Source organism: Streptococcus sp. Marseille-Q5619, from assembly GCF_946901205.1.
Classification (GTDB): Bacteria; Bacillota; Bacilli; order Lactobacillales; family Streptococcaceae; genus Streptococcus.
On sequence record NZ_CAMPPO010000004.1, the window covers coordinates 115344 to 172381 of the forward strand.

General features: G+C 41.1%; 61 protein-coding genes, 1 tRNA gene and 2 pseudogenes (2 of these 64 cut by a window edge). 15 read left to right on the forward strand and 49 right to left on the reverse strand.

What is annotated here, in order from left to right; genetic code table 11:
- A protein-coding gene (locus OC530_RS05960; protein WP_173213494.1) for a CdaR family protein crosses the window boundary here: on the reverse strand, positions 1-329 show its beginning. 451 nt of this gene lie to the left of the window's left edge; the window shows 329 of its 780 coding nt (coding positions 1-329); it begins with the start codon at positions 327-329; its stop codon lies beyond the left edge, outside the window.
- Positions 316-1173 (reverse strand): diadenylate cyclase CdaA, encoded by an 858-nt coding sequence (cdaA, locus tag OC530_RS05965; RefSeq protein WP_050089436.1) that lies wholly within the window; start codon positions 1171-1173, stop codon positions 316-318. Before cdaA ends, OC530_RS05960 begins: the two co-directional genes overlap by 14 nt.
- Positions 1174-1308: 135 nt before the next feature.
- Here cdaA and OC530_RS05970 point away from each other — a divergent pair, with 135 nt between their 5' ends.
- Both OC530_RS05970 and OC530_RS05975 read left to right on the forward strand, forming a co-directional pair.
- A complete protein-coding gene (locus tag OC530_RS05970; RefSeq protein WP_173213492.1) occupies positions 1309-2277 on the forward strand; it encodes an NAD(P)/FAD-dependent oxidoreductase in 969 nt (322 codons plus the stop codon).
- Positions 2278-2826: 549 nt separating this feature from the next.
- Entirely contained in the window at positions 2827-3402 is a 576-nt protein-coding gene (locus OC530_RS05975; RefSeq protein WP_000593540.1) for a hypothetical protein, read from the forward strand.
- Between the two features lie 207 nt (positions 3403-3609).
- Here the strand turns inward: OC530_RS05975 and whiA are convergent, their stop codons facing one another.
- The 20 genes from whiA to OC530_RS06075 form a co-directional block, all read right to left on the reverse strand.
- On the reverse strand, positions 3610-4521 hold the full coding sequence (gene whiA, locus OC530_RS05980; RefSeq protein ID WP_173270191.1) for a DNA-binding protein WhiA: 912 nt from the start codon (positions 4519-4521) through the stop codon (positions 3610-3612).
- Positions 4518-5495 carry a YvcK family protein gene (locus OC530_RS05985; protein WP_042901353.1) on the reverse strand — a complete coding sequence of 326 codons (978 nt, stop codon included), beginning with the start codon at positions 5493-5495 and terminating at the stop codon, positions 4518-4520. The genes whiA and OC530_RS05985 overlap by 4 nt, the downstream gene beginning before the upstream one ends.
- A complete protein-coding gene (gene rapZ, locus OC530_RS05990; RefSeq protein WP_000163055.1) occupies positions 5492-6382 on the reverse strand; it encodes an RNase adapter RapZ in 891 nt (296 codons plus the stop codon). The genes OC530_RS05985 and rapZ overlap by 4 nt, the downstream gene beginning before the upstream one ends.
- Positions 6383-6433: 51 nt before the next feature.
- Positions 6434-6814 carry a RidA family protein gene (locus OC530_RS05995; protein WP_001140420.1) on the reverse strand — a complete coding sequence of 127 codons (381 nt, stop codon included), beginning with the start codon at positions 6812-6814 and terminating at the stop codon, positions 6434-6436.
- A 10-nt stretch (positions 6815-6824) separates the two neighbouring features.
- Positions 6825-7412, reverse strand: a complete 588-nt coding sequence (gene yihA, locus OC530_RS06000; RefSeq protein ID WP_000422410.1) for a ribosome biogenesis GTP-binding protein YihA/YsxC — start codon at positions 7410-7412, stop codon at positions 6825-6827.
- 8 nt (positions 7413-7420) lie between these two features.
- On the reverse strand, positions 7421-8653 hold the full coding sequence (gene clpX, locus OC530_RS06005) for an ATP-dependent Clp protease ATP-binding subunit ClpX (protein ID WP_012972566.1): 1233 nt from the start codon (positions 8651-8653) through the stop codon (positions 7421-7423).
- Between the two features lie 36 nt (positions 8654-8689).
- Positions 8690-8860: a hypothetical protein gene (locus tag OC530_RS06010; protein WP_000442260.1), complete on the reverse strand. Its 171-nt coding sequence runs from the start codon at positions 8858-8860 to the stop codon at positions 8690-8692.
- On the reverse strand, positions 8860-9366 hold the full coding sequence (locus OC530_RS06015; protein ID WP_262080496.1) for a dihydrofolate reductase: 507 nt from the start codon (positions 9364-9366) through the stop codon (positions 8860-8862). Before OC530_RS06015 ends, OC530_RS06010 begins: the two co-directional genes overlap by 1 nt.
- Before the next feature lie 129 nt (positions 9367-9495).
- Positions 9496-10014, reverse strand: a complete 519-nt coding sequence (locus OC530_RS06020; protein WP_262080498.1) for a Dps family protein — start codon at positions 10012-10014, stop codon at positions 9496-9498.
- A gap of 237 nt (positions 10015-10251) precedes the next feature.
- Positions 10252-11742, reverse strand: a complete 1491-nt coding sequence (gene lytC / locus OC530_RS06025; RefSeq protein ID WP_138702053.1) for a choline binding-anchored murein hydrolase LytC — start codon at positions 11740-11742, stop codon at positions 10252-10254.
- A gap of 33 nt (positions 11743-11775) precedes the next feature.
- On the reverse strand, positions 11776-12534 hold the full coding sequence (gene tpiA, locus OC530_RS06030) for a triose-phosphate isomerase (protein ID WP_138702052.1): 759 nt from the start codon (positions 12532-12534) through the stop codon (positions 11776-11778).
- A 97-nt stretch (positions 12535-12631) separates the two neighbouring features.
- Entirely contained in the window at positions 12632-13309 is a 678-nt protein-coding gene (locus tag OC530_RS06035; protein WP_173226800.1) for a DnaD domain-containing protein, read from the reverse strand.
- Positions 13310-13317: 8 nt separating this feature from the next.
- Positions 13318-14262, reverse strand: a complete 945-nt coding sequence (gene metA, locus OC530_RS06040; RefSeq protein WP_173213481.1) for a homoserine O-succinyltransferase — start codon at positions 14260-14262, stop codon at positions 13318-13320.
- Positions 14263-14444: 182 nt separating this feature from the next.
- Positions 14445-14957, reverse strand: coding sequence for an adenine phosphoribosyltransferase (locus tag OC530_RS06045; RefSeq protein WP_173283495.1), 513 nt, complete (start codon positions 14955-14957; stop codon positions 14445-14447).
- Positions 14958-15229: 272 nt separating this feature from the next.
- Positions 15230-16360, reverse strand: a complete 1131-nt coding sequence (locus OC530_RS06050) for a sn-glycerol-3-phosphate ABC transporter ATP-binding protein UgpC (protein WP_262080510.1) — start codon at positions 16358-16360, stop codon at positions 15230-15232.
- Positions 16361-16638: 278 nt separating this feature from the next.
- A tRNA-Leu gene (locus tag OC530_RS06055) sits at positions 16639-16724 on the reverse strand.
- Positions 16725-16804: 80 nt separating this feature from the next.
- Positions 16805-17380 (reverse strand): isochorismatase family cysteine hydrolase, encoded by a 576-nt coding sequence (locus OC530_RS06060; RefSeq protein ID WP_262080511.1) that lies wholly within the window; start codon positions 17378-17380, stop codon positions 16805-16807.
- Entirely contained in the window at positions 17380-18168 is a 789-nt protein-coding gene (gene codY / locus OC530_RS06065) for a GTP-sensing pleiotropic transcriptional regulator CodY (RefSeq protein WP_262080513.1), read from the reverse strand. The genes OC530_RS06060 and codY overlap by 1 nt, the downstream gene beginning before the upstream one ends.
- A 254-nt stretch (positions 18169-18422) precedes the next feature.
- On the reverse strand, positions 18423-19997 hold the full coding sequence (locus OC530_RS06070) for a DEAD/DEAH box helicase (RefSeq protein ID WP_262080515.1): 1575 nt from the start codon (positions 19995-19997) through the stop codon (positions 18423-18425).
- Between the two features lie 197 nt (positions 19998-20194).
- A complete protein-coding gene (locus OC530_RS06075) occupies positions 20195-21421 on the reverse strand; it encodes an OFA family MFS transporter (RefSeq protein WP_173218594.1) in 1227 nt (408 codons plus the stop codon).
- A 193-nt stretch (positions 21422-21614) separates the two neighbouring features.
- Between OC530_RS06075 and OC530_RS06080 the strand changes: the two genes are divergently transcribed.
- The 5 genes from OC530_RS06080 (at position 21615) to OC530_RS06100 (ending at position 26588) form a co-directional block, all read left to right on the forward strand.
- Positions 21615-22931 carry an FAD-containing oxidoreductase gene (locus OC530_RS06080; RefSeq protein ID WP_262080518.1) on the forward strand — a complete coding sequence of 439 codons (1317 nt, stop codon included), beginning with the start codon at positions 21615-21617 and terminating at the stop codon, positions 22929-22931.
- Between the two features lie 97 nt (positions 22932-23028).
- Complete coding sequence (murT, locus tag OC530_RS06085; protein ID WP_262080519.1) at positions 23029-24372, forward strand: lipid II isoglutaminyl synthase subunit MurT; 1344 nt, start codon at positions 23029-23031, stop codon at positions 24370-24372.
- Entirely contained in the window at positions 24372-25154 is a 783-nt protein-coding gene (gatD, locus tag OC530_RS06090; RefSeq protein ID WP_262080521.1) for a lipid II isoglutaminyl synthase subunit GatD, read from the forward strand. The genes murT and gatD overlap by 1 nt, the downstream gene beginning before the upstream one ends.
- A 127-nt stretch (positions 25155-25281) precedes the next feature.
- On the forward strand, positions 25282-26364 hold the full coding sequence (locus OC530_RS06095) for a Xaa-Pro peptidase family protein (protein ID WP_262080523.1): 1083 nt from the start codon (positions 25282-25284) through the stop codon (positions 26362-26364).
- Between the two features lie 17 nt (positions 26365-26381).
- Positions 26382-26588 carry a hypothetical protein gene (locus OC530_RS06100; protein ID WP_112443985.1) on the forward strand — a complete coding sequence of 69 codons (207 nt, stop codon included), beginning with the start codon at positions 26382-26384 and terminating at the stop codon, positions 26586-26588.
- Between the two features lie 74 nt (positions 26589-26662).
- On the opposite strand, the gene OC530_RS06105 is transcribed toward OC530_RS06100, so the two are convergent.
- The 8 genes from OC530_RS06105 to OC530_RS06140 form a co-directional block, all read right to left on the reverse strand.
- A complete protein-coding gene (locus OC530_RS06105) occupies positions 26663-27124 on the reverse strand; it encodes an ECF transporter S component (protein WP_173234673.1) in 462 nt (153 codons plus the stop codon).
- Positions 27102-27875 carry a bifunctional hydroxymethylpyrimidine kinase/phosphomethylpyrimidine kinase gene (locus OC530_RS06110; RefSeq protein WP_173234671.1) on the reverse strand — a complete coding sequence of 258 codons (774 nt, stop codon included), beginning with the start codon at positions 27873-27875 and terminating at the stop codon, positions 27102-27104. The genes OC530_RS06105 and OC530_RS06110 overlap by 23 nt, the downstream gene beginning before the upstream one ends.
- Entirely contained in the window at positions 27865-28614 is a 750-nt protein-coding gene (gene truA / locus OC530_RS06115) for a tRNA pseudouridine(38-40) synthase TruA (RefSeq protein WP_262080528.1), read from the reverse strand. Before truA ends, OC530_RS06110 begins: the two co-directional genes overlap by 11 nt.
- Before the next feature lie 98 nt (positions 28615-28712).
- The gene (locus OC530_RS06120; protein ID WP_261061101.1) at positions 28713-29864 is read right to left on the reverse strand and encodes an MFS transporter; all 1152 of its coding nucleotides are present in this window, start codon (positions 29862-29864) and stop codon (positions 28713-28715) included.
- A 123-nt stretch (positions 29865-29987) separates the two neighbouring features.
- The gene (locus tag OC530_RS06125) at positions 29988-30614 is read right to left on the reverse strand and encodes a Pr6Pr family membrane protein (protein ID WP_262080531.1); all 627 of its coding nucleotides are present in this window, start codon (positions 30612-30614) and stop codon (positions 29988-29990) included.
- Positions 30615-30616: 2 nt separating this feature from the next.
- Positions 30617-30955: a zinc ribbon domain-containing protein YjdM gene (locus OC530_RS06130; RefSeq protein WP_061817739.1), complete on the reverse strand. Its 339-nt coding sequence runs from the start codon at positions 30953-30955 to the stop codon at positions 30617-30619.
- 129 nt (positions 30956-31084) lie between these two features.
- Positions 31085-31756 (reverse strand): (d)CMP kinase, encoded by a 672-nt coding sequence (gene cmk, locus OC530_RS06135; protein WP_061750357.1) that lies wholly within the window; start codon positions 31754-31756, stop codon positions 31085-31087.
- Between the two features lie 8 nt (positions 31757-31764).
- Positions 31765-32247, reverse strand: a complete 483-nt coding sequence (locus tag OC530_RS06140; RefSeq protein WP_262080538.1) for an SAG1386/EF1546 family surface-associated protein — start codon at positions 32245-32247, stop codon at positions 31765-31767.
- A 51-nt stretch (positions 32248-32298) separates the two neighbouring features.
- Here OC530_RS06140 and OC530_RS06145 point away from each other — a divergent pair, with 51 nt between their 5' ends.
- Positions 32299-32505, forward strand: a complete 207-nt coding sequence (locus OC530_RS06145; protein WP_261061105.1) for a ferredoxin — start codon at positions 32299-32301, stop codon at positions 32503-32505.
- Positions 32506-32555: 50 nt separating this feature from the next.
- Here the strand turns inward: OC530_RS06145 and OC530_RS06150 are convergent, their stop codons facing one another.
- The 7 genes from OC530_RS06150 to OC530_RS06180 form a co-directional block, all read right to left on the reverse strand.
- Entirely contained in the window at positions 32556-33521 is a 966-nt protein-coding gene (locus OC530_RS06150; protein WP_262080541.1) for a glycosyltransferase family 2 protein, read from the reverse strand.
- 1 nt (position 33522) lies between these two features.
- Positions 33523-34542, reverse strand: coding sequence for a UDP-glucose 4-epimerase GalE (galE, locus tag OC530_RS06155; RefSeq protein ID WP_262080543.1), 1020 nt, complete (start codon positions 34540-34542; stop codon positions 33523-33525).
- Positions 34543-34672: 130 nt separating this feature from the next.
- Positions 34673-34831 carry a hypothetical protein gene (locus tag OC530_RS06160; RefSeq protein WP_262080544.1) on the reverse strand — a complete coding sequence of 53 codons (159 nt, stop codon included), beginning with the start codon at positions 34829-34831 and terminating at the stop codon, positions 34673-34675.
- Positions 34832-34837: 6 nt separating this feature from the next.
- Positions 34838-35941, reverse strand: coding sequence for an FAD-dependent oxidoreductase (locus OC530_RS06165; RefSeq protein ID WP_262080546.1), 1104 nt, complete (start codon positions 35939-35941; stop codon positions 34838-34840).
- Between the two features lie 16 nt (positions 35942-35957).
- Positions 35958-36755 (reverse strand): Nif3-like dinuclear metal center hexameric protein, encoded by a 798-nt coding sequence (locus OC530_RS06170; protein ID WP_173270224.1) that lies wholly within the window; start codon positions 36753-36755, stop codon positions 35958-35960.
- Entirely contained in the window at positions 36742-37419 is a 678-nt protein-coding gene (locus tag OC530_RS06175; protein ID WP_262080548.1) for a tRNA (adenine(22)-N(1))-methyltransferase TrmK, read from the reverse strand. The genes OC530_RS06170 and OC530_RS06175 overlap by 14 nt, the downstream gene beginning before the upstream one ends.
- 101 nt (positions 37420-37520) lie before the next feature.
- Complete coding sequence (locus OC530_RS06180) at positions 37521-39857, reverse strand: cation-translocating P-type ATPase (RefSeq protein WP_262081000.1); 2337 nt, start codon at positions 39855-39857, stop codon at positions 37521-37523.
- Between the two features lie 132 nt (positions 39858-39989).
- On the opposite strand from OC530_RS06180, the gene OC530_RS06185 reads away from it, so the two are divergent.
- Positions 39990-40739: a 1-acyl-sn-glycerol-3-phosphate acyltransferase gene (locus OC530_RS06185; RefSeq protein WP_262080550.1), complete on the forward strand. Its 750-nt coding sequence runs from the start codon at positions 39990-39992 to the stop codon at positions 40737-40739.
- A gap of 43 nt (positions 40740-40782) precedes the next feature.
- On the opposite strand, the gene OC530_RS06190 is transcribed toward OC530_RS06185, so the two are convergent.
- From OC530_RS06190 to rpsO, 6 genes are all read right to left on the reverse strand, one after another.
- On the reverse strand, positions 40783-41475 hold the full coding sequence (locus tag OC530_RS06190) for an alpha/beta hydrolase-fold protein (protein WP_262080552.1): 693 nt from the start codon (positions 41473-41475) through the stop codon (positions 40783-40785).
- Positions 41456-42466, reverse strand: a complete 1011-nt coding sequence (locus OC530_RS06195; RefSeq protein WP_262080553.1) for an ABC transporter substrate-binding protein — start codon at positions 42464-42466, stop codon at positions 41456-41458. The genes OC530_RS06190 and OC530_RS06195 overlap by 20 nt, the downstream gene beginning before the upstream one ends.
- A 19-nt stretch (positions 42467-42485) precedes the next feature.
- The gene (locus tag OC530_RS06200) at positions 42486-43241 is read right to left on the reverse strand and encodes an ABC transporter ATP-binding protein (RefSeq protein ID WP_262080554.1); all 756 of its coding nucleotides are present in this window, start codon (positions 43239-43241) and stop codon (positions 42486-42488) included.
- Between the two features lies 1 nt (position 43242).
- Positions 43243-44289 carry an iron ABC transporter permease gene (locus tag OC530_RS06205; RefSeq protein WP_262080556.1) on the reverse strand — a complete coding sequence of 349 codons (1047 nt, stop codon included), beginning with the start codon at positions 44287-44289 and terminating at the stop codon, positions 43243-43245.
- 232 nt (positions 44290-44521) lie between these two features.
- A complete protein-coding gene (locus OC530_RS06210; protein WP_000531713.1) occupies positions 44522-45142 on the reverse strand; it encodes a CadD family cadmium resistance transporter in 621 nt (206 codons plus the stop codon).
- A 680-nt stretch (positions 45143-45822) separates the two neighbouring features.
- The gene (rpsO, locus tag OC530_RS06215; RefSeq protein WP_001018251.1) at positions 45823-46092 is read right to left on the reverse strand and encodes a 30S ribosomal protein S15; all 270 of its coding nucleotides are present in this window, start codon (positions 46090-46092) and stop codon (positions 45823-45825) included.
- 202 nt (positions 46093-46294) lie between these two features.
- On the opposite strand from rpsO, the pseudogene OC530_RS10215 reads away from it, so the two are divergent.
- The 3 genes and pseudogenes from OC530_RS10215 to thrS all read left to right on the forward strand — a co-directional run bounded on the left by OC530_RS10215 (position 46295) and on the right by thrS (position 48934).
- Positions 46295-46669, forward strand: a pseudogene (locus OC530_RS10215) (hypothetical protein).
- Positions 46670-46769: 100 nt separating this feature from the next.
- A pseudogene (locus tag OC530_RS10250) lies at positions 46770-46950 on the forward strand (hypothetical protein).
- Positions 46951-46990: 40 nt separating this feature from the next.
- Complete coding sequence (gene thrS, locus OC530_RS06220) at positions 46991-48934, forward strand: threonine--tRNA ligase (protein ID WP_262080566.1); 1944 nt, start codon at positions 46991-46993, stop codon at positions 48932-48934.
- A gap of 92 nt (positions 48935-49026) precedes the next feature.
- Here the strand turns inward: thrS and OC530_RS06225 are convergent, their stop codons facing one another.
- The 3 genes from OC530_RS06225 to OC530_RS06235 all read right to left on the reverse strand — a co-directional run bounded on the left by OC530_RS06225 (position 49027) and on the right by OC530_RS06235 (position 52981).
- Positions 49027-50538, reverse strand: a complete 1512-nt coding sequence (locus OC530_RS06225; protein ID WP_004242726.1) for an ABC transporter ATP-binding protein — start codon at positions 50536-50538, stop codon at positions 49027-49029.
- 798 nt (positions 50539-51336) lie between these two features.
- Entirely contained in the window at positions 51337-52311 is a 975-nt protein-coding gene (locus OC530_RS06230) for a sensor histidine kinase (protein WP_262080589.1), read from the reverse strand.
- Positions 52304-52981, reverse strand: coding sequence for a response regulator transcription factor (locus OC530_RS06235; RefSeq protein WP_000548991.1), 678 nt, complete (start codon positions 52979-52981; stop codon positions 52304-52306). Before OC530_RS06235 ends, OC530_RS06230 begins: the two co-directional genes overlap by 8 nt.
- 155 nt (positions 52982-53136) lie before the next feature.
- On the opposite strand from OC530_RS06235, the gene OC530_RS06240 reads away from it, so the two are divergent.
- Positions 53137-54210 carry a DUF2974 domain-containing protein gene (locus tag OC530_RS06240; protein WP_262080595.1) on the forward strand — a complete coding sequence of 358 codons (1074 nt, stop codon included), beginning with the start codon at positions 53137-53139 and terminating at the stop codon, positions 54208-54210.
- Between the two features lie 90 nt (positions 54211-54300).
- Positions 54301-54426, forward strand: coding sequence for a hypothetical protein (locus tag OC530_RS06245; RefSeq protein ID WP_262080596.1), 126 nt, complete (start codon positions 54301-54303; stop codon positions 54424-54426).
- 21 nt (positions 54427-54447) lie between these two features.
- Here OC530_RS06245 and OC530_RS06250 read toward each other — a convergent pair whose 3' ends face one another.
- From OC530_RS06250 to OC530_RS06260, 3 genes are all read right to left on the reverse strand, one after another.
- Positions 54448-55467: a YdcF family protein gene (locus OC530_RS06250; RefSeq protein ID WP_218764194.1), complete on the reverse strand. Its 1020-nt coding sequence runs from the start codon at positions 55465-55467 to the stop codon at positions 54448-54450.
- A gap of 68 nt (positions 55468-55535) precedes the next feature.
- Positions 55536-55973 (reverse strand): Rrf2 family transcriptional regulator, encoded by a 438-nt coding sequence (locus OC530_RS06255; protein ID WP_001166795.1) that lies wholly within the window; start codon positions 55971-55973, stop codon positions 55536-55538.
- A gap of 75 nt (positions 55974-56048) precedes the next feature.
- Entirely contained in the window at positions 56049-56891 is an 843-nt protein-coding gene (locus tag OC530_RS06260; RefSeq protein WP_262080599.1) for a metallophosphoesterase family protein, read from the reverse strand.
- A gap of 111 nt (positions 56892-57002) precedes the next feature.
- Between OC530_RS06260 and OC530_RS06265 the strand changes: the two genes are divergently transcribed.
- Positions 57003-57038, forward strand: the start of a protein-coding gene (locus OC530_RS06265) for a metal-dependent transcriptional regulator (RefSeq protein ID WP_054384446.1). 615 nt of this gene lie beyond the right edge of the window; the window shows 36 of its 651 coding nt (coding positions 1-36); the start codon lies at positions 57003-57005; the stop codon falls past the right edge of the window.

Below are 57038 nucleotides of genomic sequence, written 5' to 3' on the forward strand. Positions count from 1 at the left end.
CTCAAAGGAACTTCAATCGTTCCAACACTGGCATCTGTTAGGTCAGCAGTAACCTTGAATTTACGTGTGCTTTCTTGCATTTCACTAGCTAGCGATAGGCGATTTGCACCAGTCAAGACCACTGATACTTCTGAAGCAAAACCACTAATAAAATACTCATCACTATTATAGCGTATGTCAATAGGGACATTTGTTACTGTATTCGTATAGGTTTCCGTTTTTACCTGCCTAGCACTGGTACTGTTTTGAAAATTCGTCGCCGTAGCATAGACAAATAAGACACAAGCAAAAAAGAGTGAGGATATAATATATAAACTATTTTTTCTCATGTTTCCATCCTCCCAGCAATCGTTCTTTAAAACTAAGACCTGCTTCCTCTTTTGGAAGTAAGATTTCACGTAATTCTGTTTCAAATTCATCAAGTGTTAGGTTGTGCTTAAAGCTTCCATTATAGGTTATCGAAATTCCTCCCGTTTCCTCTGATACGACAAAAGTCAAGGCATCTGAGACTTCTGATAAACCGATAGCCGCCCGGTGTCTGGTCCCAAATTCCTTGGAAATTCCTGTACTTTCTGTCAAGGGCAGATAGGCAGACGTCACAGCGATACGTTCTTCTCTGATAATCACCGCACCATCATGTAGGGGAGTGTTGGGAATAAAAATGTTAATGAGAAGTTCTGCAGAAATCTTAGCATCTAAGGGAATTCCTGTCGAAATATACTCCTGCAAGGTACGTACACGCTGAATAGCAACCAAGGCCCCGATTTTACGAGGACTCATGTATTCAACAGACTTAACAAAGGCACGAATCATCTGTTCCTCAGCACTAATAGGGGCATTGGAAAAGAAATCTGTCGCTCTTCCCAAACGTTCCAAACCAGTCCGAATCTCTGGAGAGAAGATAACAACCGCCGCAATAACCCCATAAGTGATAATTTGATTGATTAACCAAGAAATCGTAGTCAAGCCAATCATATTTGCAAGGATTTGAGCTAAAATAAACACCAAAACTCCACGTACCAAAATCATAATCTTGGTTCCTGCAATAGCTTTTGTAAAATGGTATAAAATATAAGCAACAATCAAAATATCAATCAGATTGATAGCTATCGTCCATGGACTTGCAAACAAACTGGTCCAATATTGCAGATTGGATAATTGTTGAAAATTCATCCCTGATATCCTCCCTATCAAAACACTTTCGTCCTATTATACCATTTTCTGGCATTTTTTTCCCTATCCTAGTCCATTTTACATTGAGCAAAAATATGATACAATAAACTGACTAGAAAAAACAAAGGAGAAACCATGTCTCAACTCTATGATATTACCATTGTAGGTGGTGGTCCTGTCGGTCTTTTTGCGGCCTTTTACGCCCACCTACGCCAAGCCAAGGTTCAAATCATCGACTCTCTTCCCCAGCTAGGTGGACAACCTGCTATTCTCTACCCTGAAAAGGAAATCCTAGACATCCCAGGCTTTCCAAACCTGACTGGAGAAGAATTGACTAACCGCTTGATTGAACAGCTAAACAGCTTTGATACCCCTATTCATCTCAATGAAACAGTTCTTGAAATTGAAAAACAAGAAGAAGGCTTTGCCATTACCACTTCTAAAGGAAGTCACCTATCTAAAACTGTTATCATTGCTATGGGTGGCGGTGCCTTCAAGCCACGTCCTTTGGAACTAGAAGGCGTTGAGGGCTATGAAAATATCCACTACCACGTTTCTAACATCCAGCAATACGCTGGTAAGAAAGTGACGATTCTTGGTGGAGGAGACTCGGCTGTGGATTGGGCTTTGGCTTTTGAAAAAATTGCGCCAACTACCCTTGTCCACCGCAGAGATAATTTCCGCGCCTTAGAACACAGTGTCCAAGCCTTGCAAGAATCATCTGTAACCATCAAGACACCATTCGTCCCTAGCCAACTCCTTGGAGATGGAAAAACGCTTGATAAACTTGAAATCACAAAAGTTAAATCTGATGAAACCGAAACGATTGACCTAGACCACCTTTTTATCAACTATGGTTTCAAATCTTCTGTCGGTAACCTCAAAAGCTGGGGGCTCGACCTCAACCGCCACAAGATTATCGTCAACAGCAAACAGGAATCCAGCCAAGCAGGTATCTATGCTATCGGTGACTGCTGCTACTATGACGGAAAAATTGACTTGATTGCGACAGGTCTCGGAGAAGCTCCAACTGCTGTCAATAATGCTATCAACTACATCGACCCTGAGCAAAAAGTACAACCAAAACACTCTACTAGTTTATAAAAAAGAACCACGAGTCACATAGGATTCGTGGTTTTAAAATGAACTACACCTCAAAAGTTAGACAGAAATACATCTAACTTCTGATATGCAGCCCACCTTCTCTTTGCTCTTGTTTGAATAAGAAATTTTTTGAAGAATCATTAGATTATACAAAGTATTCATATCAGCCTTTTAAAGCTATATAAAAACTCTCCAACTATTCTATTATACCATATAAAAAAATAAATAAATAGACTTGTTTTTTTCTTTTTTTGACGTATACTAATAATAGAAAGCGCTTTAAATAAAATAAAAGGAGGTTTTATGAGGAAAGTAAATAAGGACATTTTATTCTTAACTGGAATCATAGTTTTATGTTTTGGTTTTTTATTATTTCACATCAACCCCTATTATGCCGAACCCTATGCGACACTGAAAGAAAGAATAAATTTATTCTTTTGGCAACTATATTGGAGACCTGTAGGAACTCTCAGTATTATTTCGGGTTGCATTATAACTTTCAAAGGATTGAAAAAATAATCTTTTACTCATGAAGAAAGGAAATTTGTTATGATTAAACTGAAACTATTGTTTTTCTCTCTACTATCAAGTCTATTATTCTTAGTCACAACATCTACGGTTTTTGCTGATGTCTATCCTGGTACAAATTATGAAATTGTATCTAATCGTATTGTAAAAGATATCAACACAGGAGAGTTATTGTCATTTTATACGACTGAACTTAGAGACGCCTATTTAGAGTCTAAATCTACGTATCAGACTCGTTCTAATGCAACTGGTGTTGCAGACTATAGAACTAAATACTCTCACTCTTACAAGAAAAGCACCACATCAGGTCCTGTAAGTTCAACTGCCTATGGTGGAAAAGCTGGAGCTACTCTGACTGTAGGTGCAGGTGTTAGCTTTTCTGCTCCGGAGTCTGGAGCTGGACTTAGTTTAAATCACTCAGTCTCCCATAACGTACCACCCTACACTTATGGTTATATTAGACTAAAAGCATCTTACACAGTAAACGTTCGTAAACTAGAAGTTAGATACTTAGGCACCAACAAATGGGTTCCAGCTGGTGAAACCTCTACTATATCGAATGTTAGCGTTTGGAGCGAACTGGTCACTTGGAAATAACTCATTAGAGACTGGGTAAAAACTCAATTTCAGGAGAAAATGAAATAAATTTTCTCACAATAAAACGCATAGTATTACGGTTCAAGTCAACACCGGATATTATGCGTTTTTGATTTTAAAGAGCCAAATTTCTTAACTTAATGACATTGCTTTTTGCCCAACCTCTTTTTATTTCAAAAAAGAACCTCGCAAAACAAGAGCCTGGTTTTATAGTTCATCAGCTAATTTATTTATCTTTCTGAGTCTGTGATTGACACCACTTTTTGTAAGGGGATTGCTGAGGCTGTCTGCTAACTGCTGGATAGAGTAGTCTGGGTGCTGAATCCGCAACTGCGCTACTTCCTGCAAATCCACTGGCAGATTTTCTAAGCCCATAATATCTTTGATTTTGCTGATATTGTTGATAGTCTTCATGCTGGCAGAAACTGTCCGAGCGATATTAGCTGTTTCAGCATTATTAGCCCGATTGAGGTCATTACGGGTTTCTCGCAAAATCTTTACTCTCTCAAAATCATCACGCGCCTTCATAGCTCCGATGACTATCAAGAAGTCCATAATATCTTCGGCACGCTGGAGATAGGTCACAACTCCCTTCTTGCGCTCAAGCACCTTGGCATCCAGTAAAAACTGCTGGAGAAGGGAGGCAAGCCCTTGCGCGTGGTCCAGATAAACAGAACTGATTTCCAACTGGTACTTACCTGATTCAGGGTCACGAATGCTTCCATTTGCCAAGAAAGCGCCACAGAGATAGGAACGACCTGCTTCCTCGTCCGATAAAATCTCCTCGTCAATACCTGTTTCCAGACCAAAAAAGGAGTCTGCCAAGTGCAAATCACTTAACAAGTCCTGCACCTTTTCATCTGTAAAAACGGTATAGACTCGATTCTTGCGAAGATTACTTCTTTGGTGGTGACGAATTTCCGATTTGATTTCATAGAAATGGAGAAATGACTCATAGAGGTGACGAGCCAGCTTGGCATTTTCTGTCACGACGGACAAGGTCAAGCCCGAAGTCGAGAGACCGATGCTACCAGACATCTTGATAATGGCAGATAATTCATGTCGGCTTAGATGGTGCTGACCTAAGATTTCTTCTTTTACTTCTACTGTGAAACTCATTTTCTCACCTGTATAATGCGCATCAACTCATCCACTAGCAAATCCCCATCGTGGAAGGCACCCCCATTTTCCAGACGAAGGAAGTTGGATGAAATCACGCGCGGAACTTGCTTACAAAGACCTGCAAAATCATGTTCCACCTGCACCAAGTATTCATCAAACCGGTTGGAATTCATGTATTCCTGAGGCACTTTTTCGATATTCACCAAGACAGTGTCGATAAAAGGGCGACCAAGGTGACGATGCAAGACTTCCACATGGTCGCTATCTGTAAAGTGTTCCGTCTCCCCACGTTGGGTCATGATATTGCAGACATAGGCGATTTCTGCCTTGGTTTCCAAAAGCGCCTGCCCGATTTCCTTAATCACGATATTAGGTAAAATAGAGGTAAAGAGAGAGCCAGGCCCTAGGACAATCATGTCACTTTCAAGAATGGTCTGCACTACTCGACGGCTAGCCAGAGGCGTATCATCGTTGAGAGTATTGGTCACATAAACATGGTCAATCATGCCTGGATGGTCTGCGATATGACTCTCTCCAGCCACTTCTGTCCCATCCTGAAAGACTGCGTGCAGGGTCAAAGGATGGTCGCTGGAAGGATAAATCTTTCCAGTTGTATGGAAAAATTTGCTCAGCAACTGCATGGCATTATAGGTCGAACCCTGCATTTCTGACAGACCTGCAATAATGAGATTTCCCAGCGGATGGCCAGCAAAGGCTCCTGCATCCTCAGAAAAACGATACTGAAAGACCTTCTCATAAAACTTAGGCATATCCGACATGGCCACAAGGACATTACGAAGATCACCTGGCGGTGTCAACTGCTGCATATTTTTTCGAAGTTCACCTGATGAACCACCATCATCCGCCACCGTTACGATAGCAGCGATTTCCACATCTTTTTCCCGCAGACTCTTAAGAATGACGGGGATCCCAGTACCTCCACCAATCACCGTTATCTTTGGTTTTCTCATGAACGGTTTACCGTTTCCTTTCTTCGGTCTTTGTCGCGATGCCCTTCATTGACAGGCCAATTCTTGGATAAGTCCTGCGCCAAGCGTTTGGCAAAGGCCACACTACGGTGTTGTCCACCCGTACATCCCATGGCAATAGTCAAAACAGACTTCCCTTCCTTTTGGTAACTTGGCAAAATCGGCTCAATCAAGGCCAACAAATGTTGATAAAAATCTTCTGACTCAGGATGATTCATGACATAGTCATAAACTGGTTCATCCACACCCGTTTGGTTTCTCAGTTCTGGTAGGTAGTAGGGATTGGGCAAGAATCGGACATCAAAGACCAAATCTGCATCAATCGGGATTCCATATTTAAAGCCGAAAGACATGACTTCGATACGGAAAGACTGGGCTTGCTCTTGGTCTGAAAACTGCTCTGCAAGGGTTTTACGCAGCTCACGTGGAGTGAGTTCAGTCGTATCCACCACATTTTGACTCATATTTTTCAAAGGTGCCAAGAGCTCACGTTCCAGCTTGATTCCATCCAAAATCCGACCATCTGCAGCTAGTGGGTGACTCCGTCTGGTTTCCTTGTAACGCGCGACCAATTCCTTATCAGCTGCATCCAAAAAGAGAATTTTAAAGTCCAGTTCTTCCTTGTTTTCCAACTCATCCAAAACAGCTTGAATCTCCGAGAAGAAAGAACGGCTACGCATATCTACTACCAAGGCCAACTTATGGTCGTCTTCCTTTGTTTCCACCAACTGCAAAAACTTAGGCAAGAGAGCTGGCGGCATATTATCAATAGTAAAATAACCCAAATCCTCAAAGGACTGAATGGCTACAGTTTTACCTGCACCACTCATTCCTGTCACAATCACCAAGTGAAGTTGTTTCTTTGTCATCTTTTTCTCCTTATATCAAAAGAAGTTTGGCAACACCAAACTTCAACTAGCTTATCCAATCTCTGCGATGACTTCGATTTCGACTTTTACATCACGAGGAAGACGAGCTACCTCTACTGCTGAACGAGCTGGGAATTCCTCTTTAAAGGCCGTTTGGTAAACCTCGTTAAAAGGAACGAAGTCGTTCATATCGCTCAAGAAGCACGTTGTTTTGACAACATGGTCAAAGTCTGTTCCTGCTTCTGCCAAAATAGCACCGATGTTTTTTAAGACTTGTTCTGTCTGTTCTTGGATCGTTTCTCCAACGATTTCCCCAGTTTCAGGAGAGAGAGGAACTTGACCACTAGCAAACAAAAGGTTGCCAACGATTTTTCCTTGAACATATGGTCCGATAGCCTTTGGAGCTTTGTCTGTATGAATTGTTTTTGCCATTTTCTTTTCCTCACAATTTTTCTAAGATTGCATCCCAAGCCTCATCCATCCCTGCCTTGCTGACAGATGAAAAGAGGATGAAATCGTCACTTGGGTCAAAGTTTAATTTCTTTTTGATTGCTGATTCGTGCTTGTTCCATTTACCACGAGGAATCTTGTCCGCCTTGGTCGCAACGATGATAACCGGAATCTCGTAATACTTGAGAAATTCGTACATCTGCACATCATCTGCTGACGGGTCATGACGAAGGTCAACTAAACTGACTACCGCACGGAGATTTTCCCGAGTCGTTAGGTACTCCTCAATCATGCGCCCCCACTTTTCACGTTCCTTTTTGGAAACACGGGCATAACCATAGCCAGGAACATCCACAAAGCGCATCTTGTCGTCAATGTTAAAGAAGTTGAGCAGCTGAGTTTTTCCAGGTTTCCCCGATGTACGAGCCAGATTCTTACGGTTCAGCATGGTATTGATAAAGCTAGATTTACCAACATTTGAACGTCCTGCAAGAGCGATTTCTGGCAGTTCATCCTGCGGATAGTGGGACTTATTCGCCGCACTGAGCAAGATTTCAGCATTGTGTATATTCAGTTCCATAGTCACCTCTAAGCTGTTTCTAGGATTGGTTTGTCCGTTCCATCGACAGCTTCTTTTGTAATGCGAACCAATTTCACATTTTCCTGACTCGGTACTTCAAACATGACATCCAACATGGTCTCTTCGATAATTGAGCGAAGACCACGCGCACCAGTTTTGCGTTCGATAGCCTTATTGGCGATTTCTTGAAGGGCTTCGTCGTCAAATTCCAACTCGACATCATCATAAGAAAGCAAGGTTTGGTATTGTTTGACCAAGGCATTTCTTGGCTCTTTCAAGATACGAACCAAGTCATCAACCGTCAATTGCTCAAGAGCAGCAAAAACAGGCAAGCGTCCAATCAACTCAGGGATAATACCAAATTTTTGAATATCTTCTGCGATGATTTCTTGCATGTAAGAGCTGTTTTCGTCAATCGCTTTATTATTTTGACCAAATCCGATGACTTTTTCACCCAGACGTTGTTTGACAATTTCTTCAATGCCATCAAAAGCACCACCCACGATGAAGAGAATATTTTTGGTATCCACTTGAATCATCTCTTGTTGCGGATGTTTGCGTCCACCTTGAGGCGGCACGCTAGCAACAGTTCCTTCGATAATCTTGAGAAGGGCTTGTTGCACGCCTTCACCAGAAACATCACGTGTGATAGACACGTTCTCACTCTTCTTAGCAATCTTGTCAATTTCATCCACATAGATAATGCCACGCTCTGCACGTTCAATGTTAAAGTCAGCAGCCTGCAAGAGTTTGAGAAGAATATTTTCCACGTCCTCACCCACATAACCAGCCTCGGTAAGAGCTGTCGCATCCGCAATCGCAAAAGGCACATTTAAGCTCTTAGCCAAGGTCTGAGCAAGGAAAGTTTTCCCTGAACCAGTTGGGCCAATCATCAAGATGTTTGACTTCTGCAAATCTACATCTTCCGACTCTTCACGCGTATCGTGGAAATTGATACGTTTGTAGTGGTTGTAAACTGCCACTGCCAAGGCACGTTTGGCACGATCTTGACCAATTACATAGTGGTTCAAGATATGGAGGAGTTCAATTGGTTTTGGAACTTCAGACAAGTCTGCCAAGACTTCTTCCGCCAACTCCTCACGAATGATTTCCTGGGCTAACTCCACACATTCATTACAGATAAAGGCGTTGTTACCTGCGATTATTTTTTGTACTTCTTCTTGGCTTTTGCCACAAAATGAGCAATAAACCATCATATCATTATTCCTATTTGTAGGCATGATTTCCTTCCGTTCTATTCTATACTGTCATTCTATCTAAAATAAGGTCATGTAAAAAGCATGGATACTATTGACCAAATTGGTAAAGGCATTTAACCAGAGCAGGACAGAAAGTCCATAGCGCTTTTTACGAAAAGCCTGTGCCCCTGCAAGCAAGCAGACCAAACACAGCATGGCTGTGAAAAAACCAAATATACTACGTTCCATTAGACTTCCTTTCTCTTACGGTATTGGATGGTGAAATCATAAGGATTTTTCTCATCTTTGACGTAAAATTTGCTTGAAACTGTCTCAAAAAGAGACAAGTCAAACTCTTCAGGAAAATAGGTATCTCCTTCAACCCGAGCATGAATGTGAGTCACAATGACTTCATCAAGGTAGGGTTCAAAAGCCTGAAAAATTTGCTTCCCACCGAGAATATAAAGATTCTTGTCTTGACCCTGATACCAGTCTAGAACAGACTGGATATCGTGAAAAGTAGCAACCCCATCTATCTTTTCTTCAGAATTACGCGTCAAAATCAAGGTCTCCCGTTTTGGAAGCAGACGACGCCCCATCCCATCAAAGGTTACCCGCCCCATCAAGATAGCATGATTCAGAGTTGTTTCTTTGAAGTGTTGCAGTTCTGCTGGCAAATGCCAAGGCAGACGATTGTCCTTACCAATCACACCCTCTTCATCCTGGGCCCAAATAGCTACGATTTTCTTAGTCATGCTTCCATCCTTTTCACTGATAGTACTATTTTATCAAAAAACTCAAAAAAAGACTGGTTTGGAATAGCTTACAAAATAGAAAAATCTGTAAGAAATTTCCTACAGATTTATATATGTTGCTATTATTTCTTACAAACCAGGTGCTTGTCCAAGTTCTGCTGCAAGCATCCAGATTGTTTTATCAGTTTCAGTTTTAGCATCTGCAAAGATACCGTTTGTCACATCGTCACCTTCTTCATCAGTAACATCCAAACCTTTTTGGAAAAGTTCTGACAAGTAACGGTAGATAGCAAGAACACGTTCCAAACTTTCTTCAACATTGCGGTATTCACCAGCTTCTTCTTCGATTTCACTATTTTGAAGGAATTCTGTCAAAGTAGAGAATGGACTTCCACCAAGTGTGATCAAGCGTTCGCTGATTTCATCCAAGTGACCATCAAGAGCATCCATGTACTCATCCATTTTTGGATGCCATACAAGGAAACCACGACCACGCATATACCAGTGTACTTGGTGCAAAGCCACATGAGCTACGTACAAATCAGCAACAGCTTGGTTCAATACTTCCTTTGTTTTTGCCAATGCTACTGGCGCTGCTTTTGTCAATGATGTTACGTCTTTTACTGCTTCTTTTTTCAATTCTACCATTTTATTTTACCTCGTTTATTATTTTTTGTAACCACTTCTTAATGATTACTACCTTAGTATACTACTAAGGAAAACCAATAGCAAGCCAAATGACTCACATGAGAAAAGTTGCAATAGACTGATAATTTAAGAATTTTTTAGAATGAAACCCAGTCACTTTCAATCTCTCTTAACAGAGATAAAATAAAGAAAAAGAGGATGCAATTTTCTTGCACACTCCTTTTTCAAACTTATATCTTAATACCAAACGCTGACGTCAACACGACCACGAATTCCTTTCATGTATTCAGAAGAGGTATACTGCCAACCTTTTTCTCCTGAATAATGAGGATTTTCCCATTCTAAAGCATTGGTATAGGCCGCTACCCAGTTTACATGTTTTAAAATATCTGGGTGTTTTAAACGCGTCTGTAATAAACTACGATAGCTATAGACATACACATTTTGATAGCCCGCCTGCTTCATCGTCTCCATGTACTTGTTGATAATCTTAACCCAAGTACCTGTATCACTCGGAGCACGCTTACTTTTATTCACATACTCCCAGTTCTCAACATCATAGTAGATAGGGTAAGACAAGTTCATATTGTATTTCTTCAGAAGTTCAATGGTCTGTTCAGCGTCATTCTCAGCATCGGTCTCATTTTCAGCATAGGTATAGAGATAGACACCATAAGGAATTCCCAGACGGTTTAACTCCTTAATGTTATGCGCCAATTCCTTGTCTTCTTTACCGCTATAACCTAGACGAACAATGACACCATCCACCTCGTTCTCATCAATAACCTTTTTCCAATCATTGATACGACCATTGTGCTCACTAATATCAATAACTTTCTTAGCATGTTCGGTTCCCACTTGCTCTTCTCTATTATTAAAGAAATAGCGTTTACCATCTCTGTGAACCCAGCCGACATTCAAATCTTTCTTTTCTTTGAGCTCACCAGAAGCCGCAAAGATATAGCGAGCACCATCCATAATCACTTCATCAGTCGCCATGGCACCACTTCCAGTCAAATAGTAGTTGCCTTGCCACTCATTCCGCGCCATATAGCCCCACTTCTTGAAATAGTACCATTTGCCGCCCACTTTTTGCCACTCTTGGTTGGCATAAGTTCCATCGGATTTTAGATAAAAATAAGCAGAATAAGCCGGATCATAAAGCCATTCATTTTGCATCATGGCACCTTGACCATTCAAGAAATAACTTCCTTGCCATTGGCTTTTAGCCATGTAACCCCACTTCTTGAAGTAATACCACTTATTTCCAATCAATTGCCATTCTTGATGAGCATAAGCCCCATCTGACTTAAGATAAAACCAACTCTTGTAATTACTGTCATAGATCCACTCGTTTTGGGCCATATAGCCACCTGATTTCAGGTAGTAATTTCCATGCCATTCATTCTGCGTGTAACGACCATCTGAATTAATATAAAACCAAGCCTTGTAGTAGTTGTCAAAAATCCATTCACTTTGAGCTTTAGAACCATCAGCCTTTACATAATAATCCCCATCCCAGTGGGCAGAGACACTGTTTCTCTGTTCATTGCTACTAGTTGATGAAGTCCCTGTTGATAGACTAGATTTTTCTGAAACTGTGCTTCCACTTGTTTCATCTGCCGCAATTCCTGAAACTCTTGCGCCAAGTAAGCAGAGACTTGCTAGCCCTATACATACAATTTTTGTTTTCAATCTTTCCTCTCCTATAAAAAATGGAACAGGCACCTGAATGCTGTTCCACCTAGCTTTTGCTACTGATTATTTTACAAAGTCAAGCAAAGCCAAGAAGCTTTCAGCTTCAAGTGACGCACCACCTACAAGGGCACCGTCAACGTCTGGACAAGCCATGTATGAAGTAACGTTCTCAGGTTTAACAGAACCACCGTATTGAACACGAACTTTGTCCGCAACTTCTTGACCGAAGTCAGCAGCTACAACGTCACGAACAACTTTACACATTTTTTGTGCATCGTCTTGTGAAGCTGATTTACCAGTACCGATAGCCCAGATTGGCTCATAAGCGATAACTGATGCAGCAACTTGTTCAGCAGTCAATCCAGCCAATGCAGCAGATACTTGAGCACCTACGAATTCAGCAGCTTTACCAGCTTCGTAAGTTTCAAGTGACTCACCACAACAGATGATTGGAAGCATACCGTTTGCAAAGATTGCTTTTGCTTTTTTGTTGATATCTTCGTCAGTTTCATGGAAGTAGTCACGGCGTTCTGAGTGACCGATAACAACGTAGTCAGTACCGATTTCTTTCAAAACTTGTGGGCTAGTTTCACCAGTGAAGGCACCTGCATTTTCAAAGTAGCAGTTTTGAGCAGCAACTTTAAGGTTTGAACCTTTTGCAGCAGCAAGAACAGTTGTCAAATCAACTGCAGGAGCTGCGATACCTGCTTCAACAAGATCTGATGAAGGAAGTTTTGATGCAACAGCTTCAACGAATGCTTTAGCTTCTTCTGGATTTTTGTTCATTTTCCAGTTACCAGCGATAAATGGTTTACGTGACATTTCACATACCTCTTTTTTCAATTTATTTTCTACTTATTTTATCACAATTAGACACAGCTTGCAAATCTTACTCGGATTTCAAGCCTGCTTCCAACGATTAATCCTTCCAGAGATCCATGGCATTTCTAAAATCCACAGATACCTGTGTCAACTGAGGATTGCTGGCTTCTCTTTCTGCCCGCTTAGCCTCAATTTGAGCCACACTTTTGATACCTTCATGGCGCCAGTTTCTCAAAATCGCCTGAATGTACTTCCAGTTTGCTTTTCCATTTAAAACAGCTTCACGAAGAGCCTCCTTAATCAAGTCAGCACTGGTTCCATCTTCCTTTAGTGTCTTGGTCAAATCTTCAATCTCAAAAGGTGTCAACAAGCGTCCCAATTCCTGCTGGAAGGTTTCCACCAAATCCTTGAGCTGATTCTGAGGTGTCAACTGGTCTGAACTTGAATCAGCGACTCCAAGCAAGTCGTCCAAGCGTTCCAAAGCCAAACTAGCATCAAAAAGCAATTCGATTTCACCATTTAATTCGATAGTACGATACTGGAGAAGTCCCCTCTCCGTCAGATTAGAGATAGACTGGTTGACATCCGAAATTTCCTTGCCAATCCTTTCAGCAATCTGGCTTGGCGACATTTCTTCCAAGCCTGTCGTATTTTGCAAATAGAAAAATTGCCAGACCAGAAAATCGTCGCTAGAAGGAAAGAGTTCCTTAAAATGCAAGAGCAGGGCACTCGGTAAAACCAAGTTCCCTGATTTAAAAGCGTCTAAATATGTCATAATTCCTCTTATAAATACCCAAATGCGGATGCATCATCTTCTATCTTTCTCCAGTCAAAAGGCGTCTCCTGATAGACCGCATAATTCACCCAGTTACTGAAAAAGAGGGCTGCTGATGAAGACCAACAAAGACAAGGTGTCTGGTTGACATCATCATCCTTAAAGTAATTTTCTGGAATATGAGGATCCAAACCTGCATCACGATCTCGGAAATATTCATTTGCCAAGGTATCACGATCATATTCCAAATGCCCAAAACTATAAATTTCTCGTAAATCACGACTAGCCAAAATCGAAACCCCAACCTGTGGCCCTTCTGATAAAATCTCGAGATTGGTTTTGTTTAAGACTTCTTCCTTAGAAATCTCCGTGTGCCGTGAATGAGGGGATACATAGCTATCGTCAAAGCCTCTAAAAAGAAGGTGCCCTTCTTTTAAAGCATCCTGAGGATAAATACCTGATAACTTACTGTCCATCTGGTATTTTTCTACCCCATAGCGTAGGTAGAGCCCAGCCTGAGCCCCCCAACAGATATGAAGCGTCGAATAGACATGAGTCTTGGACCACTCAAGCACCTGGCTAAATTCCTCCCAATAGTCCACTTCCTCAAATGGTAAATGTTCAACTGGAGCACCCGTGATAATCATCCCATCAAAATACTCATCCTTGACTTCAGGAAAAGTTTTATAAAAGGTCTCCATGTGCTCTGAACGAGTTGTCTTAGAACGGTGGCTCTCCATATAGAGAAAATCAATATCCAGTTGTAGGGGGGTATTAGCCAAGTGGCGTAACAACTGGGTTTCTGTGACCATTTTCTGTGGCATGAGATTTAAAATTAAAATCTTCAAAGGACGAATATCTTGGTGAGCAGCACGTTGATCATCCATGACAAAGATGTTCTCTGTCCGTAAAATCTCAACAGCTGGCAATTTTTTATCAATTCGAATCGGCATAACCCTCTCCTAACTGTATTCTTTCAGGAATCATTGCATATGTTTGAAGCCAAATCTCAAACACTTAGTCCTTTTATTATACTGCAAGAAGATATAGTTTTCAATTATAGTTTTTCTCTAACTAGCTATAGTCTATTTTTATATCCTAATGTAGAGAAAACAGCCCTAGGGACTGTTTTTCATTAATAATGCATGAGAACTTTGTAATCGTAGTCACCGATTTTTTCACGGCCATTCAATTCATCCAATTCAACAAGGAAGGCACAACCCGCTACAATACCACCAAGTCTTTCAATCATCTCGATAGTTGCCTTAACAGTTCCACCTGTTGCCAAGAGGTCATCTACGATCAGAACACGTTGACCTGGCTTAATGGCATCCGCGTGCATAGTCAAGGTATCGACACCGTACTCTTTTTCATAGTCAGCAGAAATAACTTCGCGTGGCAATTTACCTGGCTTACGAACAGGCGCAAAACCAATTCCCAACTCAAAGGCAACTGGACAGCCCACGATAAATCCACGAGCCTCAGGCCCTACAATCATGTCGATTTTCTTGTCAGTAGCATACTGAACAATTTCACGAACAGCGTAGCTATAAGCATTCCCATCAGCCATCAAAGGACTAATATCACGGAAGGTAATTCCTTCCTTTGGATAATTTTCAATTGTTGCAATATAATCTTTTAAATTCATCTTTTTTCTTTCTTTCAAAGTTTTTACTCTCTATTATACCATATTTTCTAGTAAAGAAGAAAGAGAAAACAGTATTTCATCTGCTAGTCACCCTATAAGCCAAATAAGATGATCATTTTTATCTCAGGGACATCACAAGATAGATGCATAATATGACTTCCCTAGCAAAAAGGAGAGAAGCATCTTGTTTCTCTCCCTAGATTAACTGATATCTCTCCACTACAATTGATAAAGAGATATCTTTTCTTGTAGTGCTTTGAATTTTATTTATTTTAATAGACTGTTTTTTCAGTTTCTACATCAAAGAAGTGTGCTTTGTTCAAGTCAAATCCAAGTTCAACTGTTGCACCTGTTTGCAAGTAGTCACGAGCATCAACTTTGGCAACAAACTCGTCTTTACCAACTTGGCAGTATAGGTGAGATTCTGAACCAAGCAGTTCTGATACAGAGATAGTCGCTTTTACAACACAGTCTGGAAATGTTTCAAGGAAAGCAGGTTCTGCATTCACATCTTCTGGACGGATACCGAAAATCAACTCTTTACCTTCGTAGTCTTTTTCGCGAAGAACTTTCAATGCTCCTTCTGGAACTTTCAAACGGAAACCATCAGAAATAATTTCGCTACCAACTAATTTCACATTGATGAAGTTCATTGCTGGGCTTCCGATGAATCCTGCTACGAATTTATTAACTGGGTTTTTGTAAACTTCTTGAGGAGTACCGATTTGTTCAACACGTCCGATAGTACCTGTACCAGCAGGGTTCTTAGTTGCTGACATGATAACGATACGGTCTGCAAGTGTCATCGCTTCTGTTTGGTCGTGAGTTACGTAGATAGTTGTAGCTCCGATACGACGGTGGATTTTCGCGATTTCAGCACGCATTGATACACGAAGTTTGGCATCCAAGTTTGACAAAGGTTCGTCCATCAAGAATACTTTTGCGTCACGAACGATGGCACGACCCATGGCAACACGTTGACGTTGACCACCTGAAAGGTCAGCTGGTTTACGTTCCAAGAACTCTTTCAATCCAAGAATTTCAGCTGCTTCTTGCACACGTTTATCGATATCTTCCTTGCTGTATTTACGCAATTTCAAACCGAAAGCCATGTTATCGTATACAGTCATGTGTGGGTAAAGAGCGTAGTTTTGGAATACCATGGCGATGTCACGGTCTTTTGGAGCTACGTCGTTGACAACCACGCCATCGATAGATGCAGTACCTTCTGTAATATCTTCAAGACCAGCAATCATACGAAGAGTAGTTGATTTACCACATCCTGAAGGACCTACGAAAACGATAAATTCTTTGTCTTTGATGTCCAAGTTGAAGTCTTCAACTGAATAATGTTCGCTGTTTGGATATTTTTTGTAAATATTTTTAAGATTCAATTCTACCATGAGGTGAACTCCTTTTGTTATTTGATAGTTTTATTATAGATGAAAACGCTTTACATTTCTATGGCAAGGTGACCAAAAAAATAAAAAAGTTCTGTGCAACTTGCACAAAACTTTAGAGAATATCGGAGAATTTTAAGAAGATAATCTTTATTATTCTTCACAAAAGCAGAAACAAGGATCAGCTTTCCCATATTTTCGCTGATTCTCCACTACATTTGACTGGATTCTAATTTTTTAGAGAAATACAAAAGAGCTAGCCTAAGCTAACTCTTATCCTATGCGGAGAGAGGGACTTGAACCCTCACGACCTAAAGCGGTCACAGGATCCTTAGTCCTGCGCGTCTGCCAATTCCGCCATCCCCGCGTCGATTACTTTACTAGTATATCAACTTTTAGGATGCTTGTCAACACTTTTTTTCAATTTTTTTCATTTCATCAACCAAATTACTCTAAAATTTCATTTAGATTGTCATCTACTAACTTAGCTCCGAGTGTATTTTTGAAATGACCTAGGGCAAATTGATGATTTTCAGGCCAGATAGAAGCAACAGCTGATTGAACAATCTCGATATCATATCCTAGATTATAGGCATCTATAGCTGTATGCAGGACACAGATATCCGTCAAGACACCTGTTAAGATAACTGTAGAAATTCGACGCTCTCTCAAACGAATATCTAGGTCAGTCCCTGAAAAAGCTGAGTAATGGCGTTTATCCATCCAAAAGACACGACTGTCTGAACCATGCTCTTGATAAAAGATCCCCAAATCTCCATATAAATTCCGTCCGCTCGTCCCAATCAGATTATGAGGAGGGAATAGTTTACTTTCTGGATGGAAACAATCATTTTCCTCGTGCGCATCAATGGTAAAGAAGATGTAATCTCCTCTTTCAAAAGCTAATCGAGTCACCTTGCTAATGGCTTCCGAAATAGCTTGAGCTGGAGCACCTGCTGTCAATTTACCACTGTCGGCAACAAAATCTTCTGTATAATCAATCGAAATCAAAGCCTTAGTCATTAGTAATCTCTTTTCTTCACTTCTTCAAAAATATCTGTAATCAAGACCTTGAGGTAGGTTCCCTTCATTCCAAGTGAGCGACTTTCAATAATCCCAGCGGACTCAAGTTTACGAAGGGCATTGACAATCACAGAACGGGTAATTCCGATACGGTCTGCAATTACAGACGCAGTTAACTGCCCTTCATTTCCATTTAATTCCCCTAAAATTGCTGAAACAGCACGGAGTTCGGAGTAAGAAAGGGTATTAACCGCCATGGTAACAGCAGTACGGCGACGGATATTTTTCTCATCTTCTTCACGTTGGAAGTTAAGAAGCTGAATCCCAACAACGGTACTGGCAATCTCAACAAGAATCAAGTCCTCGTCTTCGAATTTTTTATCATTGCGCCAAATGATCAAAGAACCTAGGCGAATCCCCGATACATGAATCGGTGCAATAGTTGTCAAGCCATCTGGAAAATCATCTCTACTCTCAACAGGGAAAATACTCATATCATGCTCAACAGGCAAGTTTGCTTCTGTTTCGTAAATCATATTAGCCCCTTGAACGTAGTCATCTGGGAAAATCTTAGTTTGGAAGAATTGCTCTACGCGATCTGTATTTGTTTTATAACGCATAAAATAGCCAAGCAGACGTCCCTTGCTATTGATAATACAAGCATTGCAATGAATAATATCCGCTAATTGACGCGTAATAGCGTTGTAAGGAAGCTCATCCTGCAACTGCTCCTCTGAACGCTTCAAAATTGATGTAATTTTTCTTGTTTTTTCTAATAAATGTGCCATTTTTCACCTCGAATTTAATCGCTATCATTATAACATAAAAACGTCTCTTTTTCAATAATTATCTGAAAATTCCTTATTGACTTGCAATTTTTAAAAACCAGAATATTTTTAATTAAATTGTTCCTTTTCTATTGACAAGTTGCCTGTTTTTGTGTATCATAACATTATAAAAAGATAATACAACAATTTTATTTATCTTTTTTCACATTCGGTCTCCTTATATAAAAAAGCGATTCATTTTGAACCGCTTTTTCCTATTTATCGCCCTTGTTACGAATAACAAAGCCTGTTTGCTTTTCGCTTGAAGTAGTGCGTGGTTTTTTATTATCCTTACGGTAACGTTTTTCCTTATCAAAACGATCGTTGCCACGACTTCCTTTTTTGAAATCATCACGGCGGCCACCACGACGGTTGTCTCCACGGCGATTATCACGACGGTCATCTCCACGACGACCTCCCTTAGCTTTACCACCGAAGCCATTACCGGATGGTTTAAATGGCAGTGGTTTTTCACGCGCAATCTCCACTTCTGGAAGGCTATCTGGGTCTTGAACAGTCAGACTCAAAATATACATTGCCAATTCTTCTGGAGTAAATTCGGCAGCTAGTTTACGAGCATCCTTGCCAAATTTCTCAAAGTTGGCACGAATGGTTTCATCTGCAAAATCACGTTCGATTTTCTTAAGAGCTACTTGCTTTTTAGCTTGGAAGGCTTCTTCTGCACTTGCAGGTTTGAGACCTTTCATGCGTTTCTTAGTCAAGTTTTCAATGATTTGGAGGTAACCCATTTCATTTGGTGATACGAAAGTAATAGACTGACCTGACTTACCAGCACGACCTGTACGACCAATACGGTGAACATAACTTTCAGGATCTTGTGGAATATCGTAGTTATAGACATGAGTCACACCTGAAATATCCAAACCACGCGCAGCAACGTCTGTCGCAACCAAAACATCAAGATTGCCATTTTTAAAGTCACGAAGGACACGCAGACGTTTGTTTTGGTCCAGGTCACCATGAATTCCTTCGGCACGGAAACCACGGATTTTAAGACCACGAGTCAATTCATCTACACGGCGTTTAGTACGACCAAATACGATAGCAAGTTCTGGTTGTTCCACATCCATAAGACGAGTCATGGTATCAAATTTTTCTTGTTCCTTAACTCGGATATAGTACTGGTCAACCAATTCTGTTGTCAATTCCTTAGCCGCAATCTTCACATGCTCAGGTTCTTTCATAAACTGAACACCGATACGTTTGATAGCATCTGACATAGTTGCTGAGAAAAGTAAGGTTTGACGGTTTTCAGGAACACGAGAAATGATGGCTTCGATATCTTCAAGGAAGCCCATGTTGAGCATTTCATCTGCTTCGTCAAGGATGAGAGTTTCAATATCTTGTAATTTCAAGGCCTTGCGTTTAATCAAGTCCAAGAGACGACCAGGTGTTCCCACCACGATATGGGCACCAGATTTAAGAGCCTTAATTTGTTTTTCAATGCTTGATCCGCCATATACTGAGCGAACTTTGACTCCCTTACTACGACCAAAGCGGAATAGTTCTTCTTGACTTTGGACAGCGAGTTCACGAGTTGGAGCGATGACCAAGGCTTGGATGGTCGCTTCTTCTGTACGGATTTTTTCAAGAGTAGGCAAGCCAAAAGCTGCAGTTTTTCCTGTACCAGTCTGAGCTTGACCGATAACGTCCTTGCCTTCAAGGGCCAAAGGAATGGTTTGTTCTTGGATCGGACTGGCTTCTACAAAACCAGCTTTTTCAATCTCTGCTAGCAAATCAGCAGACAAGTTTAATTCATTAAATTTCACGTTATTCTTCTTTCTAAAGGTGGTGCGAAGCCACCCTATAGGGCTTAGTGTATACTTTTCTTTTTATGACGTATTTTCATATACTGGATACAAAATCGTGTTGCTTCTTTTCCACAAAAGAAAAGTACTGTTTTCTTTGCAACCCATCTAGTATAACACAAGACCAGAGCAAAAGATAGCCTAATTTCTCTAGAAAATCATGTAAGCGGTTTTTGGCTTTCCTTTTTGATGGAACGACCTAGATAATAAGACAAAGCCAAGGCGATACTATATAAAATGATAAAAACGAACAAGGTTTGTGTGTAAGAATGAGCCATTTTATAAGTCTCTGCTAATAAAATAGGTCCTGCTAAACCAGCCATTGCCCAAGCTGTTAAAATATAACCATGCAGAGCGGCCAATTCCTTGGTTCCAAAAATATCACTGAGATAAGCTGGAATCAATGAAAAACCAGCTCCATAGCAAGTCATCAAAATAGACATAGCGACTACAAATAAAACGGAATCTGTAAAGAGCCAAAGTGAGAGAGAAAAGAAAAGATTGACAAGCAGTAATATACTAAAGGTTAGGGGGCGACCGATATAGTCAGATAAGCTCGCCCAGAGCAAGCGACCAAATCCATTGAAAATCCCTAAAACGCCCACCATTACTGCTGCATGACTTGTAGACAAGCCAGCCATCTCCTGTGCCATTGGCGATGCCGCTGAAATTAAGCCTAAACCACAAGCTATGTTGATAAAGAAAATAATCCAAAGTATATAAAACCGATTGCTTTTCAGAGCCTGATTTGCAGCCATTCCTTGCGTCAAAGAGGCTGTTTTTTCTTTCCCTGAAGCAGATAAAATTGCAAGCTCTTGCTCATTTGGACGCTTAATGAATTGTGAAGCTAGGAGCATGATAATAAAGTAACTTGCACCTAAAATATAAAAAGTTTCTACAAGCCCTACCCCTGCGATGAGATGTTGCGCTATGGGACTAGTCAATAAAGAAGCAAAACCAAACCCCATAATCGCTAAACCTGTTGCGAGACCACGTTTATCAGGAAACCATTTTATAATCGTTGACACAGGGGTAATATAGCCTGCTCCCAAACCAAGCCCACCTAAAATGCCGTAAGCCAGATACAACAACCACAGTTCCTGACGGTCTATTGCAAATCCTGTTAAGATATTTCCACCTGCGTATAGAAAAGCAGATAGACTCCCCATGACTCTCGGACCAAATTTTTCTACCAAACGCCCCATAAATGCAGCCGATAAGCCTAAACAAAAGATTGCTAGACTAAAGGCAAAGGCAACAGAAGCCTGATCCCATCCCGTTTTTTCAATAATAGGGTTACGATAAACACTCCAAGCATAAGTCGAACCCAGCATTAAGTGTAAAATGACCCCAGCAAAGGCAATAATATAACGATTCGATTTCATAAAACCTCCTATTTTCGAACATTTATTCTATCTTATATAAAAATAGATAGGATTTTAGTTTATCAAGCTTGTCAAAAAATTACTAGCTTTTTGTCTGGAAAGCGTTTTTATTTTTTTCTGTCTTTTTCGTAGCAGAATTGTGCAAAAGTTTTTTTCTTGTGCTAGAATGAAATTCGAAATAGGAGGAAGATAAATGTTAACTTATGATTTAATCGTTATCGGATTTGGTAAAGCTGGTAAAACACTAGCTGGTAAATTGGCTTCAGCTGGCAAAAAAGTTGCCCTCGTTGAACGTAGCAAAGCTATGTACGGTGGAACTTGTATCAACATCGGTTGTATCCCAACTAAAACTTTGCTAGTTGCTGCTGAGAAAGACTTGTCTTTTGAAGAAGTGATTGCTACAAAAAATACTATCACTGGTCGCCTCAACGGTAAAAACTATGCAACTGTTGCTGGTACAGGTGTCGATATTTTTGATGCGGAAGCTCACTTCCTTTCAAATAAAGTCATCGAAATCCAAGCTGGTGATGAAAAGAAAGAACTAACTGCTGAAACTATCGTCATCAACACTGGTGCTGTTTCAAACGTCTTGCCAATCCCAGGACTTGCTACAAGCAAGAATGTCTTTGACTCAACAGGTATCCAAAACTTGGACAAATTGCCTGAAAAACTTGGTGTCCTTGGTGGCGGAAATATCGGTCTTGAATTTGCTGGCCTTTACAACAAACTTGGAAGCAAGGTTACAGTCCTAGATGCCTTGGATACTTTCCTACCTCGTGCAGAACCTTCCATTGCAGATCTTGCTAAACAATACATGGAAGAAGATGGCATTGAGTTACTTCAAAACATCCGTACTACTGAAATCAAAAACGACGGTGACCAAGTCCTTGTCGTAACTGAAAACGAAACTTACCGTTTCGATGCCCTTCTCTACGCAACTGGACGCAAACCAAACGTAGAACCACTTCAACTTGAAAATACAGATATTGAACTAACTGAACGTGGCGCTATTAAAGTAGACAAACATTGTCAAACAAACGTTCCTGGTGTCTTTGCGGTTGGAGATGTCAACGGTGGACTTCAATTTACTTACATTTCACTTGATGACTTCCGTGTTGTTTACAGCTACCTTGCTGGAGATGGCAGCTACACTCTTGAAGACCGTCTCAATGTACCAAACACTATGTTCATCACACCTGCACTTTCACAAGTTGGTTTGACTGAAAGCCAAGCAGCTGATTTGAAACTTCCATACGCTGTTAAGGAAATCCCTGTTGCAGCAATGCCTCGCGGTCACGTAAATGGAGATCTTCGCGGAGCCTTCAAAGCTGTTGTCAATACTGAAACAAAAGAAATTCTTGGAGCAAGCATCTTCTCAGAAGGTTCTCAAGAAATTATCAACATCATCACTGTTGCGATGGACAACAAGATTCCTTACACTTACTTCACAAAACAAATCTTCACTCACCCAACCTTGGCTGAGAACTTGAATGACTTGTTTGCGATTTAAGTTGAGTTTAATCGTATCGAACAGCCCTCTTTGGGCTGTTTTTGTTTCTGCGAAACACCATATCCGTCTTTTCCCTCTTTTATGATATAATAGAAACATGAAATTAAAAACTACTTTGGGCCTTCTTGCTGGGCGTTCTTCCCACTTCGTTTTAAGCCGTCTTGGCCGTGGAAGTACGCTCCCAGGAAAACTCGCCCTTCAATTTGATAAAGATATTTTACAAAACCTAGCTAAGAACTACGAGATTGTCGTGGTCACTGGAACCAATGGAAAAACCTTGACAACTGCCCTCACTGTCGGCATTTTAAAAGAAGTTTATGGTCAGGTTCTGACCAATCCTAGTGGTGCCAACATGATTACAGGGATTGCAACAACCTTCTTAACAGCCAAATCTTCTAAAACTGGGAAAAACATTGCCGTCCTCGAAATCGACGAAGCCAGTCTATCTCGTATCTGTGACTATATCCAACCTAGCCTTTTTGTCATCACGAATATCTTCCGTGACCAGATGGACCGCTACGGTGAAATTTACACAACTTACAAGATGATTTTGGATGCTATTCGTAAGGTGCCTACGGCTACTGTTCTCCTCAACGGTGACAGTCCGCTTTTCTACAAACCAGCTATTCCAAATCCTGTAGAGTATTTTGGTTTTGACTTAGAAAAAGGGCCAGCCAAACTGGCTCACTACAATACCGAAGGGATTCTTTGCCCTGACTGTCAAGGCATCCTCAAATATGAGCACAATACCTATGCAAACTTAGGTGCCTATATCTGTGAAGGTTGTGGATGTAAACGTCCTGATCTAGACTATCGCTTGACAGAACTGGTTGAGTTGACCAACAATCGCTCTCGCTTTGTCATCGACGGACAAGAATACGGAATTCAAATCGGTGGGCTCTACAATATCTACAATGCTCTAGCTGCGGTTGCTATTGCCCGTTTCCTTGGTGCCGATTCGCAACTCATCAAGCAAGGATTTGACAAGAGCCGCGCTGTCTTTGGACGCCAAGAAACCTTCCATATCGGTGATAAAGAATGTACCCTTGTCTTGATTAAAAATCCAGTCGGTGCAACTCAAGCTATCGAGATGATCAAACTAGCACCTTACCCATTTAGCCTATCTGTCCTCCTTAACGCTAACTATGCAGATGGAATTGATACCAGCTGGATCTGGGATGCTGATTTTGAACAAATCACTGAGATGGATATCCCTGAAATCAACGCTGGCGGTGTTCGCCATTCTGAAATCGCACGTCGTCTACGAGTAACTGGCTATCCAGCTGATAAAATTACTGAAACAAGTAGTCTGGAACAAGTTCTTAAAACCATTGAAAACCAAGACTGTAAGCATGCTTATATTCTAGCTACCTATACCGCTATGCTGGAATTCCGCGAACTGCTGGCTAGTCGTCAGATTGTTAGAAAGGAGATGAACTAATGGTTTATACTTCACTTTCCTCAAAAGCTGGCAATTACCCTTATCAGCTCAACATTGCCCACCTCTATGGAAACCTCATGAATACCTACGGGGACAATGGAAACATCCTCATGCTCAAGTATGTGGCTGAAAAACTGGGAGCCCATGTGACAGTTGACATCGTTTCTATCCATGATGACTTTGATGAAAACCACTACGACATTGCCTTTTTCGGTGGCGGTCAAGATTTTGAACAAAGTATTATTGCAGACGACCTACCTGCTAAAAAAGAGAGCATTGATAACTACATCCAGAACGACGGTGTAGTTCTCGCTATCTGCGGTGGTTTCCAACTATTGGGCCAATATTATGTTGAAGCTTCAGGTAAACGTATCGAAGGGCTAGGGGTTATGGGCCACTATACCCTCAACCAGACCAATAACCGTTTCATCGGTGACATCAAGATTCACAATGAAGATTTCGATGAAACCTACTATGGCTTTGAAAATCACCAGGGCCGTACCTTCCTTTCTGATGACCAAAAACCGCTGGGACAGGTTGTCTATGGAAATGGAAACAATGAAGAAAAGGTCGGTGAAGGTGTTCATTATAAGAATGTCTTTGGTTCCTACTTCCACGGACCTATCCTCTCTCGTAATGCCAATCTGGCTTATCGCCTAGTCACTACTGCCCTCAAAAAAAAGTACGGACAGGACATCCAACTCCCTGCCTATGAGGACATCCTCAGCCAAGAAATCGCTGAAGAATACAGCGACGTCAAAAGCAAGGCTGACTTTTCTTAAACCAAGGAAAACCATATCAAAGAACTCTGCTATCTTACCGGAGTTCTTTTTGTCTTTTCTTTTACCCTTCTCCCTTGCATTTTCTCTCTTTTTTTGCCAAAATAGAGGGGTAGAAAGAAGGTAGCATATGTCTAAATTACAACAAATCGTAACATATCTTGAATCAGAAAAACTAGACGTCGCTGTCGTATCTGACCCCGTCACAATCAATTACCTCACTGGCTTTTACAGTGATCCCCATGAACGCCAAATGTTCCTTTTTGTCCTAGCTGATCAGGAACCTCTCCTCTTTGTCCCAGCCCTTGAAGTGGAACGTGCAAGTAGCACTGTCTCTTTCCCAGTTGTGGGCTATGTGGACTCTGAAAATCCATGGCAAAAAATGAAACATGCTCTTCCACAACTTGACTTCAAACGTGTCGCAGTTGAGTTTGACAATCTCATCTTGACTAAATACCATGGCTTGAAAACAGTCTTTGAGACTGCTGAGTTTGAAAACCTCACTCCTCGTATCCAACGTATGCGCCTCATCAAATCCGCTGATGAAGTACAAAAAATGATGGTTTCAGGTCTCTATGCTGATAAGGCTGTCAATGTTGGTTTTGACAATATTTCTCTTGATAAAACTGAGACAGATATCATCGCCCAAATCGACTTTGCTATGAAACGTGAAGGCTATGAAATGAGCTTTGATACTATGGTCTTGACTGGTGATAATGCTGCAAATCCACACGGCATTCCAGCGGCAAACAAGGTTGAAAATGATGCTCTTCTCCTCTTTGACCTTGGTGTTCTGGTCAACGGCTACGCATCTGATATGACTCGTACAGTCGCTGTCGGCAAACCTGACCAATTCAAGAAAGACATTTACAACTTGACTCTTGAAGCCCAACAAGCTGCTCTTGACTTTATCAAACCAGGTGTGACTGCCCATGAAGTAGACCGTGCTGCCCGTGAGGTCATCGAAAAAGCTGGTTACGGCGAGTACTTCAACCACCGTCTCGGTCACGGTATCGGTATGGATGTCCACGAATTCCCATCTATCATGGAAGGAAACGACATGGTCATCGAAGAAGGCATGTGCTTCTCTGTTGAACCAGGTATCTATATCCCTGGTAAAGTCGGTGTCCGTATCGAAGACTGCGGTGTTGTTACCAAGGATGGCTTTGACCTCTTTACAAGCACCAGCAAAGACTTGCTTTATTTTGATTAATATTCATCTAATACTCAATGAAAATCAAAGAGCAAACTAGGAAACTAGCCGCAGGTTGCTCAAAACACTGTTTTGAGGTTGTAGATAAGACTGATGAAGTCAGCTCAAAACACTGTTTTGAGGTTGTGGATAGAACTGACGAAGTCAGTAACCATATCTACGACAAGGCGACGTTGACGCGGTTTGAAGAGATTTTTGAAGAGTATAAAATCTTCCCACAATAAAACGCATAGTATCAAGTTTTGAACACCTGATACTATGCGTTTTTCTTATTTGAAAGACTTTTGACTCAGTCTCTTTACTTAATCTTCTTGATACTTTGACTAAGAATAAATCCTACAATCATCCCTACTATATTTTGCATGAAATTTGGTAAAATTTCTGGTAGGGCTGCTGCCCAGCCATTCATCAATGTAGAACCCAAGGCGTAACCCCCTACCATGGCAATCGTTGCTAAGATAAGGCCTAACCACTGAGTTTTTCCTTTAAATCCTGCGAAAAATCCCTGCAAGCCATGGTTGACCAAGCTAAAGAACATCCACTGAGGATAGCCTGATAAGAGGTCAATCAAGAAGCCTGCTAGTCCTCCGACTACAGCCCCTTCACGACTACCAAAGTAAAAGGCCGTAAAGAAGACACCCGCATCTAAAAGAGTTAGAATGCCTGTCGGTGTTGGAATTTTTAAGAAATAACCTAGAACCACAGAAAGGGCGGTTAATAGGGATACAAGGGCGATTTTAGTTGTTTTGGTTTGCTTCATATTGTCTTACTCCATACTGATCTGCTTGTACAATGGCACGGTAAACGAAAGCCTTAGAGCTTTCTACTGCTGATAAAAGTTCATCACCTTTAACCAAGTAACTGGCAATGCTAGAGGCAAAGGTACAACCTGCGCCAGCATTTTGCCCTTGGATGACAGGATTTTCCAACACTGTAAAGGTTTGTCCATCATAAAAGACATCTACAGCCTTGTCCTGACTAAGGCGATTGCCTCCCTTGATAATAACTGCTGGCGCTCCTAATTCATGCAATTTCTGTGCTGCAGTTTTCATATCTTCAAGGGTTTTAATCTCTTGATCTGCTAGTAATTCTGCTTCAGGAAGATTAGGCGTAATCACACTGACATGAGGGAAAAAGCGAACCAACTCTTGGCAGAGTTCACTAACTGCTACGTCGTGCGTTTCCTTGCAGACCAAGACAGGATCCAGAACCACAGGCACTCCTGGGCGTTGCTTGATAAAGTCCAATGCCTTCTCAGCCACACTGACAGTTGGTAGGAGACCAATCTTAATTCCCCCAAACTCCACATCACGTAAGCTATCTAATTCATGTTGAAAAATGGTATCGTCAGTTGGAAAGACTTCAAATCCTTTTTCTGTCAAGGCTGTCAAACAAGTCACTGCTACAAAGCCATGCAAGCCGTTCAAGGTATAGGTAGCCAAATCAGCGGACAATCCACCACCACTAAAAATATCATTTCCTGAAAGTGCTAAAATACGATTATTCTTCATAACGAATCTCCTTTAAATACAAACCATTAGGTGCTGCAGTGGGACCTGCAAGTTGCCTGTCCTTCTTCTCCAAGATGAGGTCAATCTGCTCTACTGGCATGCGGTTATTGCCAATTTTGAGTAGCGTCCCCACCATATTGCGAATCTGTTTATACAAGAAACCATTTCCTGAAAAGGTAAAAGTCAAAAACTGGCCTGTCTCATCAACCCTAAGACTGGCTTCTGTAATAGTGCGAACCTTATCCTCTACACTAGTCCCAGAGGCTGTAAAGCCAGTGAAATCATGGGTTCCTTCTAGCTTTTTGACGGCCTCCTGCATCCTCTCCACATCAAGTGGGTAAGGGAAGTGGGTGGCATAGTGACGGCGCATCGGATTTTTGGGACGTCCTCTATCCACGATAAACTCATAGGTCTTGCTATGCTTGGCATAACGACAATGAAAATCATCCGCCACAAGCTCAATTGAAATCACATCAATATCTTCAGGAGACTGAGTGTCCAAAGCAAAACGGAGCTTCTCCTCATCCATCTGATAAGGTAGGTCAAAATGAATAACCTGTCCCAAAGCATGAACCCCACTATCAGTCCTACCAGCACCGTGAACAGTGATGGCTTTCCCCTTATTCAATCTAGTCAAGGTTTTTTCAATTTCTTCCTGAACGCTACGCGCATGAGGCTGGCGCTGAAAACCAGCAAAGGCGTAACCATCATAGGAAATAGTTGCTTTATATCTCGTCATAACTTCTATTTTATCAAGAAATTAATCTGTAGACAAGGTTCTAAAATAAATATTGTCTGGGTACAAAAAACTCAAAAGAAAAACCTAGGAAACCAATCCTAAGCTCTCTTTTGGAGTAGGTACATGACAAAGATAGAGGTTACAATTAACCAAGATCCTAAGATAGCAAAGACCAACATCCCATTGTGAGTTAGTAAGCCAATTGCACCTAGAACGAATGGGGTTGTAAAGGCTCCGAAACTACAGCCTAAAACTGCAAATGAGGTTGCTTGATTGAGGAGCTTAGCTGGAATTCTTTCAGAGACAAGTTGAAAGACTGTCGTCAAGGCTACACTATAGGCAAAACCAGCCAGAATACTCCCTGCCACTACCACCCACAAGGATGGAGATAAAGCAATCACAATTTGCCCTAAGCCAAAGGTAATACCAGACCAGAGGAGCAGTTTCTCTTTAAAGATAGAAATCAAAAAAGAAAAACTCACACCAGCTACAATCCCGATTAACTGCATGACACTAAGAACAAAACTAGATAACTGGGCGTCTCCAAGTCCTCTTTCCACCATCAAACTTGGAATACGGATGGTAATAGCCGTATTGGTACAAACTACAACTGCTGCTTCAATAGCTAGGGTAAAAATCAAGCCTTTCATTTCTCGAGTTAAGCGACTTGCTTCCTTCGCTTTTTTCTTGACTTCTTTCTTTTCTTTTCCATAAGGGACAAAGAGCAGATAGAGGGTCAGCACCAAAAATCCAGCACTATAGGCTAAGAAAGTAGCTGTCCAACCAAAGGCCAACAACTGGCCGACTGCCAAGGTAATGAGAGAAGCTCCAACAACCTCTGCAGAACCACGTAGCCCTAACATCTGAATTCGCGTTTTCCCTTGATAACGCTCACTGATGATAGAAATAGCCTTGGCATTGATCATCCCAAGACCCAAACCAAAAAGAATCCGTGTTCCAAAGACAAAAGGATAGGCTTGATACCAAAAGGGTGCTGTTCCACTCAGTGATAAAATCAGCAATCCCAAACTAATTTGTAAGCGCTCAGGAAAGATTTTTTCTAAGAAACCATTTAGTAGTAACATCATCATGATTCCAAAGGAAGGCAAGCTCGCCAAGAGCTCAATTTGTTCCTTAGGATAGCCTTGATAATAGTCAAACATAGCTGGCAGGGCACTCGAGATGGAAAAGGACGTAATCAAAACGAGGGAGAGAGCCAAAATACTGGCCCGTTCTAAAAATTGTTTCATGAAATCTCTTTCTATATTTCTCTTTATCTTCTATTTTTTGATAGTTAGCAAACAAGCAAGAAAAGAAGAAGCCTCATTGGTATACAGACTCCTTCTTAAACTCGAAAATGAATCCCTTGTGTCTCAGGACTTTCTCTTGATTTGCTTAATAAAGTAGAAGATAAATCCTGCTACCATATAGGCAACAAAGATAATCAGACACCACTTAAACACAACATCCCAACCCTTGTTCACATTCAAAAAGAAGTAAGGGAAAGGATTATCCTTGGCATTTGGAATATTGAGTTTTAGAACCAAGCCATTAAAAAGAGCAAACATCATATACAGCAAGGGTAAAATGGTCCACACAATTGGATCCCAAATCTTGTATTGACCCTGTTTGTCAAAAAAGAGGGTATCTGCGAAAAACCAGAGGGGAACGATATAGTGGCAAAGGAAATTTTCTAGGGTATAGAAATTAGTCGCAATAGGCGCTAAGAGGAAATGGTAAATCACACAGGTAATCATGATACTCATGGTGACCCCACCTTTTAAGCGCAAGAGACTTGATCTTTGCCAGTTTTCACCTAAACGGCTCATAACCTTTAGGAGATAGAGCGTAAAAATCGCGACTAAGAGGTTGGACAGAACCGTATAATAGAGCAGCATCCCAAAACCACCATGCTTGGTAATTTCAAGATAAACTCCCGTAAAAGCCGCTAGAAACAAGAAGATACGGCTATAAAATACAAGTTTGTAGTGTTTTGACATACTTAAATCTTCTTCACAAACTCTGATTTGAGTTTCATGGCACCGAAGCCATCAATCTTACAGTCGATATTGTGGTCGCCTTCTACGATGCGGATATTTTTCACGCGCGTTCCTTGTTTCAAATCTTTTGGCGCACCTTTTACTTTCAAGTCCTTGATGAGGGTAACAGTATCACCGTCAGCCAATTTATTTCCGTTGGCATCGATAGCGACAAGGCCCTCCTCTACATCTGCAACTTCAGCAGGATTCCACTCATAAGCACACTCTGGGCAAACCAGTAGGGCACCGTCTTCGTAGACATACTCTGAGTTACATTGTGGGCAATTTGGTAAGTTGTTCATGGTTTCTCCTTATCATCATTCACTATTCTTTGAAAATCAAAATTTCTCGAACAGCAACTATTATACCCTAAAATCAGCATTTTGACAAATTTAGAAAAAACCGATATCCATCTATCGGCTTTTCTACATCTACATTCTTTTTTCAGCTTCTGCTTTGATTTTTTCAACTACTTCTTGAATGTTCAAACCAGTTGTATCAAGGTAGACAGCATCCTCTGCTTGTTTGAGAGGAGAAGTCTCACGATGACTATCCTTGTAGTCACGCGCAGCAATTTCCTCTTTTAGTGTTTCAAAGTCTGTTTCAATTCCCTTGGCAATATTTTCCTTGTAACGGCGCTCTGCTCTTTCATCTACCGAAGCTACTAGGAAAATTTTTAATTCTGCTTGTGGCAATACAACAGTTCCAATATCGCGGCCATCCATGACAATCCCGCCTTGCTGGGCGATTTCTTGCTGGAGAGAAACTAGTTTCTCACGTACTTGAGGAATTGCTGCAATAGCAGAAACATGATTGGTCACTTCATTTTCACGGATAGGATGGGTAATATCCACATCTCCTACAAAAACAAGCTGTTCCCCAGTTTCTGAACGCCCAAAACTAATTGGATGCTGGTCCAATAAAGCTAGAAGGGCTTCAACTTCTTCTACTCCTAATTGGTTTTGGAGAGCCATATAGGTCGCTGCACGATACATAGCACCTGTATCTAGGTAGGTGTATCCAAAATCCTTGGCAATAATCTTTGCGACCGTACTCTTACCACTTGAAGCAGGACCGTCAATAGCAATTTGAATTGTTTTCATATCAACTCCTATTTGATTTTAACAACATCACCTGGATTAGCAAACCAAGATCCTGTAGCCATGTGCCCAGGATTCAAAGCCTCTAACTGCGCAATCGAAATCCCAGCGCGAGCGGCAATGGCTGCTTCTCCTTCTCCAGCTAAGACTTTTGTCGTCCCTTCTGGATCAGTTGGATGTTCTGAACTACTAGATGACTCTTCTACCTTTTCCTCCGAACTAGAAGATGCCTGCTCTGAACTACTAGAAGATGAAATCTGTACTACATTTGCATCAGAATCGTGAAAATCTTTCAAGGCTGCCGTGCGATTACTCCCACCTGATGAAAGATAGATGAGAACAATAATCATCACGACTACAATCACAAAGAAAATACTTGCTAAAATAGTCAAGATACGATTGGCCACTACATCTCTGCCTTGAGTTCTCTTACGACGCTCTGCTCTTGATTCTTCTTGATCATAAATATCTTCTTGCCACGGTTCTTTTTCCATACCCTACTCCTTGTTTTTTTTTACTTTTCTTATTACAATATAAACATGAACATGAAAATCACACTTATACCTGAACGATGTATCGCCTGTGGACTTTGCCAAACTTATTCTGATTTATTTGATTACCACGATAATGGAATCGTGCGTTTTTACGATGATCCTGACCAACTAGAAAAAGAAATTTCTCCTTGTCAGGATGTCTTAGAGGCTGTGAAAAACTGTCCAACACGTGCTTTGATTAGCAATCAGGAATCCTAAAACAATGGCGATAATCCACTCCCTCTAGTTTAGCACATTTCCATGTAAAATTATAGTCTTTTCACTCTATTTTTTTCTGTAAAATTAGGAAGGTCACTTTTTTCTTTGATCAGATAAAGTGGTCTTTTTTTAGTCTCTAAATAAATCTTACTGATGTACTTACCGAGAATCCCAATGGTCAAGAGTTGAATGCCTCCAAGAAAGAGAATGACAGCCATCAGAGAGGTCCAACCTGATGTCGGATTGCCCAAAACGAGAGTCCGAACCACAACAAAAAAGGTCATCAGTAGAGAAAGAAAACAAGATAGGAGACCAGCCACAAAGGCGATAATCAAGGGAAAATCTGAAAAATTAACAATCCCTTCAATAGAGTAGAAAAAGAGTTGCCTAAAACTCCAACTGGTCTTGCCAGCCCGCCTTTCGACATTTGGATAGTCCAGATAGTGGGTTTTAAAACCGACCCAGGCAAAGAGCCCCTTTGAAAAACGATTGGACTCGGTCAAGCTTAAAATAGCATCCACTACAGATCTTCTCATCATGCGAAAATCACGGACACCTGAGGGCAAGGCTACTGGGCTAATTTTTTGCATAAGGCGGTAAAAGAGATTAGCACAGAAACTGCGAAAGAAGGGTTCTCCCTCTCGACTGGTTCTTCGTGTTCCTACACAGTCTAAATCTGCATTCTGGTCTAGTAAATTTTTCATCTCAAGCAACATACTCGGAGGATCCTGGAGGTCTGCATCCATCACCACCACTAGGTCTCCTGTCACATATTGCAAGCCTGCATACAGAGCTGCTTCTTTGCCAAAATTTCGTGAGAAAGAAATATAATGCACTGCCGGATTTTGTTCCCGATAGGCCTTTAAGAGTTCCAAGGTCCCATCGCTCGATCCATCATCGACAAAAACATACTCGATTTCTGTTTCCAAATCTGGAAGTAAAGCTTCCAGAGCCTGATAAAAAAGAGGAAGTACTTCCTCTTCGTTTAAACAGGGGACAATGATTGACATCACCATCTTAGTCTTCAAATCCATTTGGATGCTTGCTTTGCCAACGCCATGCGTCTTCACACATTTGAGTAATGCCTAACTCTGCTTCCCAGCCGAGTTCTGCTTTGGCTTTTGCAGGATCTGAATAGCAGGCTGCAATGTCACCTGGGCGACGGTCTACAATGCGATAAGGAATTGGGCGTCCCACTGCTTTTTCCATGTTTTGGATAATTTCAAGAACTGAGTAGCCTTTACCTGTTCCAAGGTTATAAATGTTTAGACCTGAACCCTTTTGGATTTTTTTCAGAGCTGCAACGTGACCTTTAGCCAAGTCAACAACGTGGATATAGTCACGAACACCAGTTCCGTCTTCGGTATCGTAATCGTCTCCAAACACTTGCACTTGCTCTAATTTTCCAACGGCTACTTGAGTCACATATGGCAAGAGATTGTTTGGAATACCGTTTGGATTTTCCCCCAAATCACCACTCTCATGGGCTCCAATTGGGTTAAAGTAACGAAGCAAGACCACATTCCATTCTGAGTCTGCCTTGTAGATATCTGTCAAAATTTCCTCAAGCATAAGCTTGGTACGACCATATGGGTTGGTCACTGAAAGTGGGAAATCTTCCAAGATGGGCACTGTGTGCGGATCCCCGTAAACTGTCGCAGAAGAACTGAAAATGATGTTTTTACAGTTGTTTTCTTCCATGACCTTCAAAAGACTAACAGTTCCAGCGATATTGTTGTCATAGTAGGCAAGAGGGATACGTGTTGATTCGCCAACAGCCTTCAAACCAGCAAAGTGAATGACCCCTGTTGGTTCTTCTTGTCTGAAAATGTCACGAAGAGTATCTGTATCACGGATATCAGCCTCATAAAAAGGAATCTCAACTCCTGTAATTCTCTCAACAACTTCTAAACTTTTTCTGTTACTATTAACAAGGTTATCCACCACAACAACCTGATGACCTGCTTGGATTAACTCAATAACTGTGTGGGTTCCGATAAAACCAGCTCCACCTGTTACCAAAATCTTTTCTTGCATCTTTGTTCCTCGATTCTCGGATTTTTTCTTATTTTACCATTTTTGATAGGGAATGTCATTTACCATCCTAGAAGCTAAGCTAAAATTTCAGTAAAATTCTTATACTCTTCGAAAATCTCTTCAAACAACGTCAGCTTCGCCTTGCCGTATATATGTTACTGACTTCGTCAGTTCTATCCACAATCTCAAAACAGTGTTTTGAGCTGACTTCGTCAGTTCTATCCACAACCTCAAAGCAGTGCTTTGAGCAGCCCGCGGCTAGTTTCCTAGTTTGTTCTTTGATTTTCATTGAGTATTATTCGCTTTTTACCAGTTTGACATAGTTCTCAATTGGGTAGTTTGCTGGGTCTAAGGTCATTTCCCTGCTTTGGACCAGTTGTGCTAGGTGGTAACCAATGATAGGACCAGTTGTGAGGCCTGATGAACCTAGTCCACTAGCAGCATAGACACCTGCTAAGCCAGGTACTTGCCCAAAGAAAGGTGAGAAATCACTGGTATAGGCACGGATTCCCACACGCTCAGCTCTTGAAGTCGCTCTAGCTAAAACTGGATAGTGAGGTAAGGCTGCCTCCTTCATTTGTTGGAGCAAGGTTTCATCTACCGTCAAATCAAATCCCATATCATTTTCATGGGTAGCGCCTAGAGATAATTTCCCACCTGCAAAAGGAATCAAATCCCACTCCCCTTCTGGCATAACAACAGGGTAAGCTTCCATATCTTGGGCAAGTTGATAATCTCGGAGTTGCCCCTTTTGGGGACGAACATCTACTTCATAACCTAAAGGCTCTAACAGGTGTCCCAACCAAGCTCCCGTCGCCAAAATAACCTGATCAAACACCTCTTCGCCAATCTGGTAACCTGATGCTAAAGGTGTCAGAGTCACTTTTTCTTTGACCAGCTTGACCTGACCGGCTTCCAGCAAACGAGTCACTAAGAGTTGACCATCTACTCTCGCTCCACCAGAAGCATAGAGCAGGTGGTCAAATCCCTGCAAGTCAGGGAATAATTCATTGGCTGATGCTTGGTTCAGAATGGCTAACTGGCCTATCAAGGGAGATTCTTCTCTACGCTGGAGGGCTAGTTGATAGAGTTCTTCCAACTTGGATTCATCCTTTTTCAAGAGAAAGACTCCCGAACGCTGGTAAAAGTCAATTTCCTGCCCTGATTTCTCTAAATCAGCTAATAAATCCACATAAAAATCAGCCCCCAAGCGCGCCATTTTGTACCAGACCTTATTGCGTCGTTTGGAAAACCAGGGGCTGATAATTCCTGCTGCAGCCTTGGTAGCCTGACCTTGTCCATGGTCAAAGACGGTTACTTCTAGGTCACTTTCTTTCGAGAGGTAGTAGGCAGCTGTTGCACCCACAATTCCTGCTCCGATAATGGCAACTTTTTTCATTGTTTTCACTTTCTAACTAGATATGGTGGAAAGGATTGGTTGATGCTTGACTAGGTAAAATCTCTAGTTCCCAACCTTTTTCCTCTTTCCATTGATTAAGAAGCTCTGCGATTTTTTCCACAAACAGCACTTCGATATAGTGTCCTGGATCCAATGCTAGCAAGCCATCAGACAGCATATCCTGGGCAGTGTGGTAGTAGATGTCACCAGTGATATAGACTTCCGCTCCTTTAGCTAAAGCATCCTTATAGAAAGACTGCCCGCTTCCACCACAGATAGCCACTCTTGAAATAGACTTCTGCAAGTCATTCTCTTGATAATGCACCATTCGAAGGCTATCTAGGCCAAAGACTTGCTTGACATGTTGGGCTAATTCTCCAAAGGTCTGAGGCTGAATATTCCCAATACGACCAATTCCACGTTCAGGACCTGTCTCCTGCAGATAGGTCGTTTCCTCGATACCTAGCATCTGACAGAACCAATCATTGAGACCATTTTCAACAATATCAATATTGGTATGGCTGACATAAACTGCAATGTCATGCTTGATAAGATCAATGTAAATCTGATTTTGCGGACGGCTAGCTACCAAATCCTTGATGGGACGGAAAATCGGCGCGTGCTTGGCAATAATCAAGTCCACACCCTTTTCAATGGCTTCAGCCACCGTTTCTTCACGAATATCCAGAGCCACCATGACACTTTGGATATCCTTGTCCAAAGTTCCAATTTGCAGACCACGACTGTCTCCCTCCATGGAAAATTCCTGAGGACAATAAGCTTCATATCGGTTAATGACTTCACTTGCTAGCATGGAGAACCTCCTTGATGGCTTGAATTTTATCTACTAGAACTTGACGTTCTTCCAAATTTTTTTCAGGGATTTGTCCGAGGGCAAACTCTAGCTTAACAGATTCTTTTTGCCATTTTTGGACAAAGACTGGACTGACCTCTTTGCACAAGAAAGGTCCAAAGCGAACATCACTGGCTGATAGCTTCATTTGTCCTGCTTCCACAACCAAAATCTCGTAAAACTTGCCAGCTTCTTCTAAGATGCTTTCAGCTACAATCTGAAATCCGTTCTCTTGTAACCAGATACGCAAGTCGTCTTCACGATTATTTGGCTGGAGAATCAGACGCCCTACATTGGCTAACTTGTACAAGCCTTCTTCTAAAATCCTAGCAATCAAACGGCCACCCATGCCAGCAATAGTAATGACCGACACTTGGTCTGCCTCTTCAAAAGCTGCCAAGCCATTGGCTAAACGGACTTGGATTTTCTCCTTTAGGCCGTGAACCTCAACATTTTTGACTGCAGATTGGTAGGGACCTTCCACCACCTCACCTGCAATGGCACTTTTGATTTGGCCTCTTTCGACCAACTCGATAGGCAGATAAGCATGGTCACTTCCCACATCTAGTAAAATGGCTCCCTGTGGCACAAAGGAAGCCACTAATTCTAATCTCTTTGAAATCATTTTCTCTCACTTTCCAAAACTCTATTACCTCTTATTATACCACATTTCGGCTGGCAATCTTGTACCTAAAAAGACCGCAATCCACAGATTGCAGCCTTTCTTTATTTTCTGGCTTGATAGCGACTAGTCAGGATGAAAATCACTATAAAGACCAACATCATGACACCATAAACAGGTAATGTTTGTCCTGTTAAGGTTGAAATTTCAAGCAGTTTTTGAATTCTTGGGAAGAGAGCTGTGGCTAGGAAGCCTCCTACTGACCAAACAATCAAGAGGACACGCCATAGGGTAAATGGCATGCAGGCTCTAAATACGGATAAGAAACCAATTGACCCCAAGAGGTAATAGAGTAGAGTTGAGATTTCTAACTCAGACCAACCTTGGCTACTTCCAAATATTTTCACAAAAAGAACGCTGAACACAACCATGAGAGCACTTGGTAGGGCACGAAGCATGGATCTTCTGAGGAAATTTGGCTCAACAGGTTTGATATTTCGCTCAAAAGTCAGAACGAATGGTGGGAAACCTTCCACGAACTGGTCAATCATGGTAATCTGGATCGGAATGAAGGGGAAAATCAAGATCCATTCAGACCGTCCCAGAAGAGCACTAGCAATACAGATGACTGCGAGCAAGAATGAGTAGATGGTCTTTATCAAGAAAATCGGTGCGATATGGGCAATGTTATTGACCACGCGACGACCTTCAAAGAGAATCTCAGGAACATCATTAAAGTCAGAGTTCAAGAGAACCAGATTGGCAATCTGACGAGTCGCTGGATCCCCTTCCGCCATTACGATGGAACAATCCGCCTCACGAAGGGCCAAGATATCATTGACCCCGTCCCCTGTCATAGCTGTTGTATGCCCCGCTTTTTTCAGCGTTTGGATGATGAGTTTCTTTTGATGAGGGGAAACCCGTCCGAAAATAGCTGTCTCCTCAGCCATAGCAACCAATTCCTCATCCGTGATTTTCGAACAATCTACATAGCTCTGATAGTCTACAAAACCTGCTTTTTGGGCAATACTTGAAACAGTGACTGGATTATCACCAGAGATAATCTTGAGCCCCACTTCCTGAGAACGGAGATAGTCCAGCGTCTCTGCTGCTCCCTCTCGAATCGGGTCCAAGATTTCCAGCAAGGCTAGAGCCTGAATATCAGATGGTTTTTGTGGTTTGTGATGGTCTAATTTCTCCTGACTGAGAGCTAAGACCAAGACACGTGAACCTCTCTCCAAGGCCTCTCTGGCTTCTGGGACCTCAGAAGCCAGCAACATCTCAGGCGCCCCTAAGAAAACTGTTCCCAAACCTTCTAACTCCATAGCTCCCCACTTGCGGTCGCTCGAGAAGGGGAGATTCGAAATCATAGGATAAGTAACTTCTCCCACAAAACGCTTTCGAATAGCTTGAGCTGTTGGATTTTTATCCTCACTATGGGCTATATAGCTGGCCAAGATGCTAGCAAGCGCTGACTCTCCATACTCTTCGGTCAAAGGAAGAACATCCTCCACCTGCATCTTTCCTTGGGTGATGGTGCCTGTCTTGTCCAGACAGAGCATATCCACGCGCGCCAAGGTCTCAACAGAGTACATTTCCTGAACCAAGACCTTTTTCAAGCCCAACTTAATCACCGCTGTCAAGAGCGAAGTAATGGTCAAAAGGGCAATTCCCTTAGGCAACATTCCCAGCAGGGCTGTCGACGAATTTACAACGGATGACTTGAGAGGCAGACCTTTCAACATCAAGGCTTCTAGCAAGAGAGCCAGACCAAAAGGAATGATAATCTTTCCAGTAAAACCTGCTAACTTGTCCAGCGATTTCATGATACGGGAGTTGATAGGTTTAACGGTCTTGGCTTCCAGCATGAGTTTGGCAGCATAGTTGTCTGCACCTATATGATGGACACGAGCTAAAACTGCCCCACTGGCTAAGAAACTTCCTGACAAAAGCAAGGCATCCACTTCCTTTTGCACCAAATCACTTTCCCCCGTCAACATGGCTTCATTGACTTCCGCAAAGCCTTCCAAAACCAAGGCATCACTGGGAATCTGCTCTCCAGCAGACAGACGAATGACATCTCCTAACACCAATTCTTCAGGATTCAGAGCCACTTCTTGACCATCACGAATAGTTTTGACCTTTTCCTTGGTCATGAGATTGAGCTTGTCCACCATGTGTTTAGCCCGTAGCTCGGTCACAATTCCAGAAAAAGCGTTAAAGCAGATAACGGCAAAGAAGACCAGATTGCTCCAAGCCTGCACAAAGGCAAGGGCCAAAGCAATGGCAAAGTTTAAAGCGTTAAAAAGAGTAAAGACATTTCGTTTAACGATTTGCCAAGTGCTGGTACTGGCTGATGCGGTAAAATCATTGACCAAGCCCTTAGCCTGTCTTTCCTTGACTTCTCTTTGGGTTAATCCCATAATCTTATTTTTATCCATAAATTCTATCATATCATTTTTTCTAAAAGAATTCTAATCTCATCCTAAATATGCACCTAGTCAAGGGAAAAGTTTGCCAGCCCTCCTTTGATAAGGTATAATAATAACAAGAAAATAATCGAAGGAGATCGCATGTTTTATACTTATTTACGTGGATTGGTTGTCTTGCTCCTATGGTCCATCAATGGCAATGCCCACTATCATAATACTGATAAAATTCCTAATCAAGATGAAAATTATATTTTAGTTGCGCCTCACCGTACCTGGTGGGATCCTGTTTACATGGCCTTTGCGACCAAGCCAAAACAGTTCATCTTTATGGCTAAAAAAGAACTCTTCACCAACCGTATCTTTGGATGGTGGATTCGTATGTGTGGTGCCTTTCCTATTGACCGTGAAAATCCTAACGCTTCAGCCATCAAATATCCTATCAATGTTCTCAAAAAAAGCGACCGCTCTCTCATCATGTTTCCAAGTGGAAGCCGTCACTCAAACGATGTCAAGGGGGGAGTTGCTCTGATTGCCAAAATGGCCAAGGTCCGTATCATGCCTGTTACCTACACAGGTCCCATGACTTTGAAGGGATTGGTTAGCCGCGAGCGTGTCGATATGAACTTTGGAAATCCAATCGATATTTCCGATATTAAGAAAATGAATGATGAAGGTATCGACATGGTTGCAAATCGCATCCAAACAGAATTTCAACGTCTGGACCAAGAAACCAAACAATGGCACAACCATAAAAAACCAAACCCACTCTGGTGGTTTATCCGCATCCCTGCTCTCATCCTTGCCATTATCCTCGCTATCCTAACCATCATCTTTAGCTTTATCGCAAGCTTCGTATGGAATCCAGATAAGAAGAGAGAAAAACTTGGTTAAATAAATACAACAATCCCTTGGCTTTTGCCAAGGGATAATTCTTTTATTCGATTTTCCATTTTTGGGCCAACCAGCTAGAAAAGGCGAGAAATCGCTCATCCACTTGTTCGTGGTGTCCATAAGGATCAAAGACAAACTGACCGGTCGGATAGCTTTTCTGAAGACTAGTATGAATCTTCTCGGCATAGACTGGTGCTTGAGCCAAACGATTAGTATGGTGTGCTCCTTCTGTTTGACCATTCTGTAAATACAGCAAACAGTTTAGATTTTTCACTGTCTCTTCCTTACAGTAAGCCACAAAATCAGGATACCAAAAAGAACCGCAGATAGAGAAAACACAGGAAACCCTGTCAAAGCTGAAAAGACTGTAGACTGCCGCCAAGCCACCTAGTGAATAACCTCCGTATGCAAGACGTGCTTCATCCAGTCGATAAAGCGATTGCAACTTGTCCAAAAGACCTCCAAACAAATGACCATGATAGACGTTGGCCTGACCTCCAAAATCTGGAGTCCCATCTCTCAGAGCCGATGCCTTCCAGGGAGTGTAGTCGTCTAAGCGATTTTTAGAGGTCAAGCCCACTAAAATCACAGATTCGGAAAGGGAGGATAGGAAATCCAAGTTTCCATCATTCAATAAAATAGCCGGATAGGTTTGATTGGGGTCGTAGTTAGAGGGAAGGCTGATTTTGACTTGAATTCCTTCCCAATCAAACTCATTATTTATTGATAAAGTCATTGATTTTCTCAAGGGAATCAATCACTGCTGGACCATAGTCCATCAATTCATCGTAAGAGATGGTCATGATTTTTTGATTCTTAATAGCAGCAACGCTTTCCAAAACAGCATTTGCCTTCATCAACTCTACTGCTTTTTCATCCAATTTTTTATTGCGATCGCTGGTTACATAGATAATCAATTCAGGATCCATTGACACGAGATTTTCCAAGGTCAAGCCTGATGTCCCCGTAGCAACGTTTGTATAACCAAGTTGGTTCAGCAGGCTTTCTTGCAAAGCAGACTTGTAGGCACCAAAGGTTTGATCATTATATGCAACCATAATCAAAGCCTTTTTCTTTTCACCTTGGCTTGCTGGATTTGCTTTCTTAACAGCGTCAATTTTAGCTTGTAATTGAGCTGCGTATTCATTAGCCTTGTCCTGAACATTAAAAATCATTCCCAGATTTTTGACATCTTCTACAATATTTCCCAAATCTTGCTGAATCGTTGAGAGAGAAGCTTTTTGCGTATAGACTGGGATTTTATTTTCATTCCAAGTGCTAACTGCCCCCAAGGATTTTTCAGAAAACATCATGTTTCGCCCCATCACTGCATCTGGCTCATAAGAAAGGACTGTCTCTTGTGAGACTGTTTTTTTATCCCCGATCTGAGGAATAGCTGCAATAGCATCCTTGTATTTATCCATCACAGCATTATCAGGGTTGAGCATACCAGCAATTTTATCCTTCAGCCCTAACTCCAATAAGATTTCAGTAGTTGAAAGGTTATTTGTGATAACTTTTTCAGGTGCCTTGTCAAAGACTTGTTCGACTTCATTTCCCTTAGCATCATAGGTTTTGACTGTAAGGGGATAAGTCGTCTCTGTGCTCGCCTTTTGACTTGTTTCTGTGCTAGATTGTGTAGTAGCTTTTTCTGTAGTAGTGTTACCACAAGCTGCCAAAGTTAAGGTAGCTACTGTTACCAGTAAAATACTAAGTGTTTTTTTCATCTTGTTTTCCTTTTCATTCTTATAAATAGTGAATCATGGCTTGCTGATCCTCGGTCCAAGTAACCTGACTTTGAACTCCGTATACAGTTTGCAATGACTCAGGGGTGATGGTCTCCTTTGGGGTCCCTTGGTAAAGGATTTCTCCCTCTTTCATCAGATAGAGATAATCCGAATAGCGACAAGCAAGTTGAATATCATGTAGGACAGCTAGAACATTGATCTTGAGATTTTTCACAATGGCTAACAAGTCTAGCTGATACTTGATATCCAGATGGTTGGTTGGTTCGTCTAGGAGCAAGAGAGTCGGTTCTTGCGCCAAGGCGCGAGCTAACAAAACTCGCTGTTTCTCTCCCCCTGACAGAGACGAATAGAGACGAGTTTTCTTCTCGAGCATATCCACCTTGACAAGAGCATCTTGAACGAGAACATAATCTCTTTCCTTTTCCTTCTGTAAAAAAGAGAGGTGGGGAGTTCTTCCCAGCAAGACGATTTCCTCAACTGTACAATCAAACTGCAGCTGGTTAAACTGGGTCACAACTGCCATTTGCTTGGCTGTTTCTTTGAGCGTCCATTGTTCCAGAGGCTTTCCATCTAGGCTTATCAAGCCTTTGTCCACCTTTTCCTGACGATAAAGGAGTTTAAGTAGACTGGTTTTTCCACTTCCATTTGGTCCTAGTATCGTGTGAAATTGATTCCCTTCAACCTTAAGAGAGACTCCTTTGAGGATTTTTTTCTCTCCTAGTCCAAAGTGGACATCCTGACAAATCAAGTCCATATCAGACCCTCACCTCCCTTCGCCTACCCCCAACAATGTAGATAAAGAAGGGAGCACCTACCAAGGCTGTGAAAATACCAATAGGAAGCTCTGCGTTTGGAATGATGATACGAGAGAGTACGTCTGCCCAAATGACAAAGAGGGCACCTAGCAAGGTTGCAACAGGAAAAAGCCTCTTGTAATTCGTTCCTACTAACCCTCGAGCTAAATGTGGAGTAATCAGACCGACAAATCCAATAATCCCACAGGTTGCCACTAAAACTGCTGTCAGCACAGCCACCATGGTCACATAAAGATACCAATAAAAGCGTAAGGGAATTCCCAAAGTTAAAGCAGCCTCATCTCCCATCATCATCGCATTGAAAACACGATACTGAGTAGAGAAAAATAGAAAGGCCATTCCTACTACTATAGTTGGCAGGACCAAGTCAGACCAGGTAGTCCCGGCAAGAGAGCCCATGGTCCAAAATTTAATGGTCATCACACTGTCCGCATTAGCTCCGACTGAGATAATAAAGTTTGAAAATGCCAGAAAGAGAGCGTTGACCACCGTTCCTGATAAAATCAGACTAGAAGTCGTCATCCTTCCCTGCATAGAGGCAATGATGAGGACAGCAATTGTTGCCAAAATAGCTCCAAGAAAAGCTCCAAGGCTAATCATCACTTTTAAACCAAGAATGATGCTCAAGGTTGCTCCTAGAGTTGCACCCGCAGATATTCCTAAGACATAAGGCTCAGCGATGGGATTGTTCACTGTAGACTGCATCACACTACCACACATAGAAAGGCCTGCTCCTACTATCAGACCTAACAATACTCGAGGGAATCTCATGTTCCATACAATGGCAAGAGTAGACTTGGAAACCTCTCCTATCTCAAGAGGAAATCCCAACCTGCTCAAAATAATCCGATAGGTATCTCCTAGATCAATCGCAACAGATCCCATTGAAACTGCTAGAAAGAGAGAAATCCCTAAAATACCTAGCAAAACAACTAAAAGTAACACAAATTGCTGGTCTTGTCGGCTTCCAGAAAATTTGGAAAGCATGAAAACCTCCTTTGATAGAATCTTAAAAATTTAGAAAATTCTCATGAAAAGTATACCATATTTTCAACAATGGAACAAGATGAGAAAAATAAATATAATTGGTCTTACAGTGCTAATAATCGTAACCGAAGATTATACTTGAAGATATCGAGGGAAGGTGACAACAAAAAAGCCCTCTGAAGTCCGAGAGCCAATTTGAGCTCGGGATAAAATCCTAGTGAAACAAAAAAATCTACACGGTCAGAAAAGTCTCTATCGTGCCATTTTCATACATGATGTATAGTCCAAGTAGAATGAATACTAAGGGCACAATGATTCGCTCGTATTTTTCAATTGTCTCGAATATTAAGGGAATAGAGGATAATACCCGACTAATCTCGCATAAGATAATTATGCCGATTACAAACACAAGCAAGGCCACGAGGGTCTGTGACCAATCTAATGAAGCAAAATAAGGTATATAGATACCTAAATTATCTCCGCCAGACGCAATTGTTAGCAATGTAACTGTCCAAAACAGTTGATTTGCCTTGCTTTGTTCTAATCTTTCAATAATTTCTTCCTCTTCTTCCTCTTCTTCCTCACCTTCTCCAACAATTGCAAAGCGAATCCCTAAATAGATAGGGATTAAACCAAGCAATCCAACCATCCATTCTTCAGGCACGAAATTAACGACATAAGCAGCAACTAAACTCGCCCCTACAAGTAAGCCTGTGCCTAGATATTGCCCCGCATAAATATGCCATTTTTGTTTATTCTGTGATAGCTGTGCAAATAAAATAAATAAAATAATTAAATAATCGATACTGGTGGAAATATAAACACCAATAGCAGATATGATTGTCTGTCCCATAAAAAACCTCCTGTATTGGTCAGTAATAAATCAGCAGATTTTAGGAGAGCACAGACACATTAATTTAGCTATCGCTAGTGGGTAATGTCGAACATAGGAAAGCATTTTACTCCTCCTCAAAACGTAGTTACAAAGTAATTTCTAACTGGAATTCGGTGACTACTTCCATGTAAAGTATAACATACTATACTTTACTTCGTAAAGTGTGGGCTCTCCGAAGGGGCTTGCAGACAGCTACTCGGCATTTCAAGCCGAGTAGCTACGCACCCTTATGGTGTAATTAGCTGATACCATTTGAGGTTTTTGTGGTCTCCAAAATTGTGACCGATAAAACCTCAATAAAAAAGCCCTCTGAAGTCCGAGAGCTCCAGTCTTGCTGGATAAAACGTTTATAGACTAGGCGACGAGGCGAAGGTTGTACAAAATTTTTAGTGAAACAAAAAAATCTCCCCGAAGGGAGATCATTCTGGTTTATTTTACCTTACAGTGCTAGGAACTGTAACCGAAGATTATACTTGAGTATATCGAAGTAAGGTAACAAAAGTAAAAAGCCCTCTGAAAATCAGAGAGCTCCAGTCTTGCTGGATAAACCGTTTATAGACTAGGCGACGAGGCGAAGATTGTACTAATGGTACATCGAGCCGAAGCCAACGAAGTATAGAAACGGTTTAGACGCAAGATTAACGACGAAGTCCTAGAGAGTTGATTAACTCACGGTAACGGTTAACGTCGTTTTTACGCAAGTATGCAAGCAAGTTACGACGGCGACCGATTTTTTTCATCAATCCACGGTAAGTAGCGTGGTCTTTTTTGTGTTGTTTGATGTGTTCGTTAAGGTGGTTGATTTCCCAAGTAAGGACAGCAACTTGAACCTCTACTGAACCTGTATCACCTTCGTGACGTGCATATTGTGCGATGATTTCATTTTTTTTCTCTTTTGAGATTGCCATGATGTTTCTCCTTTTTATTTGGCTTCATCCGAGTGACAGGTTGGCATGCCTGTAACCAAGAAGAAGTTATTTGTCTTTACGACAATCCCTATTCTACCAATAACTAACTTCTTTGTCAACAGATTTACTTTCTTGTTTTAAACATGCTATAATAATCATATCAAGAGATCTAAGTTATCTGTTTTTAAACGAGGTGATTATCATGCCTAGATTCTATTCCCATCTCCCCTACTATCTGGTCATATTTTTCTTTTATTGGCCACTTTATCAGTTGTTATCACTAATTATTTCTGACCCCCTTTTGCTCAAGAGTCTCTACGTAAATAATATTCTCTTCTTTACACCTCTGGTAATCTTGATTGTATCGTTACTCTATAGCTACCGTTTCCGTTTCTCACTTTGATGGTTAGTTGGTAACGGACTGCTCTTTTACTTTACTATCATAACCTTTGGTGAGTTTATACTAATTTACTTGCTAATCTATGAAACAGTTGCTCTGGTCGGCATGGCTTCCGGTATTGGTATCAAGCATATTCTACAAAAAATGAAAAACAAAAAACTTTCACAAAATCCTTGAAAAATCTCACAATCATGCTATAATAATCCATAGAGACAAGTCACTTAGTCCCTTTCTACTAGAGAGTGCGTGGTTGCTGGAAACGCATAGGAAGCCTAAACTGATACTACTCTTGAGTTTTTATGAAAACATAAAACGGTGGCTACGTTAGAGCCGATCAGAGGTGTTCCTCTCTTTTGAGGTACATAAATGAAGGTGGAACCACGTTGCGACGTCCTTTCGAGGATGTCGCTTTTTGTTTTTCTAGCTTTCACAATCCTCTATCCCTGTTTTCAGAATAGGGTTAACACATTCGTCAATAATATAAGTAAGGAGAACATCATGATTAACATTACTTTCCCAGATGGCGCTGTTCGTGAATTCGAATCTGGCGTTACAACTTTTGAAATTGCCCAATCTATCAGCAATTCCCTAGCTAAAAAAGCCTTAGCTGGTAAATTCAACGGCAAACTCATCGACACTACTCGTGCTATCACTGAAGATGGAAGCATTGAAATCGTGACACCTGATCACGAAGATGCCCTTCCAATCTTGCGTCACTCAGCCGCTCACTTGTTCGCCCAAGCAGCTCGTCATCTTTTCCCAGACATTCACTTGGGAGTTGGTCCAGCCATCGAAGATGGTTTCTACTACGATACTGACAACACAGCTGGTCAAATCTCTAACGAAGACCTTCCTCGTATCGAAGAAGAAATGCAAAAAATCGTTAAAGAAAACTTCCCATCAATTCGTGAAGAAGTGACTAAAGACGAGGCACGTGAAATCTTCAAGAACGACCCTTACAAGTTAGAATTGATTGAAGAACACTCAGAAGACGAAGGTGGTTTGACTATCTATCGTCAGGGTGAATATGTAGACCTTTGCCGTGGCCCACACGTCCCTTCAACAGGTCATATCCAAATCTTCCACCTTCTCCATGTAGCAGGTGCTTATTGGCGCGGAAATAGCGACAACGCTATGATGCAACGTATCTACGGTACAGCTTGGTTTGACAAGAAAGACTTGAAAAACTACCTTCAAATGCGTGAAGAAGCTAAGGAACGTGACCACCGTAAACTTGGTAAAGAGCTTGATTTGTTCATGATTTCTCAAGAGGTTGGTCAAGGACTTCCATTCTGGTTGCCAAATGGTGCGACTATTCGTCGTGAGTTGGAACGCTACATTGTTGACAAAGAGTTGGCTTCTGGCTACCAACACGTTTACACTCCACCACTTGCTTCTGTTGAGCTTTACAAGACTTCTGGTCACTGGGATCATTACCAAGAAGACATGTTCCCAACTATGGACATGGGTGACGGGGAAGAATTCGTCCTTCGTCCAATGAACTGCCCACACCACATCCAAGTCTTCAAACACCATGTTCACTCATACCGCGAATTGCCAATCCGTATCGCTGAAATCGGTATGATGCACCGTTACGAAAAATCTGGTTCCCTCACTGGTCTTCAACGTGTGCGTGAAATGTCACTCAACGACGGTCACCTCTTCGTTACTCCAGAACAAATCCAAGAAGAATTCCAACGTGCCCTTCAGTTGATTATCGATGTTTATGAAGACTTCAACTTGACTGAATACCGCTTCCGCCTCTCTCTTCGTGACCCTCAAGATACTCATAAGTACTTTGATAACGATGAGATGTGGGAGAATGCCCAAACTATGCTTCGCGCAGCCCTTGATGAAATGGGCGTGGACTACTTTGAAGCCGAAGGTGAAGCAGCCTTTTATGGACCAAAATTGGATATTCAAGTTAAGACCGCTCTTGGAAAAGAAGAAACTCTTTCTACTATCCAACTTGACTTCTTGCTTCCAGAACGCTTCGACCTTAAATACATCGGAGCTGATGGCGAAGAGCACCGTCCAGTTATGATCCACCGTGGAGTTATCTCAACTATGGAACGCTTCACAGCTATCTTGATTGAGAACTACAAGGGTGCCTTCCCAACATGGCTTGCACCATACCAAGTAACCCTCATCCCAGTATCTAACGAAAAACACGTGGACTACGCTTGGGAAGTGGCTAAGAAACTCCGTGACCGCGGTGTCCGTGCAGATGTAGATGAGCGCAATGAAAAAATGCAGTTCAAGATCCGTGCTTCACAAACAAGCAAGATTCCTTACCAATTGATTGTTGGAGACAAGGAAATGGAAGATGGAACTGTTAACGTTCGTCGCTATGGCCAAAAAGAAACACAAACTGTCTCAGTTGATGACTTTGTTCAAGCTATCCTTGCTGATATCGCCAACAAATCACGCGTTGAGAAATAAGAATCTAGTAAAAAGTCCTTAAAATCAGAAAAACGCATAATATCAGGTTCAGAATGACCTTGTTACTATGCGTTTTATTCTTTATAATTTAGCTATTTCAAAATTACAAGTTCTCCATTCTTAATTTCCCAAACTTGGTCAAACTTACTTAATAATTCGTTTTGGCGATGTAAAGTAACAATGACGGCACTTGGTAGTTCCAGAACTCTTTCCAATTCCATTTTAAACTGATTAGTATCCAAGGCAGAGAAAGGTTCGTCTAGAATAAGCAATGGATTTTTACGATTTTTCTCACGATTTAAATACATTCGTTGTTGCTGACCACCTGACAGGGATTGTGGTGGAATTTTTTCAAAATCTTCTTCTCTGAATTTTTCATTGAAACTATTGAATAGCGTTACATTATTTTCATAACTCGAAATAAATGTATGTTCTTGTTGCAGAATCATACCGAATCTTCCCCAAAGATGGTCCAAAACAAGCCCATCTAGCACAATTTGTCCTTCAAAATCTTCATCTGTTCCATTTAAAATGTTGAGAAGACTACTTTTTCCAGACCCATTCTTACCAATAAGCGCAATTTTATCCCCTTTTTGAATCGTAGCGGAAGTAATTATCAATTTTGATTCTCCCAGTTGTTTGGAAATGTTTTTCAAAGTAATCGTATCAAAAGAATGTTGAGGTGCTTGAACTGAAACGGGTCTCCCAACAATGTTTTGAAAACTCTTGATTACAGGCTTTACGGACTCTAACATTTGTAAATCATAAAGGATTTCCTGTATTGGTTCAGAAAAAGCATTAATATATCCGAAACTCGCCACCACCTCAGGAATACCGAGTTGCTGGTGAGATAGAGAGTAGGCTAAATAAATAAACAGAACAAGACTAATGAATTCAAAAGAAACACCTGTCAATAAGATGCCTGTAATTTTTGTCAAACCATACTTAAAATACTTATCCTGCAAATTCTTTAGAGAACTCTTTTGTTGATTCAAAAAATGCGACATAGTTAGTTTATTTACCAAATGATGTCCCATGAGCAAATCCTCCAAAGTTCGATAGTAATCTCCTTGTTTTTTCAAGTAAACCTGTCTACGATTAGCGGTCAACTTCCCAACGATTTTAGGAATTTGAATACTAATTCCAGTAGAAAAGATTAAAATCAGTGATACAATAGGATTAATTGTTCTGCTAATAATGAAAGCGTAAATGATGATACGTAAAATTTGTTTGATAAAACTCATCAATGGAGGAAGGTAATCCTTTTCCAACGAATCTAGGTCATTAGATTGATAGGAAATATACTCTGCTACTGTTTTCTGCTTGAAATCGTGGTGACTGAGTCCCAGAAGTGAACGAAACCACTCATTTTTCAAAGTAGTCGAAAAGATAATCCCCTGCTTCCAATCAAGTATCATTTGGATATAGTTACAACTCAAATAGCCTGCCACTGACATAGAGTAACCATATAGAGCTACTTGATAATCCCCTTTGATTAATGCCTGCGTGAAATACGGTAACAAAGCTGTGCAGATATTCGATACTACACCAAAAAGAAAATTAAAGAAGAGATACCATCTAATAGTTTTAAGATATGGTAGCATATACGATACTCCTTTCTAATGCGTTTTTTTACATATCGCAGAACAATCTCTACTATTCCCTATTTCAGATAGTGCGATACTCGGACATTGAGTGCAATAATTGTAAATCACACAAGTACTGCCGTTTTTACTATCATTCAAAATATAATTTGCTATTTTGTAAAATATAGGTCTATCCCATGTTTCTTTGATAGATGTAAAATGAATATTTCCAATACTTCTATTGAAAGTAAGCTTTTTCAGTTTTTCTAACGATTTAGGCTATTTCGTGACACACCCACAATCCGTGAAAATTCTGGTTATATCAGATTATGTGATTTTCGTAAGAATTTTATATTGTCTCCAATCATGGCAGTCTCCTTTTACTTGATAAAACTATTGTAACATTTAGAAATTAAAAACTGGTTCAAAATCAATAGAATGTGTGTATTCGATACATTCAATAAATTCTTGGAAACAGTTCCACACCAGTTACACAAATCTATATACACCTATCTCATTCAAAATAAAAAGAAAGCTGCAGTTCTTTTAATCCTGTATCAACGATTCATTCTGAAATCGAATAGGAGACATTTCCCAAGTCTACAATTCACTTCATCTCAAATTAATTTTTGTAATTCACCCTTAGTTTATAGATTTTATACTCAATAAAAGTATAAAGCATACAAAACTTCACTTTGAACCAGTATTTATACTATATTCCGTATTAAAAATTCTATTATTGGTTTTGTAAAAAACAGTCTTCAAATATCCTGAAATATAGCAAAAAGAGATTGGGTAAAAACTCATTGTCTCTTCTCACTCAAGGACTAAGTTCACTTGAGCAAACTGAATCCGCACTATCGTTCCTTTTCCAACCTCAGACTCGATACGAATCTGGTGACCCAGTTCTTCAGAAATTTTCTTAGATAGATAAAGGCCAAGTCCAGAGGACTGCTGGGTCAAACGGCCATTGTATCCTGAGAAACCACGTTCAAAGACTCGGAGGACATCACTGTTTTTTATCCCGATTCCTGTATCCTTGATACAGAGTTCCTGGCCTTCCATATAAATCTCCAGACCACCTTCCTTGGTGTACTTGAGACTGTTTGAAATAATTTGCTCAGTAACCACTAGTAGCCACTTTTTATCCGTCACGATTTCTTTATCAAGGTCATGTAGATTGACATTTAGGCCTTTTTGAATAAAGAAAAGAGCATATTTACGAATTATTTCCTTGACCAAGTCCTCAATTTGAACCTGCTTTAAGACCAAATCATCATGAAAACTTTCTAAACGCAGGTACTGTAAAACTAGATTGGTATAGGAGTCGATTTTGAAAATTTCCTGTTCCAACTGCTGCTTCAGTTGGCGGTCAGCTACTTCTGCAACTAAGAGTTGACTGGCTGCAATGGGGGTCTTAATCTGATGTACCCACAAGGTGTAGTAATCCAGCAAATCCGTCAGTTTTCTTTCTGAATCTGACCTTTGCTGATAGAGTTCCATCTCACGCGCTTCTAATTTTTCAGCCAAAACTTTTTCCAATGGAGATTTGACTTCCCTTTCCCCATAGAGAAGTTCCTGGCGATAGACCTGCATTTCCACCAATATGTCCCAAGCGAAAAATAAAATGGTTACAAAGCAACACAGCAGGAAAAAGTAGAGAAAGTAAATTCCTAGACTAGCAAATAAAAACTGAAAGAGTAAGACCAGAAACGTCAAAGAAAGCAGATAAATCAAAAGACGACTACGGGAGCGCAGATAGGCTAGAGAAAATTGTTTCCAATCAAGCATGCTTTAATCCGTACCCTATTCCTTTCTTGGTTTCGATAAATCCTACCAAGCCCTGCTCTTCCAACTTTTTACGCAATCGAGCCACATTGACAGAGAGCGTATTATCATCAATAAAAAAGTCGCTGTTCCAAAGTTCCCGCATGAGGTCGTCACGCGCTACAATATTGCCCGCATGCTCAAACAAAACGCGTAAAATCTGGAATTCGTTCTTGGTCAAATTCAAGACTTGCCCTTGATAATGTAAATCCATTGATTTGGTATTGAGAATCACACCAGCATATTCCAGTAAACTCTCGTCACGCCCAAACTCATAGGAACGACGCAACAAGCCCTGAACCTTGGCTAAAAGAACCTGCTGGTCAAAAGGCTTGGTCACAAAGTCATCCGCGCCCATATTGATTGCCATGACAATATCCATAGCCTGGTCTCTCGAAGACAGAAACATGATAGGCACCTTGGAAATCTTGCGAATCTCCTGACACCAGTGATAGCCATTAAACAAGGGCAGCCCAATATCCATGAGGACCAGATGAGGCTCCGACTGGACAAACAGACTCAAAACTTCCATAAAGTCTTCTACCAGAACCACTTCAAATCCCCATTCAGAGAGCATTTTCCCGACCTGTTGACGAATGACCTGATCATCTTCTACTAATAAAATCTTGTGCATGCGCTTCTCCTTTTCTATTATTATAACAGATTTTTCCATGCTCGAAGGTCTGAAACTGAATTTGACATAGCTTGTTTTTAGCCAACATAGTGAGGCAATCCTAGTAGCTAATTTAAGGGAAATTTGATAAGATAAATAAAAAGAAAGGAGCTATTATGGTCAATATTTTTGATTATCTGAAAGATGTCGCACACGATTCCTTTTACGACCTTCCTTTAAATGAATTAGATATTTTAGCCTTAACAGAAACCACCTACTTACCCTTTGATAATCTGATCTCCACAAGTCCTCAGCGACTTTTAGACCTGGCACCTCAGGTTCCAAGAGAATCTAACATGTTGACCAGTAAAAACCGCCTCCAGCTATTAGATGAACTAGCTCAACACAAACGCTTCAAAAATTGCAAACTCTCCCATTTTATCAATGACATTGATCCTGAATTGCAAAAACAGTTTGCGGCTATGACCTACCGCCTCACTCTCGATACCTATCTGATTGTCTTTCGTGGGACTGATGACAGTATCATTGGCTGGAAGGAAGATTTCCACCTGACCTATATGAAGGAAATTCCTGCTCAAAAGCACGCCCTTCGCTATTTAAAGAACTTTTTTGCCCACCATCCTAATCAAAATGTCATTCTGGCTGGGCATTCCAAGGGAGGAAATTTAGCCATCTATGCTGCTAGTCAAATTGAGCAAAACTTGCAAGATCAGATTACAGCAGTTTATACCTTTGACGCGCCTGGTCTCCATAAAAAACTGACACAAACCGAGGGCTATCAAAGGATAATGGATAAAACCAAGGTCTTCATCCCACAAGGGGCCATTATTGGTATGATGATGGAAATTCCTAACCACCAAATCATCGTACACAGTACTGCCTTGGGTGGTATCGCCCAGCACGATACCTTTAGTTGGCAGATTGAGGACAAACACTTCGTCCAGCTGGATAAGACCAACAGCGATAGCCAACAAGTCGACACAACCTTCAAAGAATGGGTGGCCACAGTCCCTGATGAGGAACTCCAGCTCTATTTCGACCTCTTCTTTGGCACCATTCTTGATGCTGGGATTAGCTCCATCAATGACCTATCTTCCTTAAAGGCACTTGAACACATTCATCATCTCTTTGTCCAAGCTCAATCCCTCACTCCAAAAGAAAGAGAAACCATGGGACGCCTTACCCAATTATTGATTGATACCCGTTACCAAGCCTGGAAAAATAGATAGTACTCTTGAAAATCAAATATATACAAAACAAAAGACCTAGAATACATAATTTCATGTGCATTCTAGGTCTTTTAAAATGTACTTTATACTATGAAAATCAAAGAGCAAACTAGGGAGCTAGCCGCAGGTTGCTCAAAACACTGTTTTGAGGTTGTGGATAGAACTGACGAAGTCAGTTACATCTACCTACGGCAAGGCGACGTTGACGTGGTTTGAAGAGATTTTCGAAGAGTTTTATTACCAAATAATTCCCTTGTAGGATAGTAAAGTACCTACTAAAAAAAGGACATAAAAGGCCACAAAAAGCCATTTCATCTTGACACAGAGCGCTACGTACTCCCGAATAAAAGCAGATGGTATGTAGTAGCCCGCTGTCCGACAACCTAGACCATCACCTTTCATTTTTAGCTTGCGAGCATAGTTACTAGTTCTAAAGACATGATAATCATTTGTTACAAAGAGAAATTGAGGTTTAGCTACCAGTTTCTCGCCAAGTTCTTTAGAATAGAGGAGGTTTTCGTAGGTAGTAGTTGACTTATCCTCTAGGACGATTGCTTCTCTTGGCACATCTGTTTCTTCTAGTAAATAGTTAACAATCGCCTGTGCCTCAGAAATCTTTTCGTCCGCCCCTTGTGCACCGCTGGCTATGATTTTGATATGAGGATTCTTAGACTTGTGGTAAGCTTCTACTGCCTTATCGATCCTCCGTTTCAGCAGAGGAGTCACTTTTTCTCCACCTAACAAACCTGCACCGTGAATGATAATAAAATCATAATGCCTCTTCTTAGGAATAAAGAGATACAAGATAGAGTACAACATAAAACCTGCAAAGGCAGAGCCAAAAATAAGATAAGAGTAGGCAATGAATACAAATAAAATGTTTAGAAAGTGATTAGTGTAAAATAATTCATATCTATCTCCAAAGCGAAATAACATCAAGGCAAAAAATACCAAAATGGCTATTCCAAGGAGCATCGAGAGATAATTGGCCTTTGAACGTCCCTCTCGCTTCAATAGGATAAGGCCATTATAGATTAAAAAGATGCCACTCAGAAAAATCAGCAAGGGGAGTAAAACAAAGGCAAAACCATAGAAAGCAAGCTGAACATTCTCATACCCGTTTTTATAAAAAAGGTAGGATAGATAAACATAACTTGAAATGAGAGATAATAAAAATAATACTGGATTCCACAAACTTCTATTATCCTTCCAAAATGACAGTATAAAGGCTAATATAATTCCTATAACGAGATACATTTCTTCCTCCTTTAATGATTCTATTTTATCATAATTATCCAAAGAAAAAAAGAGGGCATCTCTCCCTCTTAATCCTTCATCTGACTCTCTGCATCAGCCACAACTTGCTCTAAACTAGTCTGACCAAGCTCTGCCTCCATGGCCAGCTGGATTCTCTCCAATTTTTGATCCAAAACATCATGAATATGGGCTCCAACTGGACAATTTGGATTTGGATTGTCATGGAAACTGAAGAGTTGACCAGTCTTACCAAGACACTCAACCGCTTGATAAACATCTAAAAGACTAATATCCTTGAGATCCTTGACAATCTCAGTTCCCCCTGTTCCACGCGCAACTGAAATCAGCTCTGCCTTCTTCAACTGGGACAAGGTTTTTCTGATAATGACAGGATTGACCCCGACACTAGCAGCCAGAAAATCACTGGTCACCTTGCTTTCCTTCCCCTTGAGGGCAATGATTATCAGCATATGAGTCGCAATGGTAAATCTACTTGGAATTTGCATGCTCTTCTCCTTTTTACGAGGCTACCCTGCCTCTACTCTTCTTTTTCTTTTATTATACCCTTTTTAGTTGTAATGTCAATCGTTACCACCTTTTAACCAGTCGTCTAACTCCCGATCGTAGCCCTCTTTCTGGGCCAATTCTCTCAGAAATTCCTGATGATGAGTATGGTGGATCCCATTGACCAGACTTTCATAGTAAACCTCAAAATAGGGAAGTTTAAGATCTTTAGCCAACTGCAATTCAGCTGCCACATCGTAGTCTACCCGTCGGAAGTTCATATCTACCAAGCCCTTGTCATCAAACTCCAAAATCATATACTGGGCCCGCAAGTCCTTCCGCAACTGAGCATCTAGAAAGAAAGGCTGCCCAATCGAACCCGGATTAACAATCAATTGCCCACCAGTACCGTAACGAAGCAACTGCTGGTGAATATGACCATAAACAGCAATATCACAAGGTGGATTGGTCACCAAGCGGTCAAAATCCTCTTGCGCTCCAGTATGAATCAACTCACGCCCCCAATTCTTATCAGGTAGATGATGGCTAATTCCCACCGTCAAAGCCCCAAACTGACGATGAAGCTGGAGTGGTTGATTGTGGAGCAATTCGATTTCTTCTAGGGAAATTTCCTCTAAAACATATTGGCACTGGCGCAAGAGATAGCGTTGGCTGGGACGAGTACTATCCAATTCCTTACGGATACCATGCCACAGACTGTCTTCCCAGTTTCCCAAAACTCTAACCGTAATCGGTAGTTGAGCCAACAAGTCCAAAATCCTTCTACGCCCTGTCCCTGGCATGAGAATATCTCCCAAAAGCCAGTATTCATCCGCTCCTCGCTGCCGAGCATCTGCCAAAACAGCCTCCAAGGCGGTGGTATTTCCATGAATATCTGAAAGAAGAGCTATTTTCGTCATATCCATCTCCTCGTTTTTTCTCTTGCAATAAGTATAACATAAAAAGTCACAGCTAGAGAAATCTAGCTTTTTTTGATATACTAGATAAAGATATTAGACAAGAGGAAGCGAATGACCCCGAATAAAGAAGACTATCTAAAATGTATT

Bases quoted from the DNA above. Each gene is read 5' to 3' on its own strand.
- cdaA (WP_050089436.1), bottom strand. From the start codon at position 1,173: ATGAATTTTCAACAATTATCCAATCTGCAATATTGGACCAGTTTGTTT.
- OC530_RS05970 (WP_173213492.1), top strand. From the start codon at position 1,309: ATGTCTCAACTCTATGATATTACCATTGTAGGTGGTGGTCCTGTCGGT.
- OC530_RS05975 (WP_000593540.1), top strand. From the start codon at position 2,827: ATGATTAAACTGAAACTATTGTTTTTCTCTCTACTATCAAGTCTATTA.
- whiA (WP_173270191.1), bottom strand. From the start codon at position 4,521: ATGAGTTTCACAGTAGAAGTAAAAGAAGAAATCTTAGGTCAGCACCAT.
- OC530_RS05985 (WP_042901353.1), bottom strand. From the start codon at position 5,495: ATGAGAAAACCAAAGATAACGGTGATTGGTGGAGGTACTGGGATCCCC.
- rapZ (WP_000163055.1), bottom strand. From the start codon at position 6,382: ATGACAAAGAAACAACTTCACTTGGTGATTGTGACAGGAATGAGTGGT.
- OC530_RS05995 (WP_001140420.1), bottom strand. From the start codon at position 6,814: ATGGCAAAAACAATTCATACAGACAAAGCTCCAAAGGCTATCGGACCA.
- yihA (WP_000422410.1), bottom strand. From the start codon at position 7,412: ATGGAACTGAATATACACAATGCTGAAATCTTGCTCAGTGCGGCGAAT.
- clpX (WP_012972566.1), bottom strand. From the start codon at position 8,653: ATGCCTACAAATAGGAATAATGATATGATGGTTTATTGCTCATTTTGT.
- OC530_RS06010 (WP_000442260.1), bottom strand. From the start codon at position 8,860: ATGGAACGTAGTATATTTGGTTTTTTCACAGCCATGCTGTGTTTGGTC.
- OC530_RS06015 (WP_262080496.1), bottom strand. From the start codon at position 9,366: ATGACTAAGAAAATCGTAGCTATTTGGGCCCAGGATGAAGAGGGTGTG.
- OC530_RS06020 (WP_262080498.1), bottom strand. From the start codon at position 10,014: ATGGTAGAATTGAAAAAAGAAGCAGTAAAAGACGTAACATCATTGACA.
- tpiA (WP_138702052.1), bottom strand. From the start codon at position 12,534: ATGTCACGTAAACCATTTATCGCTGGTAACTGGAAAATGAACAAAAAT.
- OC530_RS06035 (WP_173226800.1), bottom strand. From the start codon at position 13,309: ATGACATATTTAGACGCTTTTAAATCAGGGAACTTGGTTTTACCGAGT.
- metA (WP_173213481.1), bottom strand. From the start codon at position 14,262: ATGCCGATTCGAATTGATAAAAAATTGCCAGCTGTTGAGATTTTACGG.
- OC530_RS06045 (WP_173283495.1), bottom strand. From the start codon at position 14,957: ATGAATTTAAAAGATTATATTGCAACAATTGAAAATTATCCAAAGGAA.
- OC530_RS06050 (WP_262080510.1), bottom strand. From the start codon at position 16,360: ATGGTAGAATTGAATCTTAAAAATATTTACAAAAAATATCCAAACAGC.
- OC530_RS06060 (WP_262080511.1), bottom strand. From the start codon at position 17,380: ATGACTAAGGCTTTGATTTCGATTGATTATACAGAAGATTTTGTTGCC.
- codY (WP_262080513.1), bottom strand. From the start codon at position 18,168: ATGGCACATTTATTAGAAAAAACAAGAAAAATTACATCAATTTTGAAG.
- OC530_RS06075 (WP_173218594.1), bottom strand. From the start codon at position 21,421: ATGAAATCGAATCGTTATATTATTGCCTTTGCTGGGGTCATTTTACAC.
- OC530_RS06080 (WP_262080518.1), top strand. From the start codon at position 21,615: ATGTTAACTTATGATTTAATCGTTATCGGATTTGGTAAAGCTGGTAAA.
- murT (WP_262080519.1), top strand. From the start codon at position 23,029: ATGAAATTAAAAACTACTTTGGGCCTTCTTGCTGGGCGTTCTTCCCAC.
- gatD (WP_262080521.1), top strand. From the start codon at position 24,372: ATGGTTTATACTTCACTTTCCTCAAAAGCTGGCAATTACCCTTATCAG.
- OC530_RS06095 (WP_262080523.1), top strand. From the start codon at position 25,282: ATGTCTAAATTACAACAAATCGTAACATATCTTGAATCAGAAAAACTA.
- OC530_RS06100 (WP_112443985.1), top strand. From the start codon at position 26,382: ATGAAAATCAAAGAGCAAACTAGGAAACTAGCCGCAGGTTGCTCAAAA.
- OC530_RS06105 (WP_173234673.1), bottom strand. From the start codon at position 27,124: ATGAAGCAAACCAAAACAACTAAAATCGCCCTTGTATCCCTATTAACC.
- OC530_RS06110 (WP_173234671.1), bottom strand. From the start codon at position 27,875: ATGAAGAATAATCGTATTTTAGCACTTTCAGGAAATGATATTTTTAGT.
- truA (WP_262080528.1), bottom strand. From the start codon at position 28,614: ATGACGAGATATAAAGCAACTATTTCCTATGATGGTTACGCCTTTGCT.
- OC530_RS06120 (WP_261061101.1), bottom strand. From the start codon at position 29,864: ATGAAACAATTTTTAGAACGGGCCAGTATTTTGGCTCTCTCCCTCGTT.
- OC530_RS06125 (WP_262080531.1), bottom strand. From the start codon at position 30,614: ATGTCAAAACACTACAAACTTGTATTTTATAGCCGTATCTTCTTGTTT.
- OC530_RS06130 (WP_061817739.1), bottom strand. From the start codon at position 30,955: ATGAACAACTTACCAAATTGCCCACAATGTAACTCAGAGTATGTCTAC.
- cmk (WP_061750357.1), bottom strand. From the start codon at position 31,756: ATGAAAACAATTCAAATTGCTATTGACGGTCCTGCTTCAAGTGGTAAG.
- OC530_RS06140 (WP_262080538.1), bottom strand. From the start codon at position 32,247: ATGGAAAAAGAACCGTGGCAAGAAGATATTTATGATCAAGAAGAATCA.
- OC530_RS06145 (WP_261061105.1), top strand. From the start codon at position 32,299: ATGAAAATCACACTTATACCTGAACGATGTATCGCCTGTGGACTTTGC.
- OC530_RS06150 (WP_262080541.1), bottom strand. From the start codon at position 33,521: ATGGTGATGTCAATCATTGTCCCCTGTTTAAACGAAGAGGAAGTACTT.
- galE (WP_262080543.1), bottom strand. From the start codon at position 34,542: ATGCAAGAAAAGATTTTGGTAACAGGTGGAGCTGGTTTTATCGGAACC.
- OC530_RS06160 (WP_262080544.1), bottom strand. From the start codon at position 34,831: ATGAAAATCAAAGAACAAACTAGGAAACTAGCCGCGGGCTGCTCAAAG.
- OC530_RS06165 (WP_262080546.1), bottom strand. From the start codon at position 35,941: ATGAAAAAAGTTGCCATTATCGGAGCAGGAATTGTGGGTGCAACAGCT.
- OC530_RS06170 (WP_173270224.1), bottom strand. From the start codon at position 36,755: ATGCTAGCAAGTGAAGTCATTAACCGATATGAAGCTTATTGTCCTCAG.
- OC530_RS06175 (WP_262080548.1), bottom strand. From the start codon at position 37,419: ATGATTTCAAAGAGATTAGAATTAGTGGCTTCCTTTGTGCCACAGGGA.
- OC530_RS06180 (WP_262081000.1), bottom strand. From the start codon at position 39,857: ATGGATAAAAATAAGATTATGGGATTAACCCAAAGAGAAGTCAAGGAA.
- OC530_RS06185 (WP_262080550.1), top strand. From the start codon at position 39,990: ATGTTTTATACTTATTTACGTGGATTGGTTGTCTTGCTCCTATGGTCC.
- OC530_RS06190 (WP_262080552.1), bottom strand. From the start codon at position 41,475: ATGACTTTATCAATAAATAATGAGTTTGATTGGGAAGGAATTCAAGTC.
- OC530_RS06195 (WP_262080553.1), bottom strand. From the start codon at position 42,466: ATGAAAAAAACACTTAGTATTTTACTGGTAACAGTAGCTACCTTAACT.
- OC530_RS06200 (WP_262080554.1), bottom strand. From the start codon at position 43,241: ATGGACTTGATTTGTCAGGATGTCCACTTTGGACTAGGAGAGAAAAAA.
- OC530_RS06205 (WP_262080556.1), bottom strand. From the start codon at position 44,289: ATGCTTTCCAAATTTTCTGGAAGCCGACAAGACCAGCAATTTGTGTTA.
- OC530_RS06210 (WP_000531713.1), bottom strand. From the start codon at position 45,142: ATGGGACAGACAATCATATCTGCTATTGGTGTTTATATTTCCACCAGT.
- rpsO (WP_001018251.1), bottom strand. From the start codon at position 46,092: ATGGCAATCTCAAAAGAGAAAAAAAATGAAATCATCGCACAATATGCA.
- thrS (WP_262080566.1), top strand. From the start codon at position 46,991: ATGATTAACATTACTTTCCCAGATGGCGCTGTTCGTGAATTCGAATCT.
- OC530_RS06225 (WP_004242726.1), bottom strand. From the start codon at position 50,538: ATGCTACCATATCTTAAAACTATTAGATGGTATCTCTTCTTTAATTTT.
- OC530_RS06230 (WP_262080589.1), bottom strand. From the start codon at position 52,311: ATGCTTGATTGGAAACAATTTTCTCTAGCCTATCTGCGCTCCCGTAGT.
- OC530_RS06235 (WP_000548991.1), bottom strand. From the start codon at position 52,981: ATGCACAAGATTTTATTAGTAGAAGATGATCAGGTCATTCGTCAACAG.
- OC530_RS06240 (WP_262080595.1), top strand. From the start codon at position 53,137: ATGGTCAATATTTTTGATTATCTGAAAGATGTCGCACACGATTCCTTT.
- OC530_RS06245 (WP_262080596.1), top strand. From the start codon at position 54,301: ATGAAAATCAAAGAGCAAACTAGGGAGCTAGCCGCAGGTTGCTCAAAA.
- OC530_RS06250 (WP_218764194.1), bottom strand. From the start codon at position 55,467: ATGTATCTCGTTATAGGAATTATATTAGCCTTTATACTGTCATTTTGG.
- OC530_RS06255 (WP_001166795.1), bottom strand. From the start codon at position 55,973: ATGCAAATTCCAAGTAGATTTACCATTGCGACTCATATGCTGATAATC.
- OC530_RS06260 (WP_262080599.1), bottom strand. From the start codon at position 56,891: ATGACGAAAATAGCTCTTCTTTCAGATATTCATGGAAATACCACCGCC.